This is a genomic window from Rufibacter soli, from assembly GCF_054781795.1.
In genome coordinates this window covers 170642-228312 of the sequence record NZ_BAAGTS010000003.1, presented here as the reverse complement: position 1 = coordinate 228312, position 57671 = coordinate 170642, and the positions used below count along the sequence as shown (strand labels likewise).

49 protein-coding genes (2 of these 49 running past the window's edge) are annotated in these 57671 nt (G+C 51.5%); 15 read left to right on the top strand and 34 right to left on the bottom strand.

What is annotated here, in order from left to right:
* Positions 1-657 carry the final stretch of a glutamine--fructose-6-phosphate transaminase (isomerizing) gene (gene glmS / locus ACYVJQ_RS14360; RefSeq protein ID WP_460893796.1) on the top strand. 1182 nt of this gene lie to the left of the window's left edge, so only the last 657 of its 1839 coding nucleotides appear in the window; the start codon falls outside the window, past its left edge; it ends in the stop codon at positions 655-657.
* Between the two features lie 111 nt (positions 658-768).
* On the opposite strand, the gene ACYVJQ_RS14355 is transcribed toward glmS, so the two are convergent.
* Positions 769-1173, bottom strand: coding sequence for a hypothetical protein (locus ACYVJQ_RS14355; protein WP_460893795.1), 405 nt, complete (start codon positions 1171-1173; stop codon positions 769-771).
* Between the two features lie 49 nt (positions 1174-1222).
* Between ACYVJQ_RS14355 and ACYVJQ_RS14350 the strand changes: the two genes are divergently transcribed.
* Positions 1223-1606, top strand: coding sequence for a RidA family protein (locus ACYVJQ_RS14350; protein ID WP_460893794.1), 384 nt, complete (start codon positions 1223-1225; stop codon positions 1604-1606).
* Between the two features lie 209 nt (positions 1607-1815).
* Here ACYVJQ_RS14350 and ACYVJQ_RS14345 read toward each other — a convergent pair whose 3' ends face one another.
* Positions 1816-2784: a YihY/virulence factor BrkB family protein gene (locus ACYVJQ_RS14345; protein ID WP_460893793.1), complete on the bottom strand. Its 969-nt coding sequence runs from the start codon at positions 2782-2784 to the stop codon at positions 1816-1818.
* Positions 2785-2993: 209 nt separating this feature from the next.
* On the opposite strand from ACYVJQ_RS14345, the gene gltX reads away from it, so the two are divergent.
* The 3 genes from gltX (at position 2994) to ACYVJQ_RS14330 (ending at position 5889) form a co-directional block, all read left to right on the top strand.
* The gene (gene gltX / locus ACYVJQ_RS14340; protein WP_460893792.1) at positions 2994-4529 is read left to right on the top strand and encodes a glutamate--tRNA ligase; all 1536 of its coding nucleotides are present in this window, start codon (positions 2994-2996) and stop codon (positions 4527-4529) included.
* A gap of 220 nt (positions 4530-4749) precedes the next feature.
* Entirely contained in the window at positions 4750-5112 is a 363-nt protein-coding gene (locus tag ACYVJQ_RS14335) for a hypothetical protein (protein ID WP_460893791.1), read from the top strand.
* Between the two features lie 15 nt (positions 5113-5127).
* Entirely contained in the window at positions 5128-5889 is a 762-nt protein-coding gene (locus ACYVJQ_RS14330; protein WP_460893790.1) for a TIGR00266 family protein, read from the top strand.
* Positions 5890-6320: 431 nt separating this feature from the next.
* On the opposite strand, the gene ACYVJQ_RS14325 is transcribed toward ACYVJQ_RS14330, so the two are convergent.
* The 4 genes from ACYVJQ_RS14325 to lptB form a co-directional block, all read right to left on the bottom strand.
* On the bottom strand, positions 6321-6941 hold the full coding sequence (locus ACYVJQ_RS14325) for a c-type cytochrome (RefSeq protein ID WP_460893789.1): 621 nt from the start codon (positions 6939-6941) through the stop codon (positions 6321-6323).
* 608 nt (positions 6942-7549) lie between these two features.
* The gene (locus tag ACYVJQ_RS14320; protein WP_460893788.1) at positions 7550-9070 is read right to left on the bottom strand and encodes a GH3 auxin-responsive promoter family protein; all 1521 of its coding nucleotides are present in this window, start codon (positions 9068-9070) and stop codon (positions 7550-7552) included.
* A 42-nt stretch (positions 9071-9112) separates the two neighbouring features.
* Entirely contained in the window at positions 9113-9493 is a 381-nt protein-coding gene (locus ACYVJQ_RS14315) for a four helix bundle protein (protein WP_460893787.1), read from the bottom strand.
* 39 nt (positions 9494-9532) lie between these two features.
* The gene (gene lptB, locus ACYVJQ_RS14310) at positions 9533-10264 is read right to left on the bottom strand and encodes an LPS export ABC transporter ATP-binding protein (protein ID WP_460893786.1); all 732 of its coding nucleotides are present in this window, start codon (positions 10262-10264) and stop codon (positions 9533-9535) included.
* 195 nt (positions 10265-10459) lie between these two features.
* Between lptB and ACYVJQ_RS14305 the strand changes: the two genes are divergently transcribed.
* The gene (locus tag ACYVJQ_RS14305; protein ID WP_460893785.1) at positions 10460-11215 is read left to right on the top strand and encodes a glycoside hydrolase family 25 protein; all 756 of its coding nucleotides are present in this window, start codon (positions 10460-10462) and stop codon (positions 11213-11215) included.
* Positions 11216-11345: 130 nt separating this feature from the next.
* On the opposite strand, the gene ACYVJQ_RS14300 is transcribed toward ACYVJQ_RS14305, so the two are convergent.
* Positions 11346-14273 (bottom strand): alpha/beta hydrolase family protein, encoded by a 2928-nt coding sequence (locus tag ACYVJQ_RS14300; RefSeq protein WP_460893784.1) that lies wholly within the window; start codon positions 14271-14273, stop codon positions 11346-11348.
* A gap of 784 nt (positions 14274-15057) precedes the next feature.
* Positions 15058-16770 (bottom strand): single-stranded-DNA-specific exonuclease RecJ, encoded by a 1713-nt coding sequence (gene recJ, locus ACYVJQ_RS14295; RefSeq protein ID WP_460893783.1) that lies wholly within the window; start codon positions 16768-16770, stop codon positions 15058-15060.
* A 341-nt stretch (positions 16771-17111) separates the two neighbouring features.
* Here recJ and ACYVJQ_RS14290 point away from each other — a divergent pair, with 341 nt between their 5' ends.
* Positions 17112-17555 carry a PH domain-containing protein gene (locus ACYVJQ_RS14290; protein WP_460893782.1) on the top strand — a complete coding sequence of 148 codons (444 nt, stop codon included), beginning with the start codon at positions 17112-17114 and terminating at the stop codon, positions 17553-17555.
* 541 nt (positions 17556-18096) lie between these two features.
* Here the strand turns inward: ACYVJQ_RS14290 and ACYVJQ_RS14285 are convergent.
* From ACYVJQ_RS14285 to ACYVJQ_RS14240, 10 genes are all read right to left on the bottom strand, one after another.
* A complete protein-coding gene (locus ACYVJQ_RS14285) occupies positions 18097-19845 on the bottom strand; it encodes a tetratricopeptide repeat protein (RefSeq protein ID WP_460893781.1) in 1749 nt (582 codons plus the stop codon).
* 252 nt (positions 19846-20097) lie between these two features.
* On the bottom strand, positions 20098-22200 hold the full coding sequence (locus tag ACYVJQ_RS14280) for a peptidylprolyl isomerase (protein WP_460893780.1): 2103 nt from the start codon (positions 22198-22200) through the stop codon (positions 20098-20100).
* 83 nt (positions 22201-22283) lie between these two features.
* Positions 22284-23555: a hemolysin family protein gene (locus tag ACYVJQ_RS14275; RefSeq protein WP_460893779.1), complete on the bottom strand. Its 1272-nt coding sequence runs from the start codon at positions 23553-23555 to the stop codon at positions 22284-22286.
* Between the two features lie 16 nt (positions 23556-23571).
* On the bottom strand, positions 23572-23730 hold the full coding sequence (locus ACYVJQ_RS14270) for a hypothetical protein (protein WP_460893778.1): 159 nt from the start codon (positions 23728-23730) through the stop codon (positions 23572-23574).
* Positions 23727-24230, bottom strand: a complete 504-nt coding sequence (gene lptC / locus ACYVJQ_RS14265) for an LPS export ABC transporter periplasmic protein LptC (RefSeq protein ID WP_460893860.1) — start codon at positions 24228-24230, stop codon at positions 23727-23729. The genes ACYVJQ_RS14270 and lptC overlap by 4 nt, the downstream gene beginning before the upstream one ends.
* A 156-nt stretch (positions 24231-24386) precedes the next feature.
* Entirely contained in the window at positions 24387-25727 is a 1341-nt protein-coding gene (locus ACYVJQ_RS14260; protein ID WP_460893777.1) for a hypothetical protein, read from the bottom strand.
* A complete protein-coding gene (locus ACYVJQ_RS14255; protein ID WP_460893776.1) occupies positions 25720-26436 on the bottom strand; it encodes a type III pantothenate kinase in 717 nt (238 codons plus the stop codon). Before ACYVJQ_RS14255 ends, ACYVJQ_RS14260 begins: the two co-directional genes overlap by 8 nt.
* Before the next feature lie 15 nt (positions 26437-26451).
* Positions 26452-28257 (bottom strand): pseudouridine synthase, encoded by a 1806-nt coding sequence (locus tag ACYVJQ_RS14250; RefSeq protein WP_460893775.1) that lies wholly within the window; start codon positions 28255-28257, stop codon positions 26452-26454.
* 56 nt (positions 28258-28313) lie between these two features.
* Positions 28314-28877, bottom strand: a complete 564-nt coding sequence (gene scpB, locus ACYVJQ_RS14245; RefSeq protein WP_460893774.1) for an SMC-Scp complex subunit ScpB — start codon at positions 28875-28877, stop codon at positions 28314-28316.
* A 14-nt stretch (positions 28878-28891) separates the two neighbouring features.
* Positions 28892-29275, bottom strand: a complete 384-nt coding sequence (locus tag ACYVJQ_RS14240; RefSeq protein WP_460893773.1) for a TraR/DksA family transcriptional regulator — start codon at positions 29273-29275, stop codon at positions 28892-28894.
* A 652-nt stretch (positions 29276-29927) separates the two neighbouring features.
* Here ACYVJQ_RS14240 and ACYVJQ_RS14235 point away from each other — a divergent pair.
* Positions 29928-30455 carry a DUF3575 domain-containing protein gene (locus ACYVJQ_RS14235; protein ID WP_460893772.1) on the top strand — a complete coding sequence of 176 codons (528 nt, stop codon included), beginning with the start codon at positions 29928-29930 and terminating at the stop codon, positions 30453-30455.
* An 84-nt stretch (positions 30456-30539) separates the two neighbouring features.
* On the opposite strand, the gene ribH is transcribed toward ACYVJQ_RS14235, so the two are convergent.
* The 3 genes from ribH to pdhA all read right to left on the bottom strand — a co-directional run bounded on the left by ribH (position 30540) and on the right by pdhA (position 33031).
* Complete coding sequence (gene ribH / locus ACYVJQ_RS14230; RefSeq protein WP_460893771.1) at positions 30540-31022, bottom strand: 6,7-dimethyl-8-ribityllumazine synthase; 483 nt, start codon at positions 31020-31022, stop codon at positions 30540-30542.
* Positions 31023-31183: 161 nt separating this feature from the next.
* Positions 31184-31873, bottom strand: a complete 690-nt coding sequence (locus ACYVJQ_RS14225) for a tetratricopeptide repeat protein (protein ID WP_460893770.1) — start codon at positions 31871-31873, stop codon at positions 31184-31186.
* A 111-nt stretch (positions 31874-31984) separates the two neighbouring features.
* The gene (gene pdhA, locus ACYVJQ_RS14220) at positions 31985-33031 is read right to left on the bottom strand and encodes a pyruvate dehydrogenase (acetyl-transferring) E1 component subunit alpha (RefSeq protein WP_460893769.1); all 1047 of its coding nucleotides are present in this window, start codon (positions 33029-33031) and stop codon (positions 31985-31987) included.
* 141 nt (positions 33032-33172) lie between these two features.
* Here pdhA and recF point away from each other — a divergent pair, with 141 nt between their 5' ends.
* The 4 genes from recF (at position 33173) to ACYVJQ_RS14200 (ending at position 36423) form a co-directional block, all read left to right on the top strand.
* Complete coding sequence (gene recF, locus ACYVJQ_RS14215; RefSeq protein WP_460893768.1) at positions 33173-34288, top strand: DNA replication/repair protein RecF; 1116 nt, start codon at positions 33173-33175, stop codon at positions 34286-34288.
* Positions 34289-34636: 348 nt separating this feature from the next.
* Positions 34637-34963: a DciA family protein gene (locus tag ACYVJQ_RS14210; protein ID WP_460893767.1), complete on the top strand. Its 327-nt coding sequence runs from the start codon at positions 34637-34639 to the stop codon at positions 34961-34963.
* An 84-nt stretch (positions 34964-35047) separates the two neighbouring features.
* Positions 35048-35761 carry a DUF1003 domain-containing protein gene (locus ACYVJQ_RS14205; protein WP_460893766.1) on the top strand — a complete coding sequence of 238 codons (714 nt, stop codon included), beginning with the start codon at positions 35048-35050 and terminating at the stop codon, positions 35759-35761.
* Positions 35762-35847: 86 nt separating this feature from the next.
* The gene (locus ACYVJQ_RS14200) at positions 35848-36423 is read left to right on the top strand and encodes an acyl-CoA thioesterase (RefSeq protein ID WP_460893765.1); all 576 of its coding nucleotides are present in this window, start codon (positions 35848-35850) and stop codon (positions 36421-36423) included.
* Positions 36424-36540: 117 nt separating this feature from the next.
* On the opposite strand, the gene ACYVJQ_RS14195 is transcribed toward ACYVJQ_RS14200, so the two are convergent.
* The 5 genes from ACYVJQ_RS14195 to ACYVJQ_RS14175 form a co-directional block, all read right to left on the bottom strand.
* On the bottom strand, positions 36541-37233 hold the full coding sequence (locus tag ACYVJQ_RS14195) for an ABC transporter ATP-binding protein (RefSeq protein ID WP_460893764.1): 693 nt from the start codon (positions 37231-37233) through the stop codon (positions 36541-36543).
* 81 nt (positions 37234-37314) lie between these two features.
* On the bottom strand, positions 37315-38802 hold the full coding sequence (locus ACYVJQ_RS14190) for a DUF5687 family protein (RefSeq protein ID WP_460893763.1): 1488 nt from the start codon (positions 38800-38802) through the stop codon (positions 37315-37317).
* A gap of 251 nt (positions 38803-39053) precedes the next feature.
* On the bottom strand, positions 39054-39689 hold the full coding sequence (locus tag ACYVJQ_RS14185; protein ID WP_460893762.1) for a hypothetical protein: 636 nt from the start codon (positions 39687-39689) through the stop codon (positions 39054-39056).
* Positions 39676-40194, bottom strand: coding sequence for an RNA polymerase sigma factor (locus tag ACYVJQ_RS14180; RefSeq protein ID WP_460893761.1), 519 nt, complete (start codon positions 40192-40194; stop codon positions 39676-39678). The genes ACYVJQ_RS14185 and ACYVJQ_RS14180 overlap by 14 nt, the downstream gene beginning before the upstream one ends.
* Before the next feature lie 1171 nt (positions 40195-41365).
* Positions 41366-42790, bottom strand: coding sequence for a Glu/Leu/Phe/Val family dehydrogenase (locus ACYVJQ_RS14175; protein ID WP_460893760.1), 1425 nt, complete (start codon positions 42788-42790; stop codon positions 41366-41368).
* Positions 42791-43019: 229 nt separating this feature from the next.
* Here ACYVJQ_RS14175 and ACYVJQ_RS14170 point away from each other — a divergent pair, with 229 nt between their 5' ends.
* Together ACYVJQ_RS14170 and ACYVJQ_RS14165 are read left to right on the top strand one after the other, a co-directional pair.
* A complete protein-coding gene (locus ACYVJQ_RS14170) occupies positions 43020-44393 on the top strand; it encodes a M20/M25/M40 family metallo-hydrolase (protein WP_460893759.1) in 1374 nt (457 codons plus the stop codon).
* Positions 44394-44965: 572 nt separating this feature from the next.
* Positions 44966-47284, top strand: coding sequence for a patatin-like phospholipase family protein (locus ACYVJQ_RS14165; RefSeq protein WP_460893758.1), 2319 nt, complete (start codon positions 44966-44968; stop codon positions 47282-47284).
* 255 nt (positions 47285-47539) lie between these two features.
* On the opposite strand, the gene ACYVJQ_RS14160 is transcribed toward ACYVJQ_RS14165, so the two are convergent.
* The 6 genes from ACYVJQ_RS14160 to ACYVJQ_RS14135 form a co-directional block, all read right to left on the bottom strand.
* Complete coding sequence (locus ACYVJQ_RS14160; RefSeq protein WP_460893757.1) at positions 47540-48265, bottom strand: head GIN domain-containing protein; 726 nt, start codon at positions 48263-48265, stop codon at positions 47540-47542.
* A 152-nt stretch (positions 48266-48417) separates the two neighbouring features.
* The gene (locus tag ACYVJQ_RS14155) at positions 48418-48924 is read right to left on the bottom strand and encodes a fasciclin domain-containing protein (protein ID WP_460893756.1); all 507 of its coding nucleotides are present in this window, start codon (positions 48922-48924) and stop codon (positions 48418-48420) included.
* A 90-nt stretch (positions 48925-49014) separates the two neighbouring features.
* On the bottom strand, positions 49015-49635 hold the full coding sequence (locus ACYVJQ_RS14150) for a rhomboid family intramembrane serine protease (RefSeq protein WP_460893755.1): 621 nt from the start codon (positions 49633-49635) through the stop codon (positions 49015-49017).
* Positions 49636-49738: 103 nt separating this feature from the next.
* Positions 49739-50713, bottom strand: a complete 975-nt coding sequence (locus ACYVJQ_RS14145; RefSeq protein ID WP_460893754.1) for a polyprenyl synthetase family protein — start codon at positions 50711-50713, stop codon at positions 49739-49741.
* A 192-nt stretch (positions 50714-50905) separates the two neighbouring features.
* Entirely contained in the window at positions 50906-53248 is a 2343-nt protein-coding gene (gene rnr, locus ACYVJQ_RS14140; protein WP_460893753.1) for a ribonuclease R, read from the bottom strand.
* A gap of 194 nt (positions 53249-53442) precedes the next feature.
* Positions 53443-55269, bottom strand: a complete 1827-nt coding sequence (locus tag ACYVJQ_RS14135) for an ABC transporter ATP-binding protein (RefSeq protein ID WP_460893752.1) — start codon at positions 55267-55269, stop codon at positions 53443-53445.
* Positions 55270-55613: 344 nt separating this feature from the next.
* Between ACYVJQ_RS14135 and ACYVJQ_RS14130 the strand changes: the two genes are divergently transcribed.
* Complete coding sequence (locus ACYVJQ_RS14130; protein WP_460893751.1) at positions 55614-56231, top strand: hypothetical protein; 618 nt, start codon at positions 55614-55616, stop codon at positions 56229-56231.
* 53 nt (positions 56232-56284) lie between these two features.
* On the opposite strand, the gene ACYVJQ_RS14125 is transcribed toward ACYVJQ_RS14130, so the two are convergent.
* Positions 56285-56905 carry a lipoprotein signal peptidase gene (locus tag ACYVJQ_RS14125; RefSeq protein WP_460893750.1) on the bottom strand — a complete coding sequence of 207 codons (621 nt, stop codon included), beginning with the start codon at positions 56903-56905 and terminating at the stop codon, positions 56285-56287.
* A 100-nt stretch (positions 56906-57005) separates the two neighbouring features.
* A protein-coding gene (gene ileS, locus ACYVJQ_RS14120; protein ID WP_460893859.1) for an isoleucine--tRNA ligase crosses the window boundary here: on the bottom strand, positions 57006-57671 show its 3' portion. Its footprint extends 2829 nt past the window's final position; only the last 666 of its 3495 coding nucleotides appear in the window; its start codon lies beyond the right edge, outside the window; it ends in the stop codon at positions 57006-57008.

The window sequence follows — 57671 nt, the reverse complement described above, 5'->3', positions numbered from 1 at the left end:
CACGCCGGCCCTGAAATTGGGGTAGCCTCTACCAAAGCGTTCACCGCCCAAGTAACGGTTCTTTCCCTTATTGCCATGATGCTGGCTGAAATGCGCGGCACGATGGAAACCTCTGCCCTTCGTCAGTTAATGATGGAAATGGAGCAGATTCCGGCTAAAGTAGAGAAAGCGCTGCAGCTTGATAAAGAAATCCAGGCTATCTCTGAGATCTTCAAAGACGCGGCTAATTTCATCTACCTGGGCCGTGGTTTCAACTTCCCGGTAGCCCTGGAAGGCGCGCTTAAACTGAAAGAGATCTCTTACATTCACGCAGAAGGTTACCCGGCGGCAGAAATGAAGCACGGCCCTATAGCCCTGATTGATGAGAACATGCCAGTGGTGGTAATTGCCACCAAAGACAGCTCTTATGAGAAGATTGTTTCTAACGTGCAGGAGGTTAGGGCCCGTAAAGGACGCGTGATTGCCATTGTTACCGAAGGAGACACCGTGATCCCGCAGATGGCCGAGTTCGTGATTGAGGTGCCTGCCGCCCATGAAGCGTTAATGCCGCTTATCTCTGTGATTCCGTTGCAGTTGCTGAGCTACCACATTGCCGTAATGCGCGGCTGTAACGTAGACCAGCCACGTAACCTGGCAAAATCTGTAACGGTTGAATAAGCTATTTTACACATACATTAAAAAGGGAAGCCAAATGGCTTCCCTTTTGTTTTGAGGCTATTTTTGAAAAAGTAGGCTTAAAACGAAAAAAGGCCTTATCAAGGCTACCTCTTATTTGATCTCATATAAGGTGGCCAGAAAGACGCAGGCTTTGTCTACGGCCCTGCGGGAGCTTTCCTGCAGAATACTTACTTCCAAGACCTCACGTTCAAAATTAGCGGAAGACGGGTGCAGACCCACCAGGTGGAAATTAAGGGGCAAATAATCAGCGGCCAGGGCTTCCAACTCAAAGCCTGAGGCATTGCAGAAGACCAACAATTTGTCGGCTTTTCCTTCATTCTTGTATTGTTCTATACGCCAGGGCTGCTCATGCAGGAGTAGGTCAAACACCAGGTCTGCTTGGGGCAACCAAAGAGCTAGTTCCTCGGGGTTCTGCAGGTGCAGATAGGCACGGTTGTAAAAACGTAATCCAAACTCCGCTTCCTGCTCCGGCGTGGCCAAAACCAATGTATTCATAATTCAGTACCTTTAACGCATAAAGATAACGATTAAACTACATCTCCTTATGGCAACCAACCTTATAGAAAGCAAACTAGCCCCGGCCCCTATTGGCCCTTACAGCCAGGCCGTGATGGCGGGTAACACCCTCTACGTATCTGGCCAGATTCCTTTGGACCAAGCTACTGGCAACTTAGTACAAGGTGATATTCAGTCAGAGACGCACCAGGTTATGAAGAACCTGCAGTACATACTGGAGGAAGCCGGCATGGATTTCAGCCACGTGGTGAAGTGCAGCATCTTTGTGAAAGACCTGGGTAACTTTGGGGCCATCAATGAAACCTACGGCAGCTACTTCACCAACAACCCGCCGGCCCGCGAAACCGTGGAAGTAAGCCGGCTACCCAAAGACGTGAACGTGGAGATTTCCTGTATTGCCGTGAAATGGTAAGATTCTAATGTGCTAATTCTGTAAGGTGCTAATGTGCTAAAGGAAATTAGCCGGAACAGTTTCCTGAGAGAATGGCACATTGGTAATACTCCTGTTTTAGGCCTGTTTTTAGAAAAACAGGCCTAAAACGTTTTTAATGAATAGGTAATTGAAGATGCTACTTCCACTAAGGTATAGCACATCAGCACCTTACAGAATTAGCACATTGATTATTCTTCTTCCCCTTTCGCTTTTGCCTCATTTGGCCCGGGTTCGGCGTTGACGGGGGTGCGGCCTACTTCAACTTCATGGTTTTCTACCCGCACGGCAAAGGTAGACGGGTAAATATCGGCGCCATAGCGACGAGCGTAGACCAGTGTGAACTGGGCGCCCAAAAAGATGATCTGCGAGGTATAGAACACCCACACCAGCACCACAATCACAGAACCCGCCGCACCATAGATACTGGAAAAGTCACTGTTCCCCAGGTACAGCCCAATAACTGACTTACCCAGCGCGAAGAGCAAGGCCGTCACCAAAGAGCCCACCCACACGTCTTTCCACTTGATTTTAGCGTCTGGCAGAAACTTGTAAATAAGGGCGAATAAAAAGGTAACGACGCCCATGGACACCAGAAAATTGGTTATCTGCGTGATCTGCAACATAGAAGGGTCTACCTTTTTGGCCAGGTAGGAGGTAATCACGACCAAGACAGCGTTCACAATCAAGCTCACCAGTAACAGGAACACAATCCCCAGAATCAGGGCAAAGGAAAGCAACCGGTCCAGCAGAATCTTAAGGTATTCGTTCTTGGGCTTCGGCTTTACGCCCCAAATCTGGTTGAGGGATTCCTGCAAAGACACGAACACCCCGGTTGCTCCCACCAGCAGCGTCACCACCCCCACAATAGTAGCCAAGGTAAAGTCGGCGGACTGATGGATGCTCTCCACCATCTCCTGGATGCTGGCCGCGCTCTTAGCCCCTAATAGGCCCCGCAACTGGGTATAAACTTCCCCCTGCACCGCCTCGCGCCCAAAAACGGCCCCGGCGGTGTTGATCATGATAATGAGAATAGGCGGCAGCGCGAAGATGGTATAATAGGCCAGCGCCGCCCCTTTCTGGAAGGAGTTGTTGTCCAGGAAGTCAAACCAGACTTCTTTGATGATACACCAGCCTTCAACAAATATTTTCTTAAACATAGACCTGGTTTTTCCCTTCATACGCACCTTACACGGTAGGTTTACAATCTTCCGGAAAGGTAACCTTATTTAATTGGTAGAAGGCTGCTTTCCGCAACCCAGGCTTATCCTTTAAGATAACCTGACAGAACTGCAACGTTTTACAGGTAAAAGCTTTAATGAAGCCTTGAAAAACTGTACTTTTGCACCCTGTTTAACATAGGATGACCATGGAAAGAGAAGTACGTGTACGCTTTGCCCCCAGCCCCACCGGGCCTTTGCACATTGGCGGGGTACGCACAGCCTTATATAATTACCTTTTTGCCAAAAAAATGGGCGGCAAGATGTTGCTGCGCATTGAAGATACAGATCAAAACCGCTTCGTGCCCGGCGCTGAGCAATACATTTTTGACTCTCTGGAGTGGTGCGGCATCCAATTGGATGAAAGCCCTATCCACGGTGGTCCGCACGCCCCTTACCGCCAGTCTGAGCGCAAGCCCATGTACATGGAGTATGCCCTGCAGCTGGTGAATGCCGGCCATGCCTACTACGCTTTTGATACCGCCGAGGAACTGGAAGCCATGCGCGAGCGCCTGAAAGCCGCCAAGGTAGCTACCCCGCAATACAACGCCATTACCCGCGCCACCATGAAGAACTCCCTCACCCTGCCCGAGGATGAGGTGAAGCGCCGGTTAGAAAGTGGTGACCCGTACGTGATCCGGTTGAAAGTGCCGCGTAAAGAAGAGATCCGCCTTAAAGACATGATCAGAGGCTGGGTGATGGTACATTCTTCGGCCATTGATGACAAGGTTTTGATGAAATCAGACGGCATGCCTACCTACCACCTGGCCAATATTGTGGATGACCATTTAATGGAAATCACCCACGTGATCAGAGGTGAGGAATGGTTGCCTAGCGCACCGCTGCACGTGCTGCTGTACCGCTATTTTGGTTGGGAAGATACCATGCCTGAGTTTGCCCACTTGCCTTTATTGCTGAAGCCTGATGGCAACGGCAAATTGAGCAAGCGCGACGGCGATAAACTGGGTTTCCCAGTGTTCCCGCTGAACTGGGTAGACCCCGTCACCGGCGAGCAGTCCAGTGGTTACCGTGAGGCCGGCTACCTGCCAGAGGCCTTCGTGAACTTCCTGGCGTTCCTGGGCTGGAACCCCGGCACGCAGCAAGAGCTCTTTACCCTGGACGAACTGATTGAAGCCTTCAGCATTGAGCGCATTGGTAAGTCAGGAACCCGTTTTGACATTCAGAAAGCCCGCTGGTACAATGAGCAGTACCTGCGCGCCAAACCAGACGCCGAACTAGCCCAGTATTTATTGGCCGCCTTGCCGCAAGGCATTAGCTGCTCAGAAGACCGCGCCGAGAAAATTGTGGGTCTCATGAAAGAGCGCGTGACCTATCCGCAGGATTTCTGGAAAGAGGCCGTATACTTCTTTGAAGCCCCTACCCAATACAATGAGCAGGTTGCGGCCAAGAAATGGTCTGCCGCCGGTGCGGGTGCCTTTGAGCAGTTCAAGAACGAGCTGGCCACCTTGCCAGACTTCAACGCTGAAACCGTTAAGGCTCTGTTATTACAGGTACTGGAGCGCAACGGCCTAAAGATTGGACAGGTAATGCAGGCCCTCAGAATTGCCCTTACCGGCGTTGAGGCTGGCCCAGACCTGATGGCAATCATTGAGATCATTGGCCGGGAGGAAACTGAGCTCCGCATTGAGGCTGCTTTGAGCAAGCTGGCGCAGTACGCCGTATAACCCATTGCTTCTGTTTTGGGCCTGTTTTTGGTAAAACGGGCCTAAAACAGGAGTTCTTCTTTTTAAGGGATAAACCTCCTTCATAAATCAGCGCCCGGCGTTTGGTTATGAGGGAGGTTTCTTTTTAATTCGTTTATCCTTCTTCTTAATTTCCCGTTTGTAGTAGAACAAGCAAAACCGGGTGGCTTGCCGCGCAGGTCTCCCCTAACCCGACACTACTATGGCAAAGAAGAAGTCTGACAACGGCAAAAAAGAAAATAAGGCAGAGAAAAAAGCGAAGGTACACCCAGAGCTGGAAGGTTTTGAGATTAAGATCAACCCCCTGGGCGATATCACCTCTAATTTCAACATTGACCAGCTTAACTCTTTCCTGGACCGCAACGTGAGCGATAAAAAGCTGGTAGGCGACCAGGGCAAGAAACGGGACCAGGAGGAAGAGGAGTACCCCATTGAGGAAACCGTGGAGGAGGAAGAGAACGAGGAAGATTTCTTTAAGGGAAGCACTGCCTTAGGTGATGAAGACGTAGACGACATTGCCGGCAAAGACCAGAAACCCACCGGCGACAAGCCGAAAAAGAAATAACCCTTTACACCCTTTATGAGATCTCACGAAATAGATTACCGCATTCACGGCGCTGACATTCAGGTGCTGGAAATTGAGCTTGACCCCCAGGAAACCGTCATTGCTGAAGCCGGCGCCATGGTGTTCATGGAAGACGGCGTGCAGTTTGAAACCAAGATGGGCGACGGCTCTAACCCGGCCCAAGGCTTTCTGGGCAAGCTGGTACAAATGGGCAGCCGCGCCATTACTGGTGAGTCATTGTTCATGACCCACTTCACGCACCGCGGGTACGGCAAAGCTAAAGTAGGCTTCTCGGCGCCCTACCCCGGCACCATTGTGCCCTTAGATCTCACCCAATTCCCCAATGGGCTTATTGTGCAGAAAGACGGGTTTCTGGCGGCTGCGCTGGGTACCAAGATTGCCATGCACTTTAACCAACGGCTGGGCGCGGGCTTCTTCGGGGGTGAAGGCTTTATCATGCAGCGCCTGCAGGGCGATGGCCTGGCCTTTATCCATGCCGGCGGCACCGTGATTGAGCGGCACCTGCACAACGAGACCCTGCGCGTAGATACCGGTTGCGTGGTGGCCTATGAGAACGGGATTGATTTTGACATACAGCGCGCCGGTGGCCTGCGTTCCATGGTATTCGGTGGGGAAGGCCTTTTCCTGGCCACCCTCAGAGGCACCGGCCGCGTCTGGATTCAGTCTATGCCAGTAAAGAAACTCATTCAGGCCCTTATGCCCCACGGCGGAAACGCCAACAAAGAAGGCGGCCTTCTGAGCAGCTTCCTGGAGTAAGTTTTGGTTTAACTCAGTTATACCTCATTTATAGTTATGGAAATTGGGCAGAGATTCTCGCTGCAAACTTTTAACGGGTCCTTAACCCCTCCTAAAGAATACTATGAAAATGAGAACTATTGGATATTAATAAAAGAGCTAGGGACTATCATTAGCCTTCCAGGTGATTTAGGCTTCCCAAATAAAAATAGAGTCTTATTTCAATTTGACTGCGATGTAAAATCTCATGGGCTTGAATGCCATAATGAGAAACCTAACGCTCTTTGGATATTAAAGACGGACCTTAAAGAAATTAAGTAAACCATCGTCCAAGAAAGTACTTTTATTATCCAGGCTGCTGCCTGCAGATAAGGCATTCTAAAAAAACAGGAGCCCGGCTTGGTATAGTCGGGCTCCTGTTTTTAGATGGTCTTTGATAAACTCTCTTCCTGCTAGGCTGCTGGCGGAATTGGGGCCGGCACTACATTCTTAATGGGCTTAAGAGACTTCAGATAGGCGAAGATAGCTTCCAGATCTTGGTCAGTCATGTTGCGGTAATTGCGCCAGGGCATAGGTGGAAGCAAGGTTCTGCCATTCTCCATGCCTTTGTACTTCCCTTTTCTAATAGCGGTCTTAAAGTTATCTATGGTCCAATTCCCTAGGCCGGTGGCGTCTGGGGTAAGATTAGCCGCAAATGACGTACCCCAGGGACCTACCCCCACGGTATTGTCCATGGAGAAAAGATGCCACCCACTATTCGCGGCACCGGCAAGTACCGGCGGAACCTTGTCTGAGGCTGGGTGACCCGACAGCAACCGGCTAGGGTCTGGCGTCATAGGCGGAACCTTGTCTGAAGGGGTCAACTTAGGCGAATGACAATCATTGCAGGAACCCACAGCGACCAGGTATTTGCCCCTTTCTACCAGGTCCTCCTGGCTAAGGGCTGCGGGTTGAGTAGAGGTTTGGTTCAGATCACTGGTAGTGCCAGCATCTGCAGTGGTCCCTTCCTGGGTTTTATTTTCGCAGCTATAAAGCACCGCGGCAGCGCACAAGAGGGTCAGAATTTTTTTCATGGCTTTTAGGAGGTTATGGTTGAAAAAATGAAGGACTGCAGCCACAGGTGGAAACTCCCTCATGAAAGTTTCCAAAAAATATTCTCCCTAATGCAACAGGGATAAAATGGGTGGGGGAAATTCAAAAAGCTATCTGGCTGCTAGGTACCTAGTCAATGGTTCCAGCTATACTTCCAATGAAGCGATATACCTTCTGCAAGCATGCGCCTATCTAACTATCCTATTGGCTGACCTACCACTAGAGACCAAGCTTACCAAAAGCTTTAGAGTTAATAAAGATAATAATTTAATATTAATTCTAATATAAGTACCAATATAAAATATAATGAGGAATTATCCTCTGTGGTTTCTGCTTTCACAAAAAGAATAAGGAAAGCAAAGCAGGACCACGGAAGTGACACAGGGAGGAAGGTGCTAACAAAGGGTAATACTAGAACCAATAAAGAAGCCCACAGAAACCTGCACAGTAAACCTGTATTAGAAAGGATGCTTTGGTATTTTGCAGCTTACACTTCTATGTAAGATTTTACATCAAAAGTAGCTACATAGCTGTTTTGAGCCTGTTTTTGGAAAAACGGGCTCAAAATGACTTTAAGAATTAGGGTTTATTACCCCAGGTTATTCACCTCCAGGATTTCTTCCAGGTACTCACGGTTGTTGGCTAGACGCGGTACTTTGTGCTGGCCGCCCATTTTTCCTTTGAACTGGAGCCAGTTAAGGAAGGCGCCTTTGGGGGCCACCGTGATGAGGGGCGCCTGCAGGGCCAGGTCTTTGTGGCGCTTGGCGTCATAGTCTGAGTTGACGCTGCGCAGGGTCTGGTCCAGCACGTGGGTAAAGTGCTCCAGGCTGGAAGGTTGCTGGAAGAACTCTATTACCCATTGGTGCCCGCCTTTGCTCTTGCCCTCAAAATAGACAGGGGCGGCCGTGAAATTGGTGATGGTAGCGCCAGTAGCTTCGCAGGCCTTGGTAATAGCTACCTCAGCGTTCTCCACCACTACTTCTTCACCAAAGGCGTTGATGAAATGCTTGGTACGGCCAGAGATCTTAATGCGGTAGGGATCAAGGGACGTGAATTTTACCGTGTCCCCAATCTTGTAGCGCCAGAGGCCGGCGTTGGTAGAAATGATAAGCGCATAATTCTGGCCCAGTTTTACCTGGTCTAGTGTAAGCACCGTAGGGTTTTCCTGCTCTGCTTCTTCCATGGGGATAAACTCATAGAAAACGCCGTAGTCCAGCATGAGCAGCATTTCATCTTTGAGACTAGGTTCATCCTGTATCCCGAAGAAGCCTTCAGAGGCGTTGTATACCTCCAAGTAATTCATCTTGTCTGAGGGGATGAGCTGCCTGAACAGTTCGCGGTACGGCCCGAAGGCAACGGCCCCATGGGTGAATAGCTCCAGGTTGGGCCACACCTCCATGATATTTTTGGCGCCGGTCTCTTCCAGAATGCGGTTCAAAAGCACGTAGGTCCAGGTGGGCACGCCCGAGAGGCTGGTCACATTTTCTTTGACGGTGATCTCCACCATTTTCTCAATCTTCTCTTCCCACTTGTCCATAAGCGCCACCTTAAGCGGCGGAGTGCGCATGGCCTCCGCCCAAATGGGCAGGTTCTGCATGATCACGGCAGACACGTCGCCGCAGCGGGTATTGCTATTGAAGTCGTTGGGGTGGTGGCTGCCCCCTATAGAAAGTCCTTTACCCGAGAAGACTTTGGTGTCTGGGTAGTTATTCACGTAGATGGAGAGCATGTCCTTGCCTCCCTTGTAGTGGCATTCTTCCAGTGCCTCGGGGGTGACCGGAATAAACTTGCTGCGGGCATTGGTAGTCCCAGATGATTTGGCGAACCATTCTACCTTGCTGGGCCACAAAATATTCTGCTCGCCTTTGAGCACGCGCTCAATGTGTGGGTACAGGTCTTCATAGGCACTAATAGGCACCCGTTCCTGGAATTCGCGCACGCTCAGGTTGTCTGAGTAACCGTATTGCTGTCCCCACTCTGTATTCTTAGCGGTGTTGATAAGATTGGAAAACAACTCGTTCTGCACATCATGCGGGTACTTCCGGAAGAGGTCTATCTGATGTATCCTCTTCTTCATTACCCATGTCACTAGCGAATTGAATATCTCCACTATAAAATTGTTGATTGTTGGTTGTTGATTGTTTTAACCTGCTCACGTTTTTAGGTTATCATTGGTCAATTTGATGAGGCCATTGATCAAGATGGGCAACCGCTGCAGGTTTTGAAGTATGTGCTTGTACTCTTCCGGGGTTAATAGGTTTCTGATTCTGCCTTTCTCATTCCAATCAAGGCATTCGTAGACAGAGCCTCGGGCAAACCGATAAAAGTTGATCTTGTCTCCCTTCCCGAATCGCCCAAACCCTTCAGCTAAATTGGCTGAAATGCTATCAATTGCTCTGGCAAATTGTTTTCCAACCGTTTCCTTCTCAAAGTGGCCCCACTTGGTTACTATTTCCCAAACATAATTGCTGAGTTTAAAAGCTGCTTTATAAGCTTCAATATCATTTAACTGCAGATATTTTCTTTCTTCCATCTACAAAAAAACAATCAGCAATTAACAATCAACAATTAATCAGATCTTCCGCTTCAGCTCGAAATGCTTGCCAAGGTACACACGGCGCACTTGTTCGTCGGCGGCCAGTTCCTCGGCGGTGCCGGATTTAAGGATCTTGCCCTCAAAGAGCAGGTAGGCGCGGTCTACGATGGAGAGGGTCTCGTTTACGTTGTGGTCAGTGATTAGAATACCAATGTTCTTGGTCTTGAGCTTGGCCACAATGGTCTGGATTTCCTCTACCGCAATGGGGTCTACCCCGGCAAAAGGCTCATCAAGAAGCACGAAACTAGGGTCTACGGCCAGGGCGCGGGCAATTTCAGTACGGCGGCGTTCGCCTCCAGAGAGGACCACGCCTTTGTTCTTGCGCACGTGGGTAAGCGAGAATTCCTCCAGTAGTTCCTCCACTTTCTCGCGGCGCTCCTGCTTGCTCTTGTCGGTCATCTCCAGCACGGCCATGATGTTCTCCTCTACGGAGAGGTCCCGGAACACCGAAGCCTCCTGTGCCAGGTAGCCCACGCCTTTTTTGGCCCGGCGGTACATGGGTAGCGTGGTGATGTCTTCGTGGTCCAGGAAGATGCGCCCAGAGTTTGGCTTCACCAGGCCCACAATCATGTAGAAGGAAGTAGTCTTACCGGCGCCGTTAGGGCCAAGCAGCCCTACAATCTCGCCTTGGTTTACCTCTACGCTCACATCATTGACCACGGTGCGAGACTTATATTTCTTGAACAGGTTTTCGGAACGTAAAATCATTGCCTAAAAATAAGGAATAAACCTTAGATGTGGTATGGTAACGCAAAAGAGGGGGCTTTACGCATAAATTGTAAAAGGGTTATAAATTATTGTTGCACTCTTTTTATAAAGTGGTGTATATGAGCAATAAAATTTGCTGGTTCTCATCTTTTGCTTTACCTTTTACGTCCTTAAGAATACCAGATCAGATTACGTATGTTTGCTTTTTTACACACCATGCCCCGCCAATTGATGGCAACGGTGACTCTGTTACTCTCCAGCCTGTTTCTAATGGCGGCAGGGTTCGCTTCCTCAGAATACCTGCATGGCATTGATGTGTCCCGTTACCAGAAAGACGTGAATTGGGAGCATGTGAAAGAAGCCGAAATCCAGTTTGCCTTTATGAAAGCCACCGAAGGCGATTTCCTGAAGGACAAATACTTTGACAGGAACTGGGAAAACAGCCGCAAGCACGGCATTAAGCGGGGAGCCTACCATTTTTACCTACCAGACGTGAAGGTGGAAGACCAGATAGAGATTTTCAAGAAAACGGTAACCCTGCTCCCCGGCGACCTGGCCCCCGTGCTGGATGTGGAAACCCTCTACCAAGACGTTTCTGATGCCCAACTGCGCCGCGACATCTTCCAGTGGCTGACCGCCATTGAGGAGCACTACGGCGTGAAACCTATTATCTACACCAACCAGATTTACTACAACCGCAAGCTGCGCGGCTATTTCACAGATTACCACTTCTGGATTGCCCGTTACCAGAACGCTGAGCCCATTACCCACCCCAAAGACAAAATGGCTTTCTGGCAGTATTCAGAGACCGGCACGGTGAAAGGCATTGACGCCCCGGTAGACCTTAACTGGTTCTTTGGCGATGTGACTGCTCTGAACAAACTCTGCGTTCCGGCCGCTGCCCCTGCCCCTGCTCCTGCTGGCGCCATGGCCCAGAACAATGAGCTTTAAGGCCGTTTTTTTAAAACCAGGCTTAAAACAGTAGAAGCAATTATAATTTTCAGGCAATAAAAAACGCCCGGCTCCTTTTCAGGGGCCGGGCGTTTTTGCCATGTTTTCAGAAAAACGGCCTTAAAACAGCTTATCGCATGGTACTAGGTTGGCTTACGGGCGTAGTGGCCGGTTGCTGCCCGGGCGTTGGCGTGGCGGTGGCGGGCTCCTCAATCAACTCCAAACCATACTCTTTGCCTTTCACCAACGTAGGCACGCCTTTCTTCATCCAGGCCGGTTCTGGGGCGCCCTTCAGGTAATGGTCAAAGAACTGCGACATGCGCACCGAGAGGTCTTTGCGGTTCTTGCGCTGTACCAGGTTGTGGGCTTCGCCGTTGTACACTAAAAGCCACACGGGCTTGTTCAAGCGACGCAGGGCCATGAACATCTCAATACCCTGGTACCACGGAACAGCGCCGTCATTGTCATTAGCCATCATCATCAAGGGGGTCTCTACCTTTGGTACGAAGAACAATGGCGAGTTTTCAATGTACTGCATGGGCTTTTCCCAAAGGGTTCCGCCAATGCGGCTTTGGGTGCGCTCATATTGGAACTGACGGCTCATGCCACTCTCCCAGCGTATTCCGCCGTAGGCGCTCGTCATGTTGCTTACCGGGGCTCCGGCCATAGCGGCTTTGAACATATTGGTACGGGTCACTAAGTAAGCCACCTGGTAACCACCCCAACTCTGCCCCTGTAATGCCATGTTCTTCTCATCCACGTAGCCTTTTGCCACCAGGCTCTGCACGCCGGGTATAATGCTGTGATAGGCACTCTCCCCGGGGTAACCGTCTTTGTAGATAATGTCTGGCACAAACACCAGGTAGCCCTGGCTCACGAACAACGGGATGTTGATGGTAGAGGCACTAGGGGCCGGCGAGCGGTAATTGTGCAGGGTTTCGGCGTTACGCTCATAGAAATACACCAGCATAGGGTACTTCTTCTTAGGGTCAAAATTCTCGGGTTTGAACAGCAGGCCTTCCAGGGGAACGCCGTCATCTGAGCGCCAGTTCACCAGTTCCACGCTGCCCCACAAGTATTCATTCTGCTGCGGGTTGGCGTTACTGATTTTCTGCGGCGCGTTAAAGCTGGTGTTGGTAACCCACAGGTCAGAGTATTCTTTAAAGCTGGCCTTCCGGAAGATAAGGCGGTCACTGTTCTTGGCCTTGCGTACGCTGGAGAAGCTGTAGGGCTGCATCATAACTTTCTGCGGAGCCCCAGCCTTGGTCACATAGTCTGTGTAGAAACCGGCATCCTTGGTTTTGAGGTCCAGGGTGCGCAGCATGATTTGGTCTTCAGAAGGAATCACCCGTTGGCTGGGGTTCAGGCTCAGGTACCGGAACTGCAGGTTGTTCTGCCGGCCATAACCGTCTGTGATGTTCACGGCGTTGGCTTTGCCCGAAGGGTCCAGGCGCCAGATGTCATAGCGGTCATTTACCAGCAGGTACTGGTCATCCTTGGTCCAGCCAGTGAGGCCGTATTCATCGGGTAAGGTAGGCATGTCGTTCTGTTCGTCATAGAATGCCACCTTCAACTTTTTAGTCAAGTTCATCGGGCTACTGGCTTTCACCGACATCACTTTCCAGGAACTGTCAGCGGGCTCGTACCAGTACAGATACTTACCAGCCGGGGATAATCTTGGGGTGCCGCGGGTATCTTTCACGGCTAGCTTCCGGCTACCATCCTTGAGATCAATGAGCCAAGTGTCTTGCCGGCTAGGTGTGTCATAGCCCACGCTCAACAGGTAATTCACGTTGCTACTGCCCACGGCCACATCAGAAGTACGGCCGGGGTTCAAGGCTACATCCGGGATCTCCAGTGTGGCCAGCTGCACTATCTTCTTGCTTTTGAGGTCATACACTGCCAGGAAGGAGCGCTTCTGCTCCCGCTCCAGCTGCTTTAACTGCATGGGCTGGATCAAAGGATCGCGGTAGGTCCAAACGTCCAGGCTCACTTTCTCCTCGTCCAGCTTGGTAGAATCTTTCTCATACTGGGTAGGGCGCGGGAACGTCCCGAAGAACAGACGGTCGCCTTTGTCTGAGAAACCCAGCTGCGCGTGCTCACTCACCATCCATTTAGCAGGCATGCCTTTGTAAGCGGTATCTGCCAGCACGCGGGTTTTGTTATCTTTGGCTACCCAGTGCCGCAACTGAAAATACCGTATGTCTTTGCCCGTGCTGTCTTGGCTGGACACAAAGGCCAGCTGCTCGCCGGCTTTGTCTGCCACCAGGTTCTTGTAGGTCACGCGGCCACTGTCAAGGGGCATGGCTTTCCGTGCCGAGGTATTGAACGCAAACACGCTGCTCTTGCTCTTGGCATCTTTTCCGGCTTGTACAAAAAACAGCATATTGCCTTTGTCTGAGAACAGGAAATCTGTGACGCGGTCAAAGCGGAATTCCTGCCCGGTGCCCAGGTGCCGCAGCACCAGCTCAGAGGCTTCTTCTTTTTTGTCCGGGCCGGCGGCTCTGCCCGTAGGTCTGGTGGCGGCTGGGGCGGGCGTGGCCGCTTTGGTCTTGCTGGTGTCTTTGGCAGCCTTGCTGGCCAACGGCGCTTCCAATTGGTAAGCCAGCCACTCGCCGCTTTGCTTGGGCAGTTTGTACGATTTCACGCGGGCCACGTACTGCGCGCTTCCCTTGGCCAGGTCATAGATCGCCAAAGAGTCCTTGGGCATTTCCTCGGGCTTCTTTTTCTTCAATTTGGCCTGACGGGTAACTGCATAAGCGGGCTTGATCTGGAAAATGGCAAAGCGGCTGTCTACTGTAAAGGCGCTTTTGTAGCCCCGCCCGAAGGTCTTGCCCGTGTTCTGGCTCAAATCCCTCAGGTGCAGGACGCCGTCGCCCTCCTGCGGTTCCACGCCATAGAGTAGGTACTTGCCGTCATTAGAGAGGGAGTCTGCCTCAATGCTCTTCCAGGAGTCATAGACATCATGGGTCAGGACTTTCTTGGCTAGCGTCTGGGCCTGCGCCGTTAACGCGCCAGCGCTCAGCAAAAGCCCCGCCAAAAGGAATCTGGGTTTCATATCTGGTTCAGGTTGTTTGTGTAGGATGGAAATTTAAAAATACATGATCTGCTCCTCACTTGCGAACTTATCCACAGCTAAATCCTGGTTTAGGGCTGTTTTGGTAAAAACGTGCTTGAAACAGCTAAGACGCTCGTAGGAGCCGCGCACACTACGAGGTCAAGGTTTCTTGACGTTAATACCAAGAACAGGCCCACAGCAGTTGGTAACAAGGACAGGTCAAGCCCTGTCCCTACATTTCCCAAACTCCGCCCAGAGGGCGATGAAGGCCTTGCAACGGACCTATCAGCAATAGGCTAATCTGCCCTGGACCTTGCGGAGGGCCGCCATGCGTAGCCCGAAGCATGGGCAGGGGCAAGCAAAGACCTTGCAAATGGCAATGACGTAAGCTCCCTATGAAACAGAGGACGCTTGCCCGGTGGTACCTTCCTGAAGCCCCGCCTGTCTGAGCGGCAGCGAGTTCGGGGCTTCTTGATTCTTTTGGTTACTTTTCTCATCAAGGAGAAAAGTGACAGACGCGGGCAGACCGCAACCACCGCCCTGAGGCTTGGCAGATAGGGAATGGACAGTAAAGGCTTAAAAGAAGATGGGAGGGCAGGCTGGATTATTGGCCCTAGAAACACAAATAACGGCGGGAACGCATTACTTAATACATATTACTCAACACACGCCCATCATCCCCCTACCCCCTTCAAAGGGGACGGAATGCGTATTCTTTATCAAACTAAGATTTAGAACTCCTGTTTTGGACTCGTTTTTCCAAAAACAGGCTTAAAACAGAAGGCTACTCCGCGAAGCGAATATCCTTAATCCGCAACTGCAGCGTCACATTCCCCCTAAACACATTCTCCTCCACACAATAACACACATCAAACGGAATACCTTTCTGGATGCGGGGATAATACTCGGCCATCCCGAAGGCAATGGCGTCAAAGGAAATGTCGCCGTCTTGAGTGAGGCGCAGCTTGAGGTGGGCATCACCAACCACACGGGCCGAGCCGGTGTCATAGACGCAGGAGCTTACGAAGACCGGCGCCATGTTGCCCGGCCCGAACGGCTCCATCTGCTTGAGGATGTTGAAAAACTTCTGCGTGATCTGGTGAAACTCCAGCGGACTGTCAATCTCTACCATGGGCACGCGTTGCTCCTCCAGAATGGTGCTGGCCACAATCTGCTCAAACCGCTCCCTGAAGGCGGGCACGTTCTCTACCGGCAAGGTGAGACCGGCGGCGTACATGTGCCCGCCGAACTGGTCCAGCAGGTCTGAACAGGCCAGAATGGCCTGGTGCACGTCAAACCCGTGCACCGACCGCGCCGAGCCCGTAGCCTTGCCGTTGGACTCGGTGAGGATGATGGTAGGGCGGTAATATTTCTCAATGCAGCGGGAGGCCACAATGCCCACCACGCCTTTGTGCCAGTTCTCCTTGAAGAGCACTGTGGAGCGGGCGTTGCGCAGGAAATCATCATCCTGGATCATCTGCAGGGCCTCTTTGGTGATGCTGGTATCATGGCCGCGCCGCTCTGAGTTAGAGACGTTAATGCGTTGCGCCATGTCAAAGGCCTCTTCCTTGGTGCGGGCCAGCAGCATGGCCACCGAGCGCTTGGCATCACCCATGCGGCCCGCGGCGTTGATGCGTGGGGCAAACCCAAACACAATCTGCGTGATGTCCAGCTCACCGCGCAGGTCGGCCAGTTCCTTAAGGGCTTCCAGGCCGGGGCGCAGCAGCTCGCCGCTATTCATGCGTTGCAGGCCGTGGTAGGCCAGAATGCGGTTCTCGCCGGTAATGGGCACAATGTCGGCGGCAATACTGATCACCACCAAGTCCAGGAGGGCATACAGCGGCTCCAGGTCAAAGCCCTGGCTCAGGCAGAAGGCCTGCATGAACTTGAACCCCACGCCACAGCCGGCCAGTTCTTTGTAGGGGTATGGGCAGTCCAAGCGTTTGGCGTCCAGTACGGCCACCGCCTCTGGCAGCATATCATCGGGTAAGTGGTGGTCACAGATGATGAAGTCAATACCCTTCTCGTTGGCGTAGGCAATCTTATCAATGGATTTAATGCCGCAGTCCAGGGAGATGATCAGGCTGAAGCCGAACTCCTGGGCGTAGTCAATGCCGGCGAAGGAGATGCCGTAGCCCTCGGCGTAGCGGTCTGGGATATAATACTCAATGCGTTCCTGGAAGAAATGTTGCAAGAAGCGGAAGACCAGGGCCACTGAGGTGGTGCCGTCCACGTCATAGTCGCCGTAGATGAGAATGCGTTCCTGGTGGTGCAGGGCCTCTACCAGCCTATGCACGGCCTTGTCCATGTCCTTGAGCAGGAAGGGGTCATGCAGGTCTTGCAGGGAGGGGCGGAAATACGTTTTGGCTTCCTCAAAGGTACAGATGCCTCGCTGGCAGAGAATACCCGCCAGGGTCCGGCTTATGCCCAGGCTATCGGCTAAATTTTGTACTTTTGCGGCGTCCGGCGCTTCCTTTACTACCCATCGTTTCTGCATCGGCTGTCTTGCTGCGGTTTCATCTGTACTAAGAGGCGACAAAAATACGAAATCTGGCACAGAACCCGGCACTCCTTTTCGCAACCAAGCGTTGAGTAGGCAATAATTCACCTTTCGGAAGTTCTTCATCCATGAAAAGAATCAAAGAGATTTACCACAAATACAAAGACTACGGCCTGGTAGACGGCCTTATGTACCTGTCCTTTTTCCTGTTCCTGGCGCTGCTGTTTCTCTTCTTCGCGTAGGCGGTTTCTGTTTTAAGCCCGTTTTTGAGAAAACAGGGCCAAAACGCAAAGCCATTTGGTAAAAGATGTATCTTAGGGTAGTCCATCTCTATTGGTATGCCCACTATCACGTTTACTTCCGCTAAAAGCTGGCTTTCCTGGCTGGCTATCTGGGGCACCATTCTCCTGTTGCTGGTTTTGTTGGCGCAAGACGTGCTCTCTGACTCGTCTCTGGCAGGAAAACTAACCCGGGGCGCCTTTCTATTGCTGGTGACCGGGTTCCTGCTCTGGACTTGGTTTGGCACTTACTACCGGCTGACGGACCGTCATCTTTACTACCGCTGCGGCCCCTGGCACGGCCGGATCCCTATCCAAGACATCAGAATCATTAAAAAGCGCGAACGCCTGTGGTCTGGCCTTCGGCCCGCGCTGGGCCTGCAAGGCATTGTGCTCCACTACGGAAAATGGGATGAGATCTATCTTTCACCTGACCGCCAGGAGGAGTTTATTGAGCAACTCCGGGAAGTGAACCCAGGCATTGTGGTGATGACGGAAAACTGAAAGAAGCTTTTTTAGCACCCTCACTTTTTTCAAAATTCTTCTCCTGTCAATATATAATGAGCTTGTGAGCAAGTAGTAGTACCATTTGCTTTGATGCCTTTCTAGTTCGCCCACAAGGTCCTTCCAGGATGACAAAAAGGGAAGGAGGATGAAGAAAGAGAGATGACAGAGGAGAGAAAGAGAGGAAGGAAAGTTTCCGGAAAAAGAGTCAGAAAGTAGCTGACGCAAGAGGAAGCTGAAAGAAGGTTTTCTATGGCGCGGGTTTACTTCCGTGACTTGGTAAAAAACTGAAGGTAAGAGTAGGGGCAATCCCTTGTGGTTGCCCAAACGCAGATGGAACGCAAAGGGCAACCACAAGGGATTGCCCCTACCTCAACCACATCATTAAGTGGCAGAAGGGATTTCCGTTTTGAGCCTGTTTTCAGAAAAACGCCTCTAAAACAGGAATCGAATCCTCCTATACCTGATTGTTACTTCCTATGAGTGAATTGATCGCCTCCCTGGCTCTTTAATCAAATCATCTAAAACTTCATCATTCCCCCTACACCTTATCGCCTCTTAATTTCCTGAGCCGCTTGCGGGCTTCGGCCACGAACACGCTGCCGGGGTGCTTTTCCAGGAGCTTGCCGTAGAATTCCTGGGCTTTCTGAGGCTGCTTTAGGTTCTCCTCGTTCAGTTTGGCCAGCAGGAAGAGGGCATCGTCTGAGAGAATGTCATACTTGGGGTTGTCTATGATGAGCTGCAGGTTCTGGGCGGCCTCCTCAAATTTGCCCATCTGCTGCAGCAGCTCAGCTTTCTGGAAATAGATCTCATCGGTGAGGCTGTGGCCGGGGTATTTGGTGAGCAGCTTATCCAGGGCGGCTAGGGCCTCAGGGTATTTGTGCTGGAACACCAAGAAGTCTATAGCGGCGTACTCTTTGAGGGCCGCCGCCGAGGTGTCCATGCCAGTGTTGTCTATGATGAGCAGGCTCAGGTCCAGGGCGTCATTGGCAATCTCGCGGCTGGTGGCCAATTTCAAGATGTCCAGGTGGCTCTGGGCCAGTTCAAAATCGCCTTTGTAGTAGCTCAGGCGCGCGTTGCGCAGTTTGGCCTCGTAGCCAAGGGGCTGCTCTTTGTGGGTCTTCTCCACCTGGCTGTAAAGCAACGTGCTTTCCCAGGGCTCGCCGCGCAGCAGGTACACGTCGGCTAGGGCCAATTTTGCCTCCGCTACTACGTTGGGGTTGGCACGGGGCATGTCAATTACCTCCTGCAGGTTTTTCATGGCCTCAGTCGGGGCGTCCAGGTAAAAGGCTTGCAGTTCGCCCAGTTCTTTGATGATCTCGGCGGTACGCTCAGAGCGTCCCATTTCCTGGAGCAGGGCCTCATAGTCTTGGGCCAGCAGCTTTATCTTCTCTTTGTCAATGGGGAATGTATTCTTCACCTGCTCCTCGCGGGCCTGGATGATGCGTTGGCGGGCAATGGGGTACAGCTCGCCGGTCTTGTATTGCTGCATCACATAGGTGTAGCCCTCAATGGCGGTGGCGAAATCCTTGTTCTGCAGGCTGATGTCTGCCAGGGTCAATACCTGGGCGCCCCCGCCTTGGGTGCGGCGGTCCAGCGCGCGGGTCTGTAGCAGGGCCGGCCCGAAGTCCTTGCGCTGCAAGAGGGTCCAGATGAGCAGCTCCTGCACCGGGGTGGCGTCTGGGTCTGCCTGCACGGCGTCCATGAGGCGCTGCTCCAGCTTGTTGAGCGATTCCTCGTCACGGAGCGTATTCTGCAGCATGTTCTGGGCGTAAGGCAGCGGGAGAGCGTTGTTTTTGAGTTGGCGCAGTACCTCGTCTATGAGCGGGTCTGTTTTACGTTGGTAGGCGTAGAGCTGCAGTAGCTGCGGCGCGAAACTCTTCTCATTGCCACTCAATTCCCGGGCTTTCAGGTAGGCTTTCTCGGCGTAGTCTAGTAGGTCTGCCTGCTGGAAAGAGGTGGCTACCCCGTAGACATTCTCTGGGGTGGCCGTTTGTACTATCTGTGCCCATTTCTTCTCGGCGCCGCTGTTGTTGCCGGTGGCCTGCAGCACTTTTCCTTCATCAATAGCATAGGCGGGCACCGTGGGGTACTTCTTCTGGGCCCTTTTCACCAATTTGTCTGCCTCCTTGAAGTTGCGCAGGGCCAGCAGGGTTTTGAGGTAGTCTGGGTACACCAACCCGAACTGTACGTCCTGATCAATGAGTTTACTGAGCAGCACCTCGGCTTTGGCGTAATCATTTTGCCGCAGGTATTCCCTGGCCAACGCCATCTGTTCCGGTATGCTCATGCTTTGGGCTTTTAGCTGGGGCGGTAAAGCCATTCCCCATCCCCAAAGGGCCATCAGGCATATAAACCAAAAGTATCTTTTCATGATGCGCTACAAACAGATAAACTCTTCTTCCTTAACGTATTCTACGGGTATTCAATATAGCGTTTCGGGCCTGTTTTTCTAAAAACAGGCCCGAAACAGATTGCTTTAAAAAAAACAGGAGCCGCGCTGGTGGCGCGGCTCCTGCTGTATCTCTAAGAAACCTTTGTTCTAGAAGAACCTTACGCGGTTGTCTTCTACCTTGGCGTTCTTGCGTACGGCCTCATATAGAGCGCTCTGTACACGTCCGGCCCGGGTTCCCAGTAATTGCTGCTTCACGGCCTTCACGTCTGTTACCGGAGTGGCTGGGGTAATGCTGGACAGTTCCACCACTACTACGCCACCTTCCCCTTCAATAGGCGCGGTGCGTTGGCCTGGCTTCAACCCGAAGGCTTTGCCGATGGCTACTGGCTCAAAGCCTAACCCCGGTACGTTGGCGGCACCTAAGGTCACGTCACTAGCCGGACGAACAATGGCATCTGGTCCGTATTTGGCAGCGGCTTGCTCCAGGGTACCTGAAACAGCACCTAATTTCTCTGTAATTTTCTTCGCTTTCAGTTCATTGCGCACGGCGGCGGTTAACTCATCACGTACATCGTCTACCTTGGCAGTTCCTTTTTCACGCTTACCGGTTACTACCGCTACCACGTATTGGTCATCCATGGTGATCACGTGTGACACGTCACCAACCTTGGTGTCTTCAGAGAAAGCCCAGCGCACCAGTTCTCTGGCGTTCTGCAGGTTATTTACAGAGCGGTCTGCAGCGCTAAGTTTGGCTTCTGCTTTGGCAATACCTTTTTCAGCGGCTACGGCTTTGTTGAATTCTTCCAGGTTTGAGCTGTTAGAGGCAATGGCGCCAGCCCGGCTGTAGGCATACTCACGGGAATTGTCACTTGGCGTAAGGGCACGTGATACTTGTGCTACCTGGTACGTTCTGGTGGTTTTAGGCTCAGTGATTTTAACGATGTGGTACCCGTAGTCTGTTTCTACCAGGTTTGGCAGCAAACCAGGACCGCTAGCCGCAAATACCGCTTTCTCAAAAGCAGGCACCATGCGTCCTTCTGTGAACCAGCCTAAGTCACCGCCTACAGAGGCAGTTCCGTCAGTACCATGCTGGGCCGCCAATTGGGCGAAGTTGGCACCTCCTTTGATTTGATTCAGGATGTCCTGGGCTTTGGCTTTGGCCGCGGCTTTGGCTTCTGGGCTATCGCTTTCTGGCTTAATCAAAATATGGCTGGCCCGTACTGAGGCTTTACCACCATCTTTCACGCCAATGATCTTGTACAAGCTAAAGTGACCGTTCTGAGTGAAAGGACCGTAGATCTTTCCTTGCTCTAACGTCTGGGTTCTCAGTTCTTCCGGTAACTCATTGGCGGGCACAAAGGCTCCGTTGAAAGGAGTGTCAGATTCTGCTTTCACAAACAGAGAGTCATTTTCTGTTTTGGCAAAGCGGGCCGCCAGGTCAGCGGTTTCTTCACTGTAAGAGGCGCTGTCTTCTTTAGAAGCACTTACCGGAACCGTTACATAGGTAATAGACCGTCCTTCTTCTACTTCAAATTTCTTTTTGTTCTTGTTCAGGTACTCGCTCAGTTGGTCATCGGTTACTTTTACCGTTGAGTCTGCAATGCTGAAATAAGGAATGAACAGGTACTTAAGGCTGGCGCGGCTGTTTTGCTCGGCATTGAAACGCTTGGCCTCTTCAGTAGTCACGTAGTTAGAGAACGAGAACAGGTTGTAGTACTTGTTACGCAGACGGTCTGTGGCCAGGTCCTGCTCATATTTACGCCAGGCGGCCTGTTGCTCCGGAGGCATGCTGCCCAGGTTACGCAAAGTCTGCTTTACCTGCTCCACGTTGAACTGACCGGTTTGTGGGTCAGTGAACATTTGCTTAAGGGCGGGGTGTACGTTACGGCCCTGCACCATGTCTACCTGCTCGTCTTCAGAAATACCCAAACCTACTTTGTCAAACTCGCCCTCAAAGGCATATTTGAACACTAGTTGGTTCCAGGTCTGCTCACGCAAAGAGGCCAGTTCTGCCTCAGAGGGCTGACGGCCGTATTGGTTGGCATAATTGTTCTTAGCCTCTTCAAACATTCCCTCAAACTCCTGCACAGAGACCTCATGCCCCGCAATTTCTCCTACCACCATTTTGTTACCGAACAGCCGGGAATTTGGTCCCAGCAGGTCACCTAACACAATGAAAATAAGCAAGCCAACGGCAATAGCGCCAATGGCGAAGCCAGACTTTTCTCTAATCTTGTTAATTAATGCCATGTAAGTAATTGACGTATTTTAAGCGTTATGCAAAATAATCTGAATATGTGATAAAATCAAAATATAAGCCCCTAATAGGCAGGTTATTCTTCTACTCTGCCAAACTTTACAGAGAGATGTACCGTATTGATGCGGTGCTCATCCATGGAAAGGATCCTGATCTCAAATGGCGGCACCACAATCACGTCACCGGCCGAGGGAATTTCCTCTAGTACAGACAAGATAAAACCACCCAAAGTTTCATAGTCCCCCTCGGGCAGATCCAGGTCATAGGCCTCATTAAGGTAGTCAATTTCCTGGCGGGCACTGAACAGGTAAGATCCCGGTTCTGGCAGCGGTTGCTCCAGCAGGTCTTCCTCATCATACTCGTCATTGATGTCGCCAAGAATCTCCTCCATCACGTCTTCCAGGGTCACAATGCCAGATGTGCCGCCAAACTCATCCAGCACCAGCACAATGCTGCGGTGCTCAGTAATGAATTTCACAAACAGCTCTTTGGCCAGCATGTTCTCCGGCACGGCTTCCATGGGCGTAAGGATCTCTTCCAGCGTGGCGGGATTGTTGAAGAGGGAGAATTGGTGGCAGTAGCCAAGAATGTGGTCTAGGGAGTCCTGGTAGATAAGGATCTTGGAATGCCCAGTCTCAATGAAGGCCTGCCGGAGCACGTCTACCCCCTCTTCCAGCTCAATGGCGTCAATCTCGGTGCGGGGCACCATGCACTCCCGCACTTTCACGGTCTTAAACTCCAGGGCGTTGTGGAAAATCTTACTGTCTACCTCACTGGAGTTCACCAGGGCCAGGGTGGCTTCTTCAGGGGTTTGCAGCTTTACCGCAAACGGCTGGAACGCCAGGGCATTGGATAAAAGCTCTTTCTCGTTTTCAGGGTCTTTTCCAGAAAACAGGCCAAAAACAGATTTAAGCAGCGCGGTGAAGGGAAACAAGAGCACCAGCAAAAAAGCCAGCGGCGCAGCTACCAGTTTCAACAACTTGGCCGGGGCCGAAAGGCTGGCCATAGCCCCCACTCCCACCATCAGTAACCAGGTAGCCAGCAGCGTTAAGATTCCGGCCAGCAGGTACGCCCAGACGGTGGCCAGAAACTGGTGCCAATAAAACGCCAGGCTGCCAAACAAGCCAAAGCCCAGCAGGACCACGCCCAGCCCCAACCCTAACTGAATAGTGAGGAAAAACAGCTTTTCGCGGCGCAGCAGAAAGCCCAGCAATGAGGATTGGTTTTCTGAGGCTTCCAGGGAAATGAGCGGCCGTATGGTGTAGCGGGAAGCCACCTCGGCCACACTGCAAAGTAAAAGCAGCAGGGCGCCCACCGCAATAGCTATATAAAGGTTGGCTAGGTCCATGGGCCAGAATAGAGGATCAAGGCTTTGGTTTGTTCATACGGAAAAGCATGAGAAAGATCACCGACAGCATAAAAATCCAGTAGCTTTCCAGAATACCCGTGACCATGGCCTGGTGAATGCCTATGACCAGGCAGACCACCGCCAGGGCCATATAAATGGTTTGTTTCAGGGTCATTGCTTTAACAGGAAAGAGCCCGAAAACTGCTTGAGCTGATAATTGGAGAAATCTTCATTGGCGGTAAGGCCCACGCCCGTCACTACTTCCTCGGCGCTGGTGATGCGCACAAACTTATCTGTGTAGATGCTTCTTTTCTGCCGCTGCCAGAACAACTCTTCTGTGTTGAGCTGCTCATTTTTCTTGGTGTTTTTCACCACCACGTTGTTGCGGGCAAAATAGAGGTCTTTGGCTTTGTCATACTTGGCGTATTTAGCCGAAATGATGCTGGTAGGCACTCCCTCTTCATAAAAGGTGATGTACAGGCCTTTGGGGTAGACCACGTCTCCGTTCTGGAGCTGCTGCTCTACCGGGGCACTCAGCTTCAGCTTGGTCTTAGCCGAGTCACTGTAAATGGTTACCTGGTTATAGGTTTCAGAACTGGGCCCTTTGTACTCAATAGGCTTCACCGCGTCATCTGCGCCCTGGCACCCCCAAGTGAGCACACTGAGTAAAAGCATCAAATAAAATAGACCAATCCTGTGCATAGAACTTGTTAGCCAAACCTAGATATGCCACTTAAGGCTATAAACGCATCAGATACCAAACCACTCCCCTTCAATGGGCATTTGATTTGGTATCTGCTAGTTTATTGACCGCCGGGTAAAAACAATGTATTAGTCAAACTTGCGCTTGATGAACCAACGGTTGTTGAATGTAACGCCCAAACTTACCCGCAGGTATTGCTCCTTCAAGCCAGATTCCTTCGCTTCTAACTGACCAATGGCAAAACTGGTGTTCAACATAGCCTGGGTATAATCTGGCGGACGAACGCCTCTGCCCAGCGGGAAGGAGAAACCCCAGGTAAGGGCCATGTCCTTTAAAGTCTGAATGCTACCGCTAGTGTTGCCCAGCGTAACGGCCTGGATCTCTGAATTGCCGTAATAGCCGCCCACGCGGTAAGTCACGCGCTTCAGGTAAGAGCTAACGGAGTTGGGGTCTGGCGTGAACTCCGTGCCTAATCCTATCCGGTAACTGTCTCCCAATTCCTGGCGGCCTTCGTTCTTGTTCAGGCTGAAGCCTCTGAAATCAGAGCCTTTAGAGGTAGAGTAATCAAGGCCGGCAGACCAGGTTTTGTTGTTGTCAATAGACAGACCCACCTGTAATAACTGGGGCAGGGTGGTGTTGCCTTCCAGGCTGTCTGTGATTATACCAGAGATTAGGGACTCATCCAGGGCTCTGCGCTCCTGAGCCACTTGGCGGTCTGCGTCAATTACCGCCTTGGCGGTATAGGCAGTACCCAGACCCATACTAATCTTGTCACTGAACTTCTTACGGTAATGCAGGCCGCCCTTGAAAAGCAGGCCAGAGTATTTGGTGGTTGTGTGGAAAAGCGTCTGCTGTAGGTCACTGGTTTCGCCCTGCTCTACCAGAATAGTGGTGGCTTGCTTGTCAATGGTTCCAAAAACATAGGAGCCAGAAACACCTGCCGTCAGGCCATTGGCAATGCGCACGCCATTCCCGAAGGATACTTCATTGAGGCCACCGGTACCTTTGTACTGGGTAAAGGTACTGGCGGTGCCTTCCTCTACGCCGGCCACAGGGGCCGTCAGGTAGGTGGTATAATTTACCCGGCTATAGGGCTTCAGGCTTAAAGAAGAAGTCCAGAAACGGGAAATAGGAACGGCCAGTGACAAATACCCCAGGTTGGCGGTACCATCTATCTGGGATTCCTGTTTATCAGAGATGCGTTTCAATTCAGAAGCCACCGCGGCCTCAAAGGTAACCAGGTTGTTGTAGTACAGTAAAGCCGGGTTCAGGTCATTGATGAGGGCACCGCTGGCGTTCCCCACTCCTACATGGCCCATGCCCGCATTCCTGATAGAACCGGTGCCGTGCACTACATCACCAACCCCAAAGCGGGAATATGGGGAATTTGTGAGTTGTTGCGCCTGTAGCTGTTGCGAGCCAATACATAAACAGGAGAAAAGGAACAGTGCGCGGAAATGTTTATACATTATACTCAAGAATTCGGTTTAACCCGATTAAAACCAGTTCGGGAATGACAAAGATGCGTGCTTTTACTGTACTTTCAAAAAACGGGGCGTCACCGCCCGTCAATACCACCGTCAATGGTTTGTATTGACGGTCATAATGTTGAATCATGGCTTCGGCCTCTGCCTTCACTCCAAAGAGAATTCCTCCCTGTATGGCTTCTGCGGTGGTCTTGCCGGGCAAGGGCGGTAACTCATAACCTTCCAGCAAGGGCAACTTACCGGTGAAGGTATGTACCGCCTGGTAGCGCATGGTGATACCCGGTGAAATGGTACCGCCTTCAAAAGAACCGCTGGCCAGTAGCAGATCATAGGTAATGCAGGTGCCCGCGTCTATGATCAGGCAATTACGCTCTTTAAACAGGTACTGTGCCCCTACCGCGGCAGCCAATCTATCCACGCCCAGCGTGTGCGGGGTACCGTAGTTGTTCTGAACCGGCACCGGCGTTTGGGCAGTATACAGAAGATGCCTCCCCGTTACCGGTAACTGCTGCACCAATTCTGCTGACTCCTGGCTCACCGACGCCATGATGGCGTTCTGTACCGGCAAACCCGCCAGCTTCTCCCCCAAAGAGGAAAAGTCTGGGCAGGTGAATTGCTGTACCAGTTGCCCGTCTTCAAAAAGACCGGCTTTAAAACGGGTGTTGCCCCGGTCAATTGCCAGATTCAGCATTCTTTGAACGGCAGATTACATAAAGTATTTCAGGCGAACCACTTCTTTTTCTGACAAGAAGCGCCAGTTGCCTCTAGGCAGGTCTTTCTTGGTTAACCCGGCATATTGCACACGGTCCAGGGTGACTACGTCATAGCCCAAGTGTTCAAAGATGCGGCGCACAATGCGGTTACGGCCAATGTGGATCTCCAGCCCCAGGAATTTGTTGCTGTCTCCCAGAAGGCCTAAGTCATCAACAATAGCTTTTCCATCTTCCAGCTCCACGCCTTCCTGAATCTGCTTCAGGTGTTCCTGGGTAATAGGCTTATCCAATTCTACCTGATAGATCTTAGAAACCTTGTTAGACGGGTGCGTCAGTTTCTGAGCCAGCTCGCCGTCATTGGTGAACAACAACAGACCAGTGGTGTTTCTATCCAGACGGCCTACCGGGAACAAGCGCTCCTTAGAGGCATTCTTAATAAGGTCCATCACAGTCTTGCGGCCTTCCGGGTCATCAGTAGTGGTGAGGAAGTCTTTGGGCTTGTTAAGGAGCACGTATACCGTTTTCTCCCGGCTAAGAGTTTTGCGGCCATACTGCACAGTATCAGAAGGCGCTACTTTATAGCCCATCTCGGTTACCACCTCTCCGTTTACCTTGATCTCCCCGGCGGCAATAAGCTCGTCTGCCTCACGGCGCGAACAGATACCGGCGTTGGCGATGTAGCGGTTCAGGCGCAGTTCATCGCTGGCACCTTCCGGTTTTTTCTTATTCTGGCGCTCTTCATAGCGTCTCAGGTTATAGGCCGGGGCCTCCTGGGTTTCTTCATCTGAACGGCCAAAACGACCTTCTTTGAAACCTTTGCCATCTCTGGCCGGGCGGTCAGAGCGCTCTGGACGATGGGCCCGCTCAGGGCGGTCATCACGGCGCTGGAAAGAGGAGCCACGGTCTTCGCGGCCACGGTTTTCACGTGGGGCGTTGCGGTCAAAGGGTCTGTCGCCTTCTCTGCGGGCCGGGCGCTCGGTGCTGTTTTTGTCTCTGTTTCCAGAAAACGGTCTGTTTTCACGGGGAGCTTCGCTGCGGCGGTCATCGCGACGGTTAAAGCTTCCGCCTTCTCTATCGCCGGTTCTTTCTCTGCGGTCATCGCCGCCGCGGCCTGCACCACGGTCTGGGCGGTCAGAGGAGAAACCTTCTTTTCTGAAACCACCTTCACGGCGGTCACCCCCACGGGCACCACGGCTGTCTTCACGGCCGCCATAAGACGGGCGGTCACCAGAGCGGCGCTCGCCGCCACGGTCATCACGGTTGCCAAAAGAACGGCGTTCACCGCCTCTTTCCTCTCCTCCGCGGGTTGGGCGGCTTCCACCTTCACGGCGGTCCTGGTAGGAACCTCCGCTGCTGCGGCTGTCTCTACCTTCTGAACGGTTATACCCGCCTTCTCTGGCCGGGCGGTCAGAACGGTCTGGGCGATCAGAGCCACCGCGGGGTCTGTCATAACCACGGTCATTGCCGCGGTCTGGCCGCTCAAAACCGCGGGCCGGACGGAAGTCGCCGCCTCTGCGGTCGTTTTCTCTTCTAGGCGCACGCTCACGGTCTTCGCGGCGGGTGTTTACAGTTCCGTCAGGGGTATCCTCTCGACGCGGCCTTTCAGCACGATCTCTGTCACCTGAAGGTCTGTCAGCATTGTCTGATTTTCTTTCTCTGTTCCGGAAGCCACCTTCGCGGTCTCCGGGGGCAGGGCGGTCAAAGCGGGTGCCTCTGCCAAATACTTTTCTCTCGCCGCCGCGTGCGTTATCACGTGGGCGGTCGTTGCCTTCTTGAGGCGTATCTTCGTTTCTTGCCATGTTCTTGTGAAAAATTGCAGTATCGCTACTGTATAAAAAAGGAGGTGATGGTATGCTTAAAGCGCGGCGGCTTCGCCGATAGTGTTTTCTTCCGGAGCCAGGTCACGGAGTTGAGGGAGGTCTCTGAGGTGATTCAGCCCGAAGTATTCCATGAACTTCTGGCTGGTGCCAAACAGCACGGGGCGGCCAATGGTGTTGGCCTTGCCCTTAATCTCCAGCAGGCCTTTATCCAACAGACGCTGAATGGCGTAATCACAGCTCACGCCTCTGATCTGCTCTACCTGTGAGCGGGTTATGGGCTGCTTGTAGGCAATAATGGCCAGGGTCTCCAGGGCGGAGGCCGACAGCTTTTTCTTGGATTTGTGCTTGAGTAGGATACTTACCGAGTCCTGGTAAGCGGGTTTGGTGAGAAACTGATAACCACCTCCAATAGCGTAGATCTGAAAAGCGAAGGCATCGGTAGAGAATTGGGCGTTTAAGTCCTCAATTCCCTCCAATACATCACTTACGCTTACCTCAGTGACCAGGGCCTCGGAAAGGCATTTCTGCAATTCCTCTATAGACACCGGCGAGGTGGCGCAAAAAATCAGGGCCTGAAGGTGGTTCAGTAACAGGTTCAAATGCGTTCTTTTTATTAGTCGTTACGGCTCATTTTGGCCTCAATGGTGTGCTGCGTGTGCGGCACGGCCTTTAAACGCTCCTTAGGGATCAACTTCCCTGTTTTGATGCAAACGCCGTAGCTGCCGTTCTTGATCCGGATCAAAGCGTTCTCCAACTGCTGGATAAACTTCAACTGCCGGGAGGCCAGCTGGTTCAGGCTTTCTTTTTCCTGAGTGTCTGCGCCGTCTTCCAACACTTTAGAGGTGGAGGCGGTATTGTCTGTGCCGGCGTCATTTCTGCGGCTCAACGTTTCTTTTATAAAGCCAACCTCTTTGCGGGCGTTATTTAATTTCTCAATGATGATTTCCTGAAATTCGTTCAATTCCTCTTGGGAATACCGCTGTTTTTCTTCACTCATGGCTTTTTGGTTCGTAACGGTTTTGCTATAGTTTGTTAGTTTATAAGAACATGGAGCCAGGGTCGTTTGGTTTCCTGAAGACCGTTTTCCAACAATTCCTCCCAGTCTTGGCAAAGTGCTGGCTCCTTTTTTTTGCGCAAAAATACGGTTATTATTTCTTAAAACTATGCAGAGTATCAAAATGGTAGCCGAATTTTACTATTCTCTAACCACTCGCTGACTTGCTTTCCTTTTTTAGCCCCTACTAAAATCTCCCTTCTTGACTTGGCCGTCCATTTGCAGACCTACTTTACATCCTGAGTTGCTTATAGCAAGGCTTCTAATGGCGAGGGCTAAAATTTTCTATCAAAAGCTATTCTGCCAGTTGTTTTTGGCCTTTTTGCCTAATCAATTCTGGCTGAATTCTTTTAAAAGGGAGGGATATGAAAGAAGAAAGGTATAAAAGCAGGATTCTGCTTAGTTAGTATATAGATAATCTATATATTTAAAAAAGTTCTAGGTCTGTCATGGATGATTTTGGAGGGCGCTTGTATATTATTCTCTCTTAAGTAACCACTTCTCTATCATTGACCGACCTAGTTTGCTTACTGGCAGTACTTTCCCTTTCAAGGTCTGCCTTTCTGTATTGCTTACTACCAAAATGTAATCTTATATGAAGAAACTTTACTTCCTTGCCTTATTTGGTTGCTTTTTCCTGTTCCAAAATGGTGCCCAGGCACAGAATCTGGTGAAAGCCAATTTACTAGCCCCTCTTTTGCAGACAGGTTCCTTCTATTATGAACGGGTGATTGATGATACAAAAAGCGCCCAACTTGGCCTTTTCTTTACCAAGTTTGAGGAACTCTCAGGGTTTGGGGTAACGCCCGAGTTCAGGTTTTACCTGTCAGAGAGGCCTGCGCCAGATGGGTTCTACGTGGCGCCTTTTCTAGGCTTTATGCGCTTTACCGTTGAAGATACTGACTTTGGGAGTTACAAAGGCACGTCCACCAATTTTGGTGGTGGGGTAGTGGCCGGAAGGCAATGGATTTTCAAGGATAGGGTCTCCTTTGATATTTTCATTGGGCCTGAGTATACTTCCAGCAGTGTGAAGGTGGAAAACGGAAATAAAGAAGACATAGAAGATGCCGCATTCAGTGGCTGGATTGGCCGCGGAGGCATTAGCCTGGGGCTTAAGTTCTAGATCCTATCCTCACTTCAATGCAAGAGAAAGGCCAGCCCTATGATAGGAGCTGGCCTTTCTCTTGCATTGAATCTTTAGTGGTATTTAGTCCAGCCACCTAAGCATTTGAATGGCCGTAGCGGCGGCTTCTACGCCCTTGTTGCCGTGCTTGCCGCCGGCCCGGTCCCAGGCTTGCTGCTCGTCATTGGTGGTCACCAGTCCGAAGATCACCGGCTTATTGAACTTGAGCCCTACCTGGGTAAGCCCGTGGGCCACCGCATGGCAGATATAGTCATCATGCTTGGTTTCGCCTTTAATGACTACGCCCAAGGCGATGACGGCGTCAATCTCATTGCTCTGGGCCAGAAACTGTGCTCCCAAGGTGAGTTCAAAACTGCCTGGCACGGTGTTACGGTGTATGTTGTCTGGCTTAGCGCCATGCTGCAGCAGCGTTTCATAGGCTCCTTTGCACAAGGTATCTGTAATTTCTTTGTTCCATTCTGCTACTACCAGACCAAATCTCTTTCCTGAGATGTCGGGCATACTGTCTGAGTTATACTCACTGAGGTTCTTCAGGGCGCTTGCCATTGAGTTTCAACGTTTAAAGAGGAATTGCTTTAGGCCGGACTGTTTTAGGCCTATTTTGGCAAAAACGGCCCGGAAACGGTTCTACGCAAAAATGCATAAAAAAACGGAGCGGCTGCCATAAATTAATACAGCAGCCGCTCCGCGGGATTTCTTTTCAGAAATTATTTCTTGGCCAGGCCTTCAGCGCGCGCCTTGTATTTCTTGGCGTCGTTTACCTCTGGGCTAACCGGGTAATCATTGATCACTTTCTCATATACCTCTATCGCGTCTGCGTATTGGTTGGCAGACTCATAGGCCATGGCGGCTTTCATGAGGTACTGTGGCGAGAAGAAGTCGTTGGCTTTGTGCTCAGCAGCTTTCTTGTAAAGGGCGGCAGCTTCTTCTTTTTTACCTAGTTCCAGGTTGGCATCACCTTGCAGGCTATAGGCGCGGGCCTGCAGCAATAGGTCATCAGACTTGAACTCCTCCAGGTAATTAAGGGCCTCCTGGTATTTGCCTTCCTTCAGAGAGATAACCCCGGCGTAGAAGTTAGCCAGTTTACCCGCCTTGGTGCTGCCGTACTCATCGGCTACAGATTTGAAACCAGCGTTCTGGCCATCACCGTTCAGGGCTTTGTTCAAAGAATCAGCTTCCAGGTAATACTCGGCCTGGAACATGGCGGCCAGTGCTTCCTGGTTTTTAGACTGTTGGTTCTGGTAGTACAGGAACCCACCTACCACGGCAGCCGCAATGGCCACAAACAGACCTATCAGAAGGTTCTTATGGCGCACCACAAATTCCTCTGACTGCACAAGGCGTTCGGCCAGCGCATCTGGATTCTCCACTAGCTCGTATTCGCTCTCGTGCTTCATTGTGTTATTTGACATCAGAAAATATAAAAATATGATTAGCTGCTGATTATGGGAAAAAGCCCTGCCCGCTGAACCCCATTCTGGATGAGAGGGTTCCCGCGGGCCGGATTTTTAGTCCATCACGTAAGGATAGTTTTTCTCTACGTAAATGTCTGTGTATAATTCTTCTGGCGCTGGGTAAGGAGATTTCTCGGCAAAGTCCACAGATTCCTGCACCTGGGCCTTCACTTTGTTGTCTATCTCCTCTAGTTCCTTCTCTGTGGCGTAGTTGTTCTCCAGAATGGTGAACCGCACGCTCTCAATAGGGTCTTGGTTACGGTAGCTTTCCAGTTCTTCTTTGGTACGGTACTTAGCCGGGTCAGACATGGAGTGGCCTTTGTAGCGGTAAGTTCTAAACTCCAGGAAGGTTGGGCCTTCACCGGCACGGGCACGTTCTGCAGCACGGGCTACGGCATCATGCACGTCTTCACAGCGCATGGCGTTTACCGCCTCAGATGGCATGTCATAAGCCAGGCCTAGTTTATAAAGCTCGGTCACGTTAGAGGTACGCTGCACAGAGGTACCCATGGCGTAGCCGTTGTTCTCTACCACAAATATAGCGGGCAGTTTCCAGAGCATGGCCATGTTGAACGCCTCATGCAAGGCACCCTGGCGTACGGCACCGTCACCCATGTAGGTGATAGACACGTTGCCGGTCTTGTTGTATTTCTCGGCGAAGGCTAAACCTGCACCCATAGGAACCTGCGCCCCTACAATACCGTGGCCGCCCACAAAATTCACTTCTTTGTCAAAAATGTGCATGGAACCGCCTTTGCCCTTAGAGCAACCGGTGGCTTTGGCATACAGCTCGGCCATGACGGCATTAGGTGAGGTGCCCAACCCTAGTGGGTGCGCGTGGTCACGGTAAGCGGTAATCCATTTATCGTCTTTAGTAAGGGCGGTAATGGCTCCGGCGGCACAGGCTTCCTGGCCAATATAGAGGTGGCAAAAGCCTTTGATCTTCTGCTGGCCGTATAATTGACCGGCTTTTTCCTCAAATTTGCGCATGAGCTGCATCATCTCATACCAGCGCAGGTAGGTCTCTTTTGAAAATGCTGGGGCAGCGTTTACCTTTGCCTTTTTCGCATCTTTTGTCTTCGCTGCTTTCGTCTCCGCCATACTATAAGTTTGTTCGTAAAGGTTAAGTCAAGGAAAAATTGGAACTTGCCTGCGCGCCATTTCTGGGTAGAAGCAACGGCTGGTTTAGCTCCGTAAGGTATTCTAACATGCGAAATTAAGTAAAAATCTTCAAACAAGTTCATGCTCCTCGAAAATCTACACTTACTCCACTTCAAGAATTACGAGGAAGCCACCTTGCCTTTTTCAGCGCACATCAATTGCTTTATAGGCGACAACGGCAGCGGCAAAACCAACCTGCTGGACGCCATTCATTACCTTTCGCTCACCAAAAGCGCGTTTACGGGCACAGACCTGCAGAACATAAAGGAGGGCGAAGACTACTTTATTGTGCGGGGCCGGTTCAAGAGCCAAGAGAAAGTAAGCGCCGTGCAATGTTACCTCAAGGCGGGCCAAAAGAAGATCATCACGCTTAACAAGACGCCGTATGAGCGCGTGAGTGAGCACGTGGGTCAGTTCCCGGTGGTCTTGATCTCACCGTATGATACTGATCTGATAAGGGAAGGCAGCGAGGAGCGCCGCAAGTTCTTTGACTCCCTCATGGCCCAGCTGGACCACACCTATCTGGACCTGCTTATTCAATATACCTACATTCTCAAGCAACGCAACTCCCTGCTCAAGCATTTTGCTGAGAAGAACTACATGGACCGCGAGTACCTGCAGGTGCTGGACGAGCAGCTCATGCCGCTGGGCACCGAGCTGAGCATTAGAAGGGCCGCGTTCCTGGAGATCTTTGAGCCGGTGTTCCAGCGCCACTACCACCACCTGTCAGATTCCTCTGAGGTAGTCACTTTAGGTTACCAGAGCCAGCTCACGCGGCAGAATTACGCCTACCTGCTGGACCAGAGCCAGCGCAAGGACCTGCTCTTGCAGCGTACTACCGTGGGCCCGCACAAAGACGACTTTGTGTTCTTGATGGATAACCGCAGCGTGAAGAACTTCGGGTCACAGGGGCAGCAGAAAAGCTATGTGATTGCGCTCAAGCTGGCCCAGTTTGAGGTGCTTTCCTTGCAGAAGGGCCAGAAACCGCTGTTGCTCTTAGACGATATCTTTGACCGCCTGGACCAGAAACGCATCACCAAACTCATGCAACTGGTAGCAGACAACACCTTCGGGCAGATTTTTCTCACAGACACCCACCTGGAACGCACTGACCAGATTCTGCGCCCGCTCTCAAACAACATCCGGCGGTTCAGGATAGACCAAGGCACCGCCGAGACTATTGAGGATGAGGGGTAGATTTAGTTGTTGGTTATCAGTTGTTAGTTGTTAGGGATGGGTTTTGAACTGCTATGAAGGCTTTTGGTGAGACCACTTACAACCGCAAAAACGCCACTACTAGTGAATCTCAGCTTCCAATAACGTATGCCCTAGTTGGTGTTCTCACCAACTAGCACTTAGTCGTATCCCTTGAGTAAAACCCGTATTAAGGCCGTTTTCCCAAAACCAGCCTCAAAACAGAAAGTGCATAAACCCGTTTATAAATGGGGATAACCGAGTGGGTAAATTCATCTGCCCCGGGAGCCAAATCTGCGGAAGGAATTGCCGTACCTTAGCACCACGATACCACCCAAAATAAAACTATTTATGTCCCTGCGTCCGCTTAACCCCAGAACCCCGTTTATGCGCAAAGCCGATACTATCTCTATCAAGGACAGTATTGAGGCCATGCTCAAGGCGTACAAACTCAACGGGAAGCTGAGCGAGATGCAACTGGTTAGTTCCTGGGAGAAAATCATGGGCAAGGCTATCTCCATGAAAACCCAGGAGGTGTTTGTGCGCAACCGCAAACTCTACGTGCGCCTCACCTCGGCCCCGCTCAAGCACGAGCTCAACATGGCCAAAGCAAAAGTCATGGCCCTGATCAACGCCGAGGTAGGCGAACAGGTCATTGATGACGTGGTCTTCCTGTAAAAACCCCTTTTTTAGTACCCGTGAAGGTTAGTTCGTTTAGAGCCGTTTTGCGTAAAACAGGCTAGAAACCGGGCTAACCTCTTTATGTCTAAAAACCTTCCGCTTTCTGGAGTTTGCCAGCTCACGGGTAAGAAACTTCCCCTGGATCAACTCATGCCCGCCAGCGCGGTGCGGGAGCCCCTGGTAAAGCTTATCCTACGCGATCACCCCACCTGGGACCCCGCCGGCTACATCTCAGTGCAGGAGTTGAAAAAGTACCGTACGGCCTTTGTGGAAGACGTGTTGGAAGAGGAGTTTGGGCAATTAACCGAGCTGGAGAAAGAGGTAGTATCCAGTATTAGCCAGAACGAACTGCTCTCCAAAAACCTGGAAACCGAATATACTGAGCAGCTTTCTTTGGGGGAACGCCTGGCAGATAAGATTGCCTCCTTCGGCGGAAGCTGGCGCTTCATTCTTCTCTTCCTATTTTTCCTGGCCTTCTGGATGACAGTGAACGTGGTGGCGTTCTTCGGGCAGCCCTTTGACCCTTACCCCTTCATTCTGCTTAACCTTATCCTTTCTTCCATTGCCGCCCTGCAGGCCCCGGTGATCATGATGAGCCAGAACCGCCAGGAAGAAAAAGACCGCCTGCGCGCCGAGCATGACTACCAGATCAACCTCAAAGCCGAACTGGAGATACGGCAACTCCACGAGAAAATGGACCACCTGCTTATGCAGCAGGGCCACCGCCTATTCCAAATACAGCAGATACAGATGGAGTTGCTCAATGAGATTAACGAGCGGCTGCAGAAAAAATAACCTTCCGGCATCAACTGGCCTGAAAGCCTTGCATTGGCGAAGTTTCCGTTTTTAGCCTACTTTTAGAAAAACAGCATTAAAACGGCATGCATTTACCAATTCCAGAACCAGAGCTTTACCGGCCAGTCTCCCATTCCCGCACCACCCTCACCGAACTCATGATCCCCAGCTATGCTAACTTTGGGGGCAAAATACACGGGGGCATCTTACTTTCACTCATGGACAAAGTGGCCTACGCCTGTGCCGCCAAGCATGCCGGCAACTACTGCGTAACCGTTACGGTAGACGGGGTGAATTTTCTTCAGCCCGTAGAGGTGGGCGAATTGGTCAGCCTCATGGCCTCCATTAATTACGTTGGGAATACCTCGTTGCTGGTAGGCATAAAAGTGATTGCCGAGAACGTGAAATCTGGCACCGTCAAGCACACCAATACCTCTTACTTTACCATGGTGGCCAAAGGCGAAGACGATAAACCCACTAAAGTGCCCGGCCTGCTCCTAGAAACCCCCGAAGACGCCCGCCGCTTTATTGAGGCCCTGCAACGCAAAGAGATAAAAGCCCGCTCAGAACAGGAGTTCAAAGAAATTAAGACCAGCCTGGAGCTTCGGCAGCACGTATCAGCTTTGGTAGGGCAGCGTTGCCAGCTGGCGTTTGAGCTATAAACTGTTTCGGGCCTGTTTTTCTAAAAACAGGCCCGAAACGGAATTTGTATACCTAAAATCTATAAGTGGATAACACTAAAGGACTGCCCATTTTTCCACAGGTTCATTCGTGGAAAACTAGACCGTAAAGTAGCTTTCCAGCTGCTGGAGAGTGGTTTCGTCTGTTTTCATGTCTTCCACTACCTGCCCTTTCTCCAGAAGCACAATGCGGTCACAGACTTCAATCACGTGGCTGAGGTCATGGCTGGAGATAAATAGGGTCATGCCTTGGCGCTTGAGGTCTTTGAGCAGGTTTTTAAGCCGTATCTGTGAGCTAGGATCCAGGTTGGCGAAGGGTTCATCCAGAATCAACAGCTCAGGGTCAGACATGACGGCCGCGGCCACGCCTACCTTTTTCTGGTTGCCCTTAGAGAAATCCCTGATGTACTTGCGCTGACCCAGAATCTCGCCGTTGAAGAAATCATGGAACCGCTCCAGAAACGCCTGGATGTCGCCGGGCGTGAGGCCGTTCAGTTTGCCAATGAAGTTGAAGTATTCCTCGGGGGTAAGGTAGTCAATCAGGAAGCCTTCGTCCAGGTGAGAGCCGGTGTACTGTTTCCAGTCTTCGGTGGCGCGCACGTTCTCGCCTTTGCTGAACACCTCGCCTTTGGTGGGCCTAATCAAATCCAGGATCATCCGGAAGAAAGTGGTTTTGCCGGCCCCGTTGTTGCCAACCAGCCCCACGGTTTCGCCGGGCTGCACCGTCAAGGCTGCAATGTTTACCACCGTTACGCCATTGTAGTTCTTTTGGAGGTCGCGTACTTCTATCATATCGGTTTTTGTTAGACACCAGAGGCTGGTGCGGTTTCTTTTGTTGTCTCTACCCTATTCTCGTTTCTTCTGCCGCACAGGCTATACCTGCCTGAAGCCGGCCGCAATGGTGTATTTCTCCCGCTGGAACCGTCTTACCACTATGCCCAGCAACTGCTTATGGAACAGGAACCCTAAAAGCCCCACTACCCCCAAGGCAGCTATTCCCCACCATGGGTTGCCCAGCAAGGAGAAGACGAAGTTGATAAGGATAGGAACCAGAAGCGCTGGCAGCATCATGATAAACTGCGAGGCCCCAACGCCCTGCCAGTTGAAAGAAGCCGCCTTGCTCAGGTCAATGCGTTTCTTGTTGTAAGTGCTCAGGTACAGCACCACAAAGGTGTTGATGCCAATGTTGTACAGGTAGCAGGCCGTATTGATTAACATGATCTTGCCCCCTACATTGGGCATTAAGCCATACAGAAGCGTAACCAGGTAAGCCACCGTGCAGGCGGGCACAAACAACCAGAACTTGCCCAGGTAGAAGGTGTAGGGGCTCAGGCGTTTGGTAAGCAGGGCATCAAAATGGGCGCTCTGCCATCCCGGCACAAACTGGCCGTAACTTAGCATCAGGAATCCGGTCATGAAGATGCCCGGGAAGATGAGCATGGCAAACCCGTCTGTATACATTTTATTGGTGTAGAAAATGAGCCCGTACGCCATGAAAAGAACAGACATGAGGGTGGTAGACTTCGGTCGTTTGTGGCGCATGATCAATTTCAGCTCCAGGCCAATCAGAGAACCCAGTTCGCCAAACCGCTGCAGGAACCCAATCTCAGAAGAATCGCCTACTTTAGAGGCCTTTCTAATGCGCATTTCCTCTGGGTAGGTGTGCGCCACCAGAAACTTGTAATTGAGCAGATACACGCCCACCAGTGCCACTAGCGGCACCAACACCCACATGGGTTGAGTACCTAAAGCCGTAAAGAAAGCGCCAGAGGCGGCCCCCAGGGAAATATACCCCAGGTAATTAATGCCGGCTAGGGCCACTACGGCCAGCAGGAAACCAGCCGTCACCAAGGGCTTCTCTACCAATTGGCGCTTGAAATACAGCGTTAAGAAGTTGTTGACCAGCGTGAGCAGGAAAAGCCCCGCCACCCAGCTCCAGGCCCCGCCCAGGCCGTACACCTCGGGCAGCATTTTCAGGGCGAAGGGAATAAACAGCAACAACGGCAGGAAATTGAACAGGCTGGTAATGGATTTCCAGAGCACAAAATGCACCAGTTTGCTCTTGCCCACCGGTAGGTGCAGGTAGGGCTGAATGCCCAATACCGGCAGCTCCTGCATGAAGAACCTAAGCGCTAAGTCAATAAGAAAATAATACAGGAGCGCCCTGTTCACCAATGCCACCGGGTCCTCATCGGGCCAGCCGGCCTCCAGAATCCTGTCCAGGAAAAGGCTGAGCAGCACCACATAGGAGAGCAACAGCAGCATGAAAAACCCCAGTACCAGGTTAATGGCCAGGTTCTTCTGCCACACCGATGACCGGGTGGATTCTTTCCATTGGTGCGAGAGCAGTAATCTGATCATAGAGCGCGGGTTACATGATTCACTTCTACCAGATTAGTCAGCAGCCCCAAATTTTTATTACAGCCTCGGCACCATTTTATTTCAGGCGTGCCCTTAGTCATCTGGTTTTTACACTGGAAAGCCTGTAAAAAAAACGTCCTTCTCCCTGGCTAGGAAAAAGGACCTTGGTGTTTTAGGCCTGTTTTTGCAAAAATGGCCCCAAAACGCACTTGGCGCCAGAGCAGGTATTCCCACAGATTGTTTCTTTGCAGTTAAGCGGCGGCCTCCAGGTTCTCCAGTTCGCCGTAGGCTTGCTGCAAGGCCATTAGGTGATCCCCGAACATTTTCCTGATGTACCATTTCAGGAAGAAGTAGCCCAGCACTGCCCCAATCAGAAACCCGATGCCTAGCCGTAGCCCCATCAGGTCCCAGGGAATATGGGAGATATTGATGCCTTTGGCCAGTTTCAAGTACGCCAGCTGCCCGGCGGCTAACCCCAGGGGCGCCAGCAGCATGTTGGTCCAGAAGTAGAGCCGGGTGAGGCCGGTAAGCATTTCAATGAGGTTTTTAAGGGTGGCCCTGAGGTTGGCGGTAGTCACATTCAGTTGCCGTACATACGCCAAACGCGCCCAGAAATACCCCAGAAACGGCAAACACACCACCACTACCACTATACAGAGTATTCTAAAGGCCACATCGCCGGAGGTAAAGAGGGCCCCGGCCCCAAACAGAAGAATGGTCAATACCTGCACGCCCAGCTCAAAATAAATATTCTGCTTCAGTTTGGTCAAAGAGTTCTCGGTACGGGCCTTTAAAAGCACCGCAATCTGGTTTTCCGTGACCTGGTACGCAGCGGCCGTTTGGGCGGCATACGTTTGCCATACGTCCTTGAGGTTATCTAATTTCATTATACACCGGCGTTAACAACTTCTCTAGTTTGGCTTTTATTCTATTCAGCTTCACTCCCACATTAGACTTGGTGATGCCAATAATCTCCGCCATCTCATCATAGGTCTTATCCTCTAAGTACAGCATGACAATGGCTTTCTCTACCTGAGAGAGCTGGTCAATGGCGGCATAGAGGTACTTTATTTTCAATTCATACTCGGCAGAGGTATCTGGCGCGGCCGGAATCTGCAGGTCTGTCTCAGACAAGGACCCGTGGTGCGGCCGGCGGCTTTCCTTCCGGAAGCTGGAGACGGCCGTGTTCAGGGCTACCCGGTACATCCAGGTGCTAACTTTAGACTCGTGCTTAAACGTAGGGTAGGACTTCCAAAGTTGCAGGACAATTTCCTGGAAGAGGTCTTTCCGCTCCTCGGGATCACGGCAGTACATGCTGCACACCTTATGAATCAGGGCCTGATCCTGGGCAATGAGCTTAATGAATTCTGCGCGAAGGGCCGGGTTCTCCACCGTTTTCTGATAGGTTTGAACTATTAGTAGCCGAAGCCACCGGTAAATTACAGTTTCCAGCGGAAAACCCCATGGGGCAGGTGGGGGATTGGTGGAGGGAAGCAGTTAATCTGCTAGAGTTCGTTATTACCTTACCCCTTTTAAAGGAGGACTGTAAAGTAAGCAAAAGTATAAGGATCCATATGTGTGCTCTCATTTGCCGCCGTTGTTGGTGTTCTCACCAACGACCAAGGATGCTTTTCGTTTAGCTACATAGCTTTCACTTCTTGTCTCTCCTTTTTTAAGCCGTTACTTTCTATTTCTTTCTACCAAGCCTCCAGGCTGAAGTGGCGGTCTGCCCGCGTCTGTCACTTTTCTCCTTGATGAGAAAAGTAACCAAAAGAATCAAGAAGCCCCGAACTCGCTGCCGCTCAGACAGGCGGGGCTTCACCTTGGTACCACCACGTAAAAGCCTTCTGTTCCATAGGGAACTTACGCCGTTACTCCCTGTTCCGCCGCTGCTTGCCCCTGCCCATGCTTCGGGCTACGCGGTGGCGGCCCTCCGCAAGGTCCGGGGCAGGTAGGCCTATTGCTGCTTGATTGGTTGCTAGGCCTTTATCGCCCTCAGGGCGGGGTTTTGGAAATGTAGGGGCAGGGCTTGACCTGTCCGCTGCGGTTCAGGCGGTAACCAAGTTTGATTTCTAGCTATCTCTTCAAACCACGGTGTTTTGGGCCTGTTTCTCCAAAAACGTGCCCCAAACGCCAAAGTAACCTAAACCTACGTCTTTCCGTTTCCAGCCTTTCGTCTGAGCGCCTAGCACTCGACCTGGTGCCGCGGACGCGGCAGGCCCTAAAGGGCCAGGCGAGAGGGTACAGCGCGAGGGCGGAAGGCGGGGCCTCGTGGCCGTGAGCGCTCGGAGAGAAGAGATGAAACAACACAGCCCATGAAGCTATAGACAAGCCCACAAGCCAAGGGTTAACCGGAATGGGTTATTGGAAAAAGTGAGGCTGCCAATGGAGAGGCTAATTAAGTTGTCAGACAGAGCACCACCAACGGCATAGAAATAGATACACTATCAACCCTAAGGCTTACGCACAATAAAATACATCAAAAACGAAAGCACCTTCTCCCCATAAAAAAAGCCTTACCAGCCACAGCTGGAAAGGCTTTCCTATTTCTACTTTTCTTCCCTTACGGAAAGATACCCAATGACTGGTAGCTCACGCCAATCTTCTCAATGGCGGCGTAGAAACCGGCGGTGCGCAAGTCAGTGATGCCTTTGATCTGGTGGGTGACTTCCCGCATTTCCTGGTAGGCGGTGATCATGGTGTCTTCCAGGCCAGAGTAAACCAAGTCTCGTTCGTCGGCGCCGTGAATAATCAATAGCTTTTCCTCGGCGCTTAGGCTTTTGCCGGTGGTTTTCTCTATGGTGTTGACCAGGCGTTTCAGGCTGGCTTCCTCGGCGCGTTTGCCCATCCGCCCGAAGCGCACGTTAGAGAGGTTCTTGAGCCACTCAAAGTAGGAAACCGTTACCCCGCCGGCATTCAGGTACAAGTCAGGGAGAATAATGACGCCGCGGGCGTGCAAGATGCGCTCCGCTTCCTGGGTAACCGGTCCGTTAGCGCCTTCGGCCAAGATTTTGGCTTTGATGCGCTCGGCATTGTCTTTATGGATCACGTTCTCAAGGGCGGCCGGCAGGAGCACGTCACAGTCATACTCCAGCATTTCACTGGAGTTCTGGATAAACGCGCCGCCGGGATGCCCTTCAAAGCTGTTGTTTTCTTTGCGATACTGGAAAATGCTGTCAATGTCCAGTCCGTCTGGGTTGAAGATACCGCCTTCGCGTTCGGCCACGCCAATGATAATGGCACCGTCCTGCTGCAAAAACTTGCCGGCATGGTACCCTACGTTGCCTATCCCCTGGATGATGATGCGCTTGCCGGCCACGCCGCTGGAGAGGTTCAAAGGAGTAAGCACCGCCGCGTCATGCAAGGCTTCGCGCAACCCGAAGAAAATACCCAGACCGGTGGCTTCGGCACGACCCCTGATGCCGCCCTGCCCTACTGGTTTCCCGGTAACGCAGCCCAGCGCGTTGGTCTCGCCAAACTTAAAGGTATGGTACGTATCGGCTATCCAGGCCATTTCCCGGCTGCTGGTCCCGTAATCTGGGGCAGGCACGTCTACGGCCGGACCAATAAGGTTCTTTTTGATAAGTTCTGAGGCAAAGCGGCGGGTCACGCGCTCCAGCGTCTCCACGGACGAGGTTCTGGGATTGATCTTCACACCGCCCTTGGCACCGCCGAAGGGTACGTCTACCACAGCGCATTTAAAGGTCATCAGGCTGGCCAGGGCCACTACCTCATCTTCGTCTACGTGCACGCTAAACCTGATCCCACCCTTGGTGGGCAGTTTGTGTTGGCTGTGCTGGGCGCGTATGCCCTCAAACACCTGCACCTGCCCGTCTACCTCCACCGGAAAGTTTACTTTGTACACACTGTTGCAGATCTTGATCTGCGATAAAATGCCAGGGTGAAGCTTGGAGTGTTGCGCGGCCTGGTCATAATAGTAATGCACGCTGTCCAGGAACTCTCTTCCCGGTGAAATCTTTTGGCTCATAGTTTCTACAGTTGGTGATTACAAGGTACAACGTAGGGAGCCGCCGGTGCGTTGCTTCGGTCTAGAATGTTCCACGGAGAACATTTTACCTTTACCCGTTTTAAGCCTGTTTTCTGAAAAACGGGCTTAAAATGGAACGCCGCCCGCAGGTACCGCCTTTTGGGTTTTACCAGATTATTGCAGAAATTACGGGGTAGTTTAAAGAACCCACCATCCTTTACCGTCTTCCATGACTTCTTTCTTTTCTTTGCCCCGTATAGCGGCCGTGGCCGCAGGTCTGGTTTTCCTGCCGCAGTTTACCCAGGCGCAGGTCCTTGTCAAGCAGGACCCCACCATCAAAACCCTCACCGAACAGGTGTCTGCCCAGGAATTGGAGCGGTTGGTGCGCGGCCTGGTCAGCTTTGAGACCCGCCACTCGCTTAGCTCCGTCAAAGACAAAAAGAAAGGCATTGGCGCCGCCCGTAACTGGGCCGAGGCCGAGCTGCAGAAAGCCGCCACCACCTCGGGTGGGCGCATGACCGTCACCCAGGACAAATACCTGGTGAAAGCAGACGGCCGCCGCGTGAAAGAAGACGTGGAGTTCGCCAACGTGATGGCCACCCTCAAAGGCACCGACCCCAATGATGACCGCGTGTTCATAGTAAGCGGTCACATTGATTCGCGCAACACAGACGTGATGGACGCCGTGGGCAAAGCGCCCGGCGCCAATGATGACGGCTCTGGAACCGCGGCCGTAATTGAACTGGCCCGCGTTATGGCCAAGCAAGCTTTTCCGGCCACTATCATCTTTGTGTGCGTGCAGGGCGAGGAACAGGGTTTGATAGGGGCCCGTCATTTAGCCGAGCGCGCCAAGAAAGAGAACTGGAACCTGGTGGCCATGCTCAACAATGACATGATTGGCAATTCGCTCTCAGATGAGACCGGCCTGAAAGACAACACCCGCGTGCGCATTTTCTCTGAAGGCGTGCCCGCCCTGGAAACCCCAGAGATGACCGCCCTGCGCAAAAGCATAGGCGGCGAGAATGACAGCCGTAGCCGCCAGTTGGCCCGCTACATGAAAGAGATGACCACCCGCTACGTACCGCAACTGGAAGTTGTCCTGAACTACCGCACTGACCGTTTCCTGCGCGGCGGCGACCACACCCCCTTCAGTCAATTGGGTTTCACGGCTATACGCGTTTGTGAGATGAATGAGAACTACCAGTACCAGCACCAGAATGTGCGCACGGAGAAAGGCATTGCCTACGGCGATTTCCCGGAACACGTGGACTTTGAGTATATGCGCAAGAACACCGCCATGAACCTGGCCACCCTAGCCAACCTGGCCCTGGCGCCTTACTCCCCAGAAAACGTGGGCGTAGTAACCAGTAACCTCACCAACAAAACCGAATTGAAATGGGAAGCCCCCGCCAAGGGCCAGAAACCAGCCGGTTACTACATTCTCATGCGCGAGACATCCTCACCTATGTGGGAAAAGAAAATTTATGTGGAAGGCACCACCACTATTCTGCCTTACTCTAAAGACAACTACTTCTTTGCCGTACAGGCCGTAGACGCCCAAGGCCATGAGAGCCTGCCAGTCATGCCGAAGCCGCTACGGTAAATAGCCTCACCCCGCCCCTCTCTACCTGAGAGGGGCTTTTTTTTGCCTATGGTGTTCTGAGGCCGTTTTTAAGAAAACGTGCCTAAAACGCCATTTCCGCGGAGTTACACTGTAATGCTTTTTGTTACGCCGCAGACTTGTCTCTCCTGCCTACCAGCCTCCCATTGCCCACAGGTTCTTACCTAGTGCAAAGCAAAGCCGCCTAATACTTTTGTTTCATTCAACCACGGCCCTGCAGAAAATAACCGCTATTTCGTTTTGAGCACGTTTTCCTAAAAATAGGCTCAAAACAGCTTGGTCAGTTATACAGTTCAGGGTTTTGCTGTTTCGGTTAGTCAAGGATTAGCGTGCTATTTCCTGGCAAGGCCGCAAATAGTGATTTTACGAGCGGTAGCACCAACCTTTTGCGGGTTATACTAGTAAGTGCTCCTAAGCAGCTTTGCCTTTGGCTTTTAGATAGATTCCTGGCACTTTCTCCTTTCTTTAGAAGGCTTACCTCCGCGTTTCACGCTGAAAGAGAACAAACCAAGGCAAGAGGCCTACTTCTTCCAACTTTATATTTCCCGGTTTATATGCATACACTCTTACGTAGCCTAAGGGTATTTTTGATGTTGTTCTTGTTGGTGGCTGGCAGGCAGGCAACCGGGCAAAAGGTGGGTCTGGTCTTAAGCGGGGGCGGTGCCAAGGGGCTGGCGCACGTGGGCGTTTTGAAAGTGCTGGAGCAAAACCATATTCCTATAGACTACATTGTGGGCACCAGCATGGGGTCTGTGGTGGGCGCGCTGTATGCCGCCGGCTACTCGCCCCAGGATATTGAAGACCTGGTGCTGTCGCCTAAGTTCCAGTACTGGGTGTCTGGCCGCCAGCTGGAAGACCATGCCTTCAACTTTTTCAGCTTAGACCCCTCCCCTGCCACGCTGCGCTTACCCGTCTCTTTGAAAAAAAGCATTAAGGTGCAGACCACCAGCGGGCTGGTAAGTGATGTGAACCTCAACTACGCCCTGGCCTCTACCATGGCGGCGGGCGGCGCCATTGCCAACTATGACTTTGACAAGCTGTTTGTGCCTTTCCGGAGCCTTACCGCCGAGATCTTTACCCGCCAGCAGGTGATTCAACGCAATGGATCCCTGGCAGATGCGGTTCGTAATTCCATGGCTGTGCCGCTGGCCTTCAGGCCTATCAGGCAGGCTGATGGCCGCTACCTGTTTGACGGGGGCCTATTCAACAACTTCCCCACAGACGTGATGCGCTCAGAGTTTAAACCCGATATCATTATTGGGGTGAACGTAGGCGATGTTTCCTATAAGAAATACCCTCACGAGAAGGATGATGAGTTGCTGGGCTCCTCCCTAATTTTCCTGAGTTTTGACGTGGCAGATACCCTGGCCGTGGGCAAGAACGGCATCCTCATCCAGCCCGATCTGGAAGGCTTTGGAACTACCGCCTTTGACCGAGCCAAAGAGCTAATTGACATTGGCATTAAATCTACCCAGGAAAAACTGCCCCTGCTGAAACAACGCATTAAACGGGAGGTAGACTCCGTAGACCTACAGCAAAGACGCCAGGCCTTTACCAGCAAGGCCCCTGAGCCCCGCTTTACCAGCGTAAAGATTCAGGGCCTGGAGGAAAACCAACATGACTACGTGCGCAGCTTCTTCCTGAAAAAGGGCGGTCATTACACCATCAATGACATAGAGGAAGGCTATTACCGCCTGGCGGCTAATGACTTTTTTAAGGGTATTTACCCGCGCATAAAATACATTCCGGAGCAGGGCGGCTATGAGTTGAGTCTGGATGCCCGCCAAAGTAATAACGCCACCGCCGAGATAGGGGCCGTTTTCAGTACCCGTCCGGTAGACAACTTGTACGTGGGTCTGGAATACCGCTTCCTGAACCGGGTACTGTACACCATTGGGGCCAACGCCAACATAGGCCGTTTCTACGCAGCTGGTCAGTTTGGTTTTAGGGTGAATATGCCTAGCCCGCTGCCCTTCTATATAGAACCCTCTGTGATGTACAGCTCCCTCAATTACCAGGATGTCAGCGATTTTCTGGACCGGGACGCCACCAGTACCCAGGTGCGCCAGCGCGATTTCAAAGTAGGCATGCAGGCCGGCATCAGTCATAATTTCAGGAGCCGGTTTGTGCTGGAGGGGGCTTGGTTCTCCAATGAAGACGAGTACGCCAACAACATCAACGTTTCCTCAGATGACGTGCTGGATGAAACAGACTTTAGGGGCGTGACCGCTGCCCTGCGCTTTGAGCGGAACTCGCTTAACCGCAAGATGTACTCCACGCGGGGCCACCGGGCAGTGTTGGGGGTACGTGGGGTCACCGGCGAAGAGCTCTATGACCCAGGCACCACTTCCCTTCTCACCCAGGACCGAACGGCCAAGCACCAATGGCTACAGTTCTCGGCTACCTATGAAGGTTTTTACCCTTCTAAAGACGACAAAAGCAGTTGGGGCTATTTTGTGGAAGGCATGTTGAGCACCCAGGGAAGGTTCTCCAATTTCAGGTCTACCTTGAACGTGGCACCGGCCTTTTCTCCGTTGCCAGACTCCCGCACGCTCTTTCTGGATAAATACCGGGCCACCAGATACGCCGCCGTGGGAGGGCGCTTTTCCAGGAAAGTGCTCACCAAGTTTGAGTGGCGCACCGAAGCGTTCATGCACCTGATCCATGCGCCCTATGAAGAAGGCCCCGAACAGCAACCTCTGCGCGCCAATGGCTTTGACCGTCCGCGCCTTACGGCCAGCACCGGTCTTATTTTCCAGCTTCCAATTGGTCCGGCCGCTCTGCACGTGATTCACTATGACAATGACACCAACCGCTGGAATGTGTTTGGCCACGTAGGGTTTCTGTTATTCAGGCCGCGCACCCTGCAATAAGCACGGCTCTGGAGTACCATTATCAGAAAAAGGAGGCTCCCGTTTTAAGCCCGTTTTTCATAAAACAGGCTTAAAACGAGAGTCTCCTTTTGGTATCAGGTTTACAATTTGCCTAGCGTCTGTCAGAACGGTTATAGGATTCGCCCTAAAGCAAGGTTACTTTTTATTTGCGTTTCAGGCCTATTTTATGAAAAACGAGCTCAAAACAGCCTTGGCAGGTTGAACCACTTTCCGGTCTAGCTAACCAATGTGTATCTAGGCCCGCTTCTGCACCTTGCCGCTGCCACTTACCCGGCTGTCTACGCTGGGCTGACCATCATAGAACACCCGGCCGCTGCCACTTATGCTGGACTTTAAGGTAGTAGTGGCGTTGATCTCACAAGAGCCGGAGCCGCTAATGCTTACTTTGACGTCATTGGTTTTAAAACCGAACCCTTTCAGGCTACCGGAGCCGCTTACTGAAACAGTGCTGTGTTTGCCTTCGCCCTCCAGTTCAATCTGCCCAGACCCTGAGATACGGCTGGTCATTTTCTCTGCCGAGGCCTCTAGCTTTATAGACCCTGACCCGCTCACAGCTAAATCCAGAGAAGGGGCCTTGAACGCGTCTTTCCCCAGTATTTTCCCGGAACCGCTTACCGCCAGGGCTTCTATCTTGGGAATGGTTATGTAAATGGTCACTCGCTTTTGGTTAGAATCATAGTTGAACATGCGGTCCTGGTCCTTCCTTTTAATAACCAACTGGCCGTCCTTCACCTCTGTAATGAGTAAGGCCAATTGCTCGGCATCGCCTTCCAGTTTCACACTTTGATTATTGCCTTTGCGCAGGATAACATCTGCGGGGTAGCCAAGACCAATCTTGGTGAAAGCGGGCAACGAGCGGGTTTCCTCCTCCGCCCCGGCATTAACCGACGCCTTAAAAGATGACAGCGAAACAAACAGGGCCAGAACAGCCAGTAACCCGAAAGCGGAGAGATTTTTCATAGAAATGCCTTTATGTTTTTTCTAAAGATGGATTGGCACGCGTAAGGGTTGCACGGAAGGTTCAGAATTATTTTCCTTTTGGCAACCGGCATAAAAAAAGGGCTGCCCTTTAGGCAGCCCTTTCCACATTCACATATATTGGGTCTTTCAACTTACTTTTGCTTGCTGGGCTGGAAGGCGCCGTTTAACTGGTGCCAAACGCCATTGGTAAACATCTGGTCTGTATCCTGTAACCTAACCCCATCTACCAGAATGGCGTCCTTCTTGCGGTAGATACGCAGGTTATTGCCGTTGATATTCTTGATATCGGTGCCGTCTTTCAGGTCTTCTGAGGTAAGTGAAGAAGCCACCAGGTGCTGCCCCAGGAATTCCCTCAATTCATCTGGAGAGGCGTTCTTATAGGGCGCCAAGGCCGCTTCTGAGGGCGCAAAGAAGGTGTATGGTTCATTATGTGACAGCAGGGGCATCAACCCTGCCTTGGTCACCAACTCCAGTAAAAGGGTATGCTGGTGGGTAAGGCCCTCTGCCAGGGTCATTTGCGCCACCTTGGCTGTGGCTGCTGCCCCGGTCATGGCAATCTGGGCCTGTGCTGCCACAGGAAGGGCCGTGAGTAACAACACCCACAGGCTCATCTTTAGATAAGTAAAATTCTTCTTCATCTCCGCCTTCATTAAATCACCTACTATACCTTGGTATACGGTAATTTACAAGAAACAGACAAAGACAAAGGTCTTTAATAAGTGCAAAAACTACCCCAGCACCTGATCAAAAAAATTCTGAATCTGACCCGGCACCAAAATAACGCTTACCAGCAGACCAAAGGCCGCCCCGTAAAAGTGGGCGCTGTGGTTAATGCCGTCATGGCTTTTCTTGCTTAGGTAATAGGAATAGGCCAGATACAGCGCCCCAAAAATATAGCCCTTGATGGGAATAGGAATGGGGAAAATAATCAGTTCGGTCATGGGGTTGAAGTAGATGCTGGCAAAGATGATGGCGGCCACTCCCCCAGATGCCCCTAGGGAATAATACCGGCTATCGTTCTTATGCTTGAAATAAGTAGGCAGATCTGAGACAATAATGGCTACCAAATACAGCAGCACATAAATCACCACCCCTACCGGAAAACCGAAAATGCCTAAGAATATCTGTTCTACCACCCCGCCAAAAATGTACAGCGAGAACATGTTAAAGAAAAGGTGCATGAAATCTGCGTGCAGAAACCCAGACGTAAGCAGACGCCACCACTCACGGTCCTGCGCCACTGACTGCGGGTGGTGCACCCAGGCTTCCATTAGGTTCTGGTTTTGCCAGGCATACAAGGAGACAAGCACCGTAACGGCAATAATGATAAGGGTGATGGAAATGACCATGTAATTATGAAAATTGGTAAAGCCCGGAAAACCGCCTAATAGGAGCAGCTTTCCTTAGCTGTAATGGAAGAGGGTTGCGTAAAGCGGCCAGGTAGGCCAGTTCTTAACTATCCCGCTCAATCAATTGAATAGCCAGTAACCTGAGCAGTTCTTTCTTGCTGTTTAACGCATTCACCTCCGTTAAATGGTGTAGCCCTTTCTGGAAGAAATGGTTAATCTGGTTTTGGGTGTGGTGCTGAATGTCCAGTTCATCATACAGCTCTTTCACGGCCTGAACCTTGCCCTCCACCTCCTCAGGACTATTAATTCCTTGCCACTTCTCCAGCGCCAGGCGTTGAGTAGCCGAGGCGCGCTCTAGGGCCGTAAGCAGCAGGAAGGTCTTTTTATCTGAGACAATGTCACCGCCTACCCGCTTGCCAAACTTGGCCTGGTCACCGTACACGTCCAGCAGATCATCACGCAGTTGGAAGGCAATGCCCATGTTCACCCCAAATTCCTTTAGGTGGCGCGCATCTTCCGGGGAGGCATTGTTCAGCAGGGCCCCCAGTTCCAGGGCAAAGCCCAGGAGAACCGCGGTTTTGAGTTTGATCATGTGAAGGTATTCTTCAATCTGCACATCTTGCCGCTGCTCAAAATTCATGTCCAGCTGCTGCCCTTCACAAACCTGGGCCGCGCAGGTGCTGAACAGTTTTAAGGCTTGAGGTAATTTTTTAGGTTCAATGCCCAGAAAAAGCTCATAGGCCCGCACCAGCATCACGTCTCCACTTAAAATAGCGGTACTGGTGTTCCATTTCTCATGCACGGTCTGTTTGCCCCGGCGCAAAGGAGCCCCGTCCATGATATCATCATGCATGAGCGTGAAGTTGTGGAAAACCTCAACGCCCACGGCGGGCAATAACACCTTGTCCACATTATCATGGAAGAGATTTGCGCCCAATACGGTAAGCAAAGGACGTATTCTTTTACCGCCCAACTCCATCATGTACCGGATAGGGGCATACAGTTCATCAGGGTTTTCCCCGTACTGCAACGTGGAAAGGGTTTGGTTAATTCGCTCTGAAAAATGGGAGATATCCACAGTAATAAATCTTAAGCTGAAAAGGTAAAAAGCTTCCTGCCAGATGGATAAATGGCTTCTTTACCGTCCACCAAAGCTACGGCAAATTCAGGACGAAAGCTTTTTTGTTTTTAAGTATAGTTAAAAAGCGTTTATGGCCCCCTTCTGAGAAGAAAGGCCATAAACGCTTAAGAGTTTTTAGGAAACTGATCTTTAAACTTTATCTATCAGCTCCAGGTCAATGGTGCGTTCCAAGATGTTGGCGGCTTTTACCTCTACCATCACCTCATCCCCAAAGGAGATAATCTTCTTATTGCTACGGCCAATAATGCGGTAGTTAGCCGCATCCAGCTCGTAGAAATCGTCTTTCAGATCGGCTAGGCGAACCATGCCTTCGCATTTGTTCTCCTCAATCTCCACGTACATGCCCCACTCAGTCAAGCCTGAGACAATGCCTTTAAACTGATGCCCGATAAAGCCACTGATGAACTCTACCTGTTTGAACTTGATGGAAGCCCGTTCCGCATCGGCGGCGCGTTTCTCCATGTCTGAGGAATGCAGGCTGCGCTCTTCATACTCTTCCAGCTCAGCGCTTTGTCCCCCTTTCAGGTACTGGTCAATGAGGCGGTGGGCCATCATGTCTGGGTACCTTCTAATAGGCGAGGTGAAGTGCGAGTAATGCGCAAACGCCAGTCCAAAGTGTCCTTCGGCCTCGGTACTGTACTTCGCTTTCGCCATGGTCCTGATGGCCAGACTCTGCAATACGTGCTGCTCGGGTTTGCCTTCGGTTTGGGCGGCCAGCTTGTTCAACTCCGCTGAGATGTCACGGCCTTCCTCCAGATCTACCTTGTAGCCGAACTTACGGGCAAACAAAGAGAAGTTCATCAGTTTCTCGGGGTCAGGAGAGCCGTGGGTGCGGTACACCATGGTCAGTTTGTTTTTGCCTTTCCGGAGCTTGAACACGTGCTCGGCTACAAATTTGTTGGCCAACAGCATGAATTCCTCAATAAGCTTATGCGCGTCTTTACGTTCCTTCACATACAGAGACAAGGGCTTGCCGTTCTCATCCAGCTTGAACTTTACCTCAATGGTTTCAAAGTTTACCGCGCCGTTTTTAAAGCGCTTGTCTTTGAACTTCTTGGCCAGCTCGTTCAACTTTAGAATCTCTGTAGAATAGTCGCCTTCCAGGGTTTCAATCACCTGCTGGGCTTCCTCATAAGAGAAGCGACGGTCTGAGTGGATAATGGTACGGCCAATCCAATAATCATGGATCTTGGCGTTCTCATCAATCTCAAATACCACCGAGAAGGTTAGCTTATCTTCATTAGGGCGCAGCGAGCACAAACCATTGGAAAGGCGCTCTGGCAACATAGGAATGGTGCGGTCTACTAGGTACACTGACGTGGCCCGGCGGTAGGCTTCTTTTTCCAGTTTGGTATTGGGCTGCACGTAATGCGTCACATCAGCAATGTGCACGCCAATCTCCCAGTTGCCGTTTTCCAGTTGGCGCACGCTTAGCGCGTCATCAAAGTCCTTGGCATCAGCGGGGTCAATGGTAAAGGTAGTCACATCCCTGAAGTCGCGGCGCTGGGCAATCTCTTCCTGGGTAATTCCTTCGGGAATGGCATTGGCCTCTTTTTCTACTGATTCCGGGAACTCAAACGGCAACCCAAACTCCGCCATGATGGCGTGAATCTCGGCGTTGTGTTCTCCGGCCGGGCCAAATACCCGCGTGATTTCCCCAGTTGGGCTCTTGGAAGGATCATCTGGCCACTCGGTGATATGCACCAATACTTTGTCGCCGTCCTGGGCATCGGCTAGGCCGCGTTCGCCCACAAACACATCAAAGTACATCTTCTTCTGGTCAGGCACAATGAACCCGTAGCCTTTGGACATTTCCAGACGGCCTACAATTTCTTCGCGCTCCCTTACCAGAACTTCTACTACCTGCCCTTCTGGGCGCTCATTTGCCCGGCGGGTACCTCTCAGTTGCACGCGCACGGTGTCACCGTCCATGGCAAACATGAGTTTTTCCACGGGTACACGCACGTCCTGATCGGTTTCTTCCGTGACCACATAGGCGTGGCGGGCATTGGCCAGGTCTACCTTTCCAATAATGGTTGGGCCACCTCTTCTGGAAGTTATTCCTCCCCGGTCACGGTCTCTGTCCCGTCCCCCACGATCCGAGTCGCGGCGGCTGGTGCGCTCGCCACGGGTAGTTTCCCGTTCGGTGCGTACAAAGTCTGGGTTAAACTTGTAGGAGTCATCCTGCAAATGCACTAACTCGCCGTTCTTGCGCATCTTCTTCAAGAGCTCAGAGACCACTTCACGGCCTTCTTTGGTGGTAATGCCTAATCTCCGGTGTAACTGCCGGTAGGTGAATACCTGCTGGGGCTCCCGTAGAAAAACGTTCAGCAACACTTCTTTTGATACTTCGCCAACGTTTTGGCTTTGGCGCTTTCCGCTGCGGCGGGGAGCACCTTTATCTTTTCCTGCACTATTGGAGCGGGGGCCAGATTCTTTGCCTGGGCCACGTTCTCTTCTTTTTCTTTCCATTAATCTTTTCAATGTTTGCTGGCCCACTTCTCCCCAATAAAAAAGGAGCAGGGCCAAAACTGGCAGCGTTATCTTGGCTGCCGTTAAATTTTATTTTTGGCCTTCTCTTATTGAAAGCCGCTTGTTTGGTGTTTTAGGCCTGTTTTCTAAAAAACGGGCTTAAAACAGGTCACAGATACCCGGTACAAATATATCTATTCGTCTATACTTGCTTTATAGGTATTTCGTTTCCTTTGGCTTGCTAAAATATCTGGTATCTCAGCAGACGGAATAGCCTGCACTAATGCCTTGGTAAAAGGGTGCTTTGGGTGCTGGAAGATCTCCTGTGCCGTGCCTTGCTCTACTATCACCCCTTGGTCCATGACAAACACACGGTCTGCCATAAACCTGGCCACTGCCAGATCATGGGTGATAAATAAGATGGTTAGCTTGAATTGTTGCTTTAAGCGGTTGAGCAGATTCAGGACTTGTGCCTGCACAGACACATCCAGGGCAGAGACAATCTCATCACAGATGATACTCGTGGGTTCTAGCGCCAACGCCCTGGCAATGCAGATACGCTGTTGTTGGCCGCCAGAGAATTCATGGGGATAACGGTTAAAATGCTCGGGAAGAAGATTTACAGTTTCCAGTAATTCTAGTACGCGCTGCTTTCGCTCCCGATCATTTTTTAACACGTTATGCACCTGCATGGGTTCCATGATGGCGGCGCCTATTTTCATGAAGGGGTTTAAGGAGGCCTGAGGGTCCTGGAAAATAATCTGGAACTCTTTGCGCTGTTTCCGTATCTCCTGCTCAGGTAAAGTACTCCAGTCTTGCCCGTTGAAAACTACCTTGCCACCGGAAGGCTCTATTAACCGTAACAAGGACCTGCCTAAGGTAGTTTTTCCACAGCCTGATTCCCCTACAATAGCTGTGGTCTCCTGGGGAAAAACATCAAAAGAAACCCCGTTTACGGCCTTTATCACTTCTTTTGGCTGCCAAAAGAAGTTTCTTCCCCTGGTAAATTCCACCTGGAGATTCTGCACCTGAAGAATAGGGTCCTGAACCGTCAAATCCTGTACTTTCTCCCTCTGGAAATAGAGGTTATCCACTCTTCCCTCCAGTGGCCTAGGGAGGTTACCTGAAGCTATTTGCTGCTCTTTTCCAGTTATAACCGCGTCAGTTTTTTGCATGAAATCAGCTACCGTAGGAAGCACGGTTCCCTGGGTGTTCATGGTGGGGCGGCAGGCCAACAAGGCTTTGGTGTAAGGATGCTGCGGGTCGGCAAAGATTTGCTGCACTGTCCCTTCCTCTACTATTTTGCCTTGGTACATGACCAGTACCCGGTCTGCTACCTGGCCCACCACACTTAAGTCATGTGAAATAAACAGCAGAGACATTTCCTTCTGTTGCCTAAGCTCATTCAATAACTGCAGAATACTGGCTTGAACGGTAACGTCTAGCGCGGTGGTAGGCTCGTCTGCTATCAAGATGGCCGGGTCACAGCTCATAGCCATGGCCAGCATAACCCGCTGCTTCTGCCCGCCAGAAAGTTCATGTGGAAAACTCTTGAAAATCCGCTCTGGTGTAGGAAGCTTCACTAACTCAAAGATTGCCAGCGTGCGCTGGTAGGCCTCTTCTTTGGAAATTCTATAGTGAAGCAACAATGCTTCAGCTACTTGTTTTCCACAGGAGATAACTGGGTTCAGAGAAGACATGGGTTCCTGAAAAATCACAGCTATCTCTTTGCCCCGCACTTTCTGCAGTTCCTTGGGGCCAAGTTGATACAGGTCAATTGGGCCCCACTGTGCCGACTGAAACTCCGCTTGGCCAGACTGTTGCTGGGCCGCCGAAGGCAATAGCTGCATAAGGGAAAGTGCCGTTAAGGTTTTCCCAGAACCAGACTCCCCCACTATGGCCACCGCCTCTCCCTGCTGCAGGGTGAAGGAAACCATGTCTACCGCCTTTACATTTCCCTGTGAAGCTGAAAACTCTATACAGAGATCTGTAATCTGTAAAAGCGGAGGAGAAGGCGTCATAGTTAAAACAGGGTTAGATTGCTGGAAACAGGGCTACCCAGCAGATAGTACGGTAGTTACAGGAGTAAACAAGTGACCAGGTTTTCCCAAAGTCTTTTAATTATTCTAAGCTGTGGCCTTTTCCTGTGGTTATTTTTAGGAATGAGGCTTGGGCTCCTCTTCTTTGTCACTGCAGCCAATCCTAGACCGCCATGGTTAAGTAAAAGAGGCATTGGCGGTTAGGAAACTAGGGCACCGGGCAACAGCCAAAAATAATTCTGGGGCACAACTAAATTTATAAAATTTAAGTAATGCAGGGTACATTATTCCATTCCCCTTCCATCTCCTGTCTTGTTAAAGGTTTTATGAAACATCCTTTTTACTCTCGTGCCCTTTCCGGGAAACTGTTCTTGGTGGGTTTACTTTTGCTTTTCATAGCTCCTTCCCTTTCGGCGCAACACTTGTACCCTAACCATTTTAGGACTGGGGTGGGCTTTGCCTATATACTGGAAGGCGATAACAGCGGGGCTCTTTTCTCCCAGCAATACAACCGGGAATTGACCGACAAGATCCACTTTGCGGTTTCTGGCGAGTACCTGAGCTCCTCCAGATATGACCACCAACGCAGCATCTTCACCTCCCGCAAGGCGTTTGTCATGTTTGACACCTCAGTGTATTTTGATTTAACAGAGACCGGAAGATACTCCATTAAATTTGGTTTCGGGCCAGCCGTGCGCCGAAGATCTGAATTAGACCTAGTGAAGGGAACAGGCAGCGGCAGTGGCGGTACTATTACCCCTGGCGTGGCCACCGACGAGGTATTTGTGCATATACGGGAGAAAGACGTAGGCGGAAAAGCCGTAATAGAATCTGATTTCTTTGATAACAACCGCCTGTTTTTTGGCATGCGCGCCAGCGGCTATATGTATAACAAAGGAACCGCCATTTTTGCGGTAGGCCTGAACATGGGATATTCTTTCTAGACTTCTATTTTCAAAACAGAGAGGGCCGTCTTTACAGGACGGCCCTCTCTGTTTTATGCCTCTACGGCATTCATTTCATGCTTTTCATGGGTGGTGGGGGGCGGGTTCAAAAACCTATTCTGGTTAAAGATAATGATCAACACTCCTACAAAAATTGCCGCATCTGCTATATTGAAAATAGGCCAGAGCGACATGGGCGTTCCGCCAATGACCGGAATCCAGGTGGGCAAGATGCCTTCCCATATATCAATATAGAACATGTCTATCACCTGCCCGTGCAGCCAGGGAGTGGAAGCGTCATAAGGTGCGTTGTCTAAAAATACCCCGTAGAAAATACTGTCAATCAGGTTACCAATGGCTCCTCCCAAGATTAGACCCACGCACCAAATCAGGCCCTGGTGGTACCGGTGCTTGACCAGATAATACACTAAATAGCCTATACCTACCATGGCTATCATCCTGAAGACGGTCAAGATGATCTTGCCATAGTCTGAGCCCAGTTCCACCCCAAAGGCCATGCCCGGGTTAAGGGTGTAATGCAGCTTGAACCAATCGCCAAAGACCGGGATCTGGCCTGGCAGGCCCATTTGCATGTTGTAATGCACCAGCATCTTCACCGCCTGGTCAATGGCAATCACCAGCAGGGCCAGCAGATAATATTTAGCGTATTTCATGGGTTAGGGTTAACCTGGGCGTTTTGGACCTGTTTTTAGAAAAACGGGCCCAAAACGCCCAGGCGTTTAATTTTATTTAAATCTCCTGGCAGGCAGCACCTTAGCGGGCCACTTCCAGCCGGACTGGCAGGTTGAAGCCTTCCATTTCCAGCACGGTGGTTTGGTCTGTAGGTAAAGAAGGTACTAAAGCCAGTTCTAAGGCTTGCACCTCTTCTGCTATATAGCCTCCAAATGCTTGAACGGCGGCAGCTACCTCTACATTGCCTTCCTGCAGGAACACGCGTATTTTGTCCTGTACTTCCAGGCCGCTGTCTTTGCGCAGGTTCTGCAGACGGTTCACCAACTCGCGGGCCATGCCTTCCAGGCGAAGCTCCTCAGAGATATTGATGTCCAGGGCTACGGTCAAGGCGCCTTCAGAAGCCACTAGCCAACCTGGTATATCCTCAGACATGATTTCCACGTCTTCGCGGCTCAACACGGTGGTGTCATCTTCTACCGGAATCTCAAAGAAACCTTCGCGCTCCATGCGGGCAATATCCTCCTGGTTCATCTGCTGGATCTGGGCGGCCACCAACTTGAGCTTCGGCCCGAACACCTGGCCCAGACGCTTGAAGTTGGGCTTGATTTTCTTGACCAGGATTCCGGTGGTGTCTTCCAGGAACTCCAGGCTCTTCACGTTCACCTCAGAAAGGATCAGGTCAGAGACGGCTTCCAACTGGGTCTTCATCTTCTCATCCAGGATAGGCACCAAGATACGGCTCAACGG

Excerpts from the sequence above, each read along its gene's own strand:
- ACYVJQ_RS14155 (WP_460893756.1), bottom strand. The coding sequence starts at position 48,924 with ATGAAGAAGAATTTTACTTATCTAAAGATGAGCCTGTGGGTGTTGTTA.
- pdhA (WP_460893769.1), bottom strand. The coding sequence starts at position 33,031 with ATGGCGGAGACGAAAGCAGCGAAGACAAAAGATGCGAAAAAGGCAAAG.
- ACYVJQ_RS14330 (WP_460893790.1), top strand. The coding sequence starts at position 5,128 with ATGAGATCTCACGAAATAGATTACCGCATTCACGGCGCTGACATTCAG.
- recJ (WP_460893783.1), bottom strand. The coding sequence starts at position 16,770 with ATGCAGAAACGATGGGTAGTAAAGGAAGCGCCGGACGCCGCAAAAGTA.
- ACYVJQ_RS14335 (WP_460893791.1), top strand. The coding sequence starts at position 4,750 with ATGGCAAAGAAGAAGTCTGACAACGGCAAAAAAGAAAATAAGGCAGAG.
- ACYVJQ_RS14240 (WP_460893773.1), bottom strand. The coding sequence starts at position 29,275 with ATGAGTGAAGAAAAACAGCGGTATTCCCAAGAGGAATTGAACGAATTT.
- ACYVJQ_RS14275 (WP_460893779.1), bottom strand. The coding sequence starts at position 23,555 with ATGGACCTAGCCAACCTTTATATAGCTATTGCGGTGGGCGCCCTGCTG.
- ribH (WP_460893771.1), bottom strand. The coding sequence starts at position 31,022 with ATGGCAAGCGCCCTGAAGAACCTCAGTGAGTATAACTCAGACAGTATG.
- ACYVJQ_RS14185 (WP_460893762.1), bottom strand. The coding sequence starts at position 39,689 with ATGAAATTAGATAACCTCAAGGACGTATGGCAAACGTATGCCGCCCAA.
- rnr (WP_460893753.1), bottom strand. The coding sequence starts at position 53,248 with ATGGAAAGAAAAAGAAGAGAACGTGGCCCAGGCAAAGAATCTGGCCCC.
- ACYVJQ_RS14160 (WP_460893757.1), bottom strand. The coding sequence starts at position 48,265 with ATGAAAAATCTCTCCGCTTTCGGGTTACTGGCTGTTCTGGCCCTGTTT.
- ACYVJQ_RS14225 (WP_460893770.1), bottom strand. The coding sequence starts at position 31,873 with ATGAAGCACGAGAGCGAATACGAGCTAGTGGAGAATCCAGATGCGCTG.
- ACYVJQ_RS14170 (WP_460893759.1), top strand. The coding sequence starts at position 43,020 with ATGACTTCTTTCTTTTCTTTGCCCCGTATAGCGGCCGTGGCCGCAGGT.
- ACYVJQ_RS14350 (WP_460893794.1), top strand. The coding sequence starts at position 1,223 with ATGGCAACCAACCTTATAGAAAGCAAACTAGCCCCGGCCCCTATTGGC.
- ACYVJQ_RS14315 (WP_460893787.1), bottom strand. The coding sequence starts at position 9,493 with ATGGAAGAAAGAAAATATCTGCAGTTAAATGATATTGAAGCTTATAAA.
- lptC (WP_460893860.1), bottom strand. The coding sequence starts at position 24,230 with ATGCTTTTACTCAGTGTGCTCACTTGGGGGTGCCAGGGCGCAGATGAC.
- ACYVJQ_RS14285 (WP_460893781.1), bottom strand. The coding sequence starts at position 19,845 with ATGAGCATACCGGAACAGATGGCGTTGGCCAGGGAATACCTGCGGCAA.
- ACYVJQ_RS14290 (WP_460893782.1), top strand. The coding sequence starts at position 17,112 with ATGCCCACTATCACGTTTACTTCCGCTAAAAGCTGGCTTTCCTGGCTG.
- gltX (WP_460893792.1), top strand. The coding sequence starts at position 2,994 with ATGGAAAGAGAAGTACGTGTACGCTTTGCCCCCAGCCCCACCGGGCCT.
- ACYVJQ_RS14235 (WP_460893772.1), top strand. The coding sequence starts at position 29,928 with ATGAAGAAACTTTACTTCCTTGCCTTATTTGGTTGCTTTTTCCTGTTC.
- ACYVJQ_RS14255 (WP_460893776.1), bottom strand. The coding sequence starts at position 26,436 with ATGCTGAATCTGGCAATTGACCGGGGCAACACCCGTTTTAAAGCCGGT.
- ACYVJQ_RS14190 (WP_460893763.1), bottom strand. The coding sequence starts at position 38,802 with ATGATCAGATTACTGCTCTCGCACCAATGGAAAGAATCCACCCGGTCA.
- ACYVJQ_RS14270 (WP_460893778.1), bottom strand. The coding sequence starts at position 23,730 with ATGACCCTGAAACAAACCATTTATATGGCCCTGGCGGTGGTCTGCCTG.
- ACYVJQ_RS14300 (WP_460893784.1), bottom strand. The coding sequence starts at position 14,273 with ATGAAACCCAGATTCCTTTTGGCGGGGCTTTTGCTGAGCGCTGGCGCG.
- ACYVJQ_RS14205 (WP_460893766.1), top strand. The coding sequence starts at position 35,048 with ATGTCTAAAAACCTTCCGCTTTCTGGAGTTTGCCAGCTCACGGGTAAG.
- ACYVJQ_RS14130 (WP_460893751.1), top strand. The coding sequence starts at position 55,614 with ATGAAACATCCTTTTTACTCTCGTGCCCTTTCCGGGAAACTGTTCTTG.
- ACYVJQ_RS14195 (WP_460893764.1), bottom strand. The coding sequence starts at position 37,233 with ATGATAGAAGTACGCGACCTCCAAAAGAACTACAATGGCGTAACGGTG.
- ACYVJQ_RS14325 (WP_460893789.1), bottom strand. The coding sequence starts at position 6,941 with ATGAAAAAAATTCTGACCCTCTTGTGCGCTGCCGCGGTGCTTTATAGC.
- recF (WP_460893768.1), top strand. The coding sequence starts at position 33,173 with ATGCTCCTCGAAAATCTACACTTACTCCACTTCAAGAATTACGAGGAA.
- ACYVJQ_RS14125 (WP_460893750.1), bottom strand. The coding sequence starts at position 56,905 with ATGAAATACGCTAAATATTATCTGCTGGCCCTGCTGGTGATTGCCATT.
- ACYVJQ_RS14210 (WP_460893767.1), top strand. The coding sequence starts at position 34,637 with ATGTCCCTGCGTCCGCTTAACCCCAGAACCCCGTTTATGCGCAAAGCC.
- ACYVJQ_RS14250 (WP_460893775.1), bottom strand. The coding sequence starts at position 28,257 with ATGGCAAGAAACGAAGATACGCCTCAAGAAGGCAACGACCGCCCACGT.
- ACYVJQ_RS14165 (WP_460893758.1), top strand. The coding sequence starts at position 44,966 with ATGCATACACTCTTACGTAGCCTAAGGGTATTTTTGATGTTGTTCTTG.
- ACYVJQ_RS14355 (WP_460893795.1), bottom strand. The coding sequence starts at position 1,173 with ATGAATACATTGGTTTTGGCCACGCCGGAGCAGGAAGCGGAGTTTGGA.
- lptB (WP_460893786.1), bottom strand. The coding sequence starts at position 10,264 with ATGATTTTACGTTCCGAAAACCTGTTCAAGAAATATAAGTCTCGCACC.
- ACYVJQ_RS14345 (WP_460893793.1), bottom strand. The coding sequence starts at position 2,784 with ATGTTTAAGAAAATATTTGTTGAAGGCTGGTGTATCATCAAAGAAGTC.
- ACYVJQ_RS14150 (WP_460893755.1), bottom strand. The coding sequence starts at position 49,635 with ATGGTCATTTCCATCACCCTTATCATTATTGCCGTTACGGTGCTTGTC.
- ACYVJQ_RS14305 (WP_460893785.1), top strand. The coding sequence starts at position 10,460 with ATGTTTGCTTTTTTACACACCATGCCCCGCCAATTGATGGCAACGGTG.
- ACYVJQ_RS14260 (WP_460893777.1), bottom strand. The coding sequence starts at position 25,727 with ATGTATAAACATTTCCGCGCACTGTTCCTTTTCTCCTGTTTATGTATT.
- ACYVJQ_RS14280 (WP_460893780.1), bottom strand. The coding sequence starts at position 22,200 with ATGGCATTAATTAACAAGATTAGAGAAAAGTCTGGCTTCGCCATTGGC.
- ACYVJQ_RS14175 (WP_460893760.1), bottom strand. The coding sequence starts at position 42,790 with ATGAGCCAAAAGATTTCACCGGGAAGAGAGTTCCTGGACAGCGTGCAT.
- ACYVJQ_RS14200 (WP_460893765.1), top strand. The coding sequence starts at position 35,848 with ATGCATTTACCAATTCCAGAACCAGAGCTTTACCGGCCAGTCTCCCAT.
- ACYVJQ_RS14135 (WP_460893752.1), bottom strand. The coding sequence starts at position 55,269 with ATGACGCCTTCTCCTCCGCTTTTACAGATTACAGATCTCTGTATAGAG.